This is a genomic window from Streptomyces hiroshimensis, assembly GCF_014650335.1.
In the GTDB taxonomy this organism is placed as follows: Bacteria; Actinomycetota; Actinomycetes; order Streptomycetales; family Streptomycetaceae; genus Streptomyces; species Streptomyces hiroshimensis.
On sequence record NZ_BMUT01000007.1, the window covers coordinates 113,976 to 170,699 of the forward strand.

Below are 56,724 nucleotides of genomic sequence, written 5' to 3' on the forward strand. Positions count from 1 at the left end.
CAACGGACCCGAGGAGACCACTTTGGACATGCGTACGCCCGCCCAGTGCATCGAGAACCCCGTCACGCCCGGCAGCTTCCTGCTGCCCGGCACGGCCGTCGTCGTCATCGTGGTCGTGCTGGCCGCGGCCGTGGCGCTGACGCTGCTCGGTCTGCCTCTGGAGTCGGTGGTGGCGGTTCTCGCCGTCGCGAGCACCGCGGCCGTCGGCATCATCCGCCGCACGGCCGCCGTCTTCGCCGCCCACCGCGTCTGAAGGAGGCGTCCGTGGGGTGCCGCACCAGCGCCCCGGTGACGCCTGTCCCCGTGGAGACGCTCGCGCAGTGGCTGCGGTCACTGCGCGAGCAGTCGGGGCAGAGCTACCGCCGGATGGCGCAGTACGCGACCGAGAACCTTCACCAGCAGGTGCCGTACCTGCGCTTCTTCCACGCCGACCGGGGTGTCCGGCTCCCGGCGTGGTCCACCGTCCGCGTCTACGTCCGCGTCTGCGGCGGCGACGAGCAGCACGCGTACCGCCTGTGGAAGCGGGCCGCCTCGGCCGGGGAGCACCGGCCGTCCCGGCCGCCCCTCAAGCCGGAGTTCATCCGCCGGCCGCTCGACATCGTCGACGCCATGCGCGCCATGCGCGGCACCCGGGGCGAACCCGGCTACCGTACGCTCCGCGAGCTCGAACTCCTCGCGGGGCCAGGCCGGTTGCCGCGCTCTACGCTCAGCGCGGTCCTCAGCGGCCGCCGCATGCCGTCGAAGGAACTGCTCCTGACCTTCGTCGGCCTGACGGCCGGCATCGCCCCGGGCTCGCACAAGTCGCTGCTGTGGGCGGAGGCATGGGAGCGGGCGGACCTCTATCGCAGGGGCGCCGCCTCGTGAGCCGGTCCCTGAGCCGGGCGGCAGCCCTGGAACTCAGTGGCGTTGCTTCCGGCGGGGGCCCGGCGGGCCGCCCGTACGCACGGCCCGTTCCGGCCACCCACACCCCCGGGGGCTGTTGCCGGAGCACCTTCGGGCCCGGACACTGATGGCTGGCGAGACAACCATCAGCGCACGCGAATGAGGGTGCCCGTGACGCCGTCACTGTTCCGGATGCTCGACTGGCACGAGCTGATAGAGGCCGAGCGACAGCAGCCCGGCGCCCGTGTCTTCGTCTCCGACTACAACGGCGGGCACCCGTTCGTCGAGGAATTCCTCGGCGAGCTCGCCGACACCTCCCCCGGGCGCCTGGCGGACATCACCCGCTACTCCGGCCTGGACGAGGACGTCCGGCTGCGCGCGAAGATCGCCGCGGTGCACCGGCAGTACGACGGAGCCGACTGCACGCCGCGCAACGTTCTTCCGGGCGGCGGCTCCAGCAGCCTCCTCGGTACGTTCGCCACCTGGCTGCTGCTGACAGGACGGCGGCGGGTTCACTACGTCCCGCCGGTGTACTACAAGCTCGCCTACCTCTTCAGGCGCATGGGCATGGAACCCGTTCCCGTCGCCCGCAGCCACGCCTACCAGCCGGAATTCGACCTGCGCCTGCCCGACGAGCGGACCGTGCTCGTCCTCACCGACCCGGTCTGGTACGCGGGGAGAAGAGTCCCGTCCACGGTGCTGAAGACGATCGGGGCCTGGCAGCAGGAGACGGGCTCGCTGGTCTTCGTCGACGGGACCTTCCAGTACATGCGCTGGGACGGGGAACGCGGCGAGGAGTCGGCCGCTCACCTGCCCGGCGATCTCACCCTCCGTATGGTGTGCCCCACCAAATACCTGTCGATCCACGGCTACCGCTGTGCGCATCTACTCCTCCCCGAGCGGCTGCGTGAGGAGCTGGCCGAGCTGCATATGAATCTGCATGGTGATGTGGCCGTTTCCGACCGCCTCTTCGCGCACCGTGCGGCCGACGTCATGCTCGGCGAGGGCAACGGCGCGCTGATACGGCACGTCCGTGACCGTCACAGGGTGCTGGTGGACAGCGGCGCGCTCAGCGCACGGATGCCGGTCGAGGCCGGCTTCTTCCTGTTCGCCCGGCCGTGGGTGCCGCACCGCTGGTTCCTGGCGATGGACGGGAAGTACTTCGAACTCGACGGCCATCCCGGGTACATCCGCATCAACCTGCTCAACCGCCCCGGTACCGAGGCCTTGATGGCTACGGTCGGCCAGCCGGCCGGTCAGCGGGTCGGTCGGCAGATCGGTCAACCCACGACGGTGTGACGGTCCGTCCAGACCCGCGCCGAGATCCGCGCCAGCAGACGGGCGGCCGGATCATCGACGTCGTGCCCGTTCGCGAGAGGGCCGCTGTAGCAGACGGCGATCGCGTAGGGCTCGGCGTCCTGCGGATAGACCACGGCGGCGCAGTGCCGCAGTCCGGGGAACCAGCCGTTCTTGCTCGCCAGCCGGGTCCCCGGCGGCAGCCCCGCCGCCACGTCCACGCGGTGGACGTTGCCCTCCAGCTGTCCCAGCACCTCCGGCTCCAGCGACTCCAGCAGCCGGACCAGGTCCCCGGCGGTGACCTGGTTGTGGACGCCGACCGCGCGGGCGGGGTAGTCCTCGATACCGCGCGGACTCGCGCTGCCGGACGCCCCGGCCCGGCACCACACTCGCGCCACGGCGTCGTGACCGACTTCGGCGAGGCAGAGGTTGGTGGCCAGGTTCGAGGAGTACGTGACCATCCGCCCGGCCAGCCAGCGCAGCGACGCGGTCGCGCCGAGGAGTTCCCACGGTGCCGGATCGCTGTCGTACGCAAGCGAGTTGGCGTAGGTGGCCGAACCGATCAAAGAAGTGAAGCGATTGACCACAGGGACATGCGCGTCCAGGTCGATCCCGCTGCGGTGAAGCGCGGCCAGCACCGCCACCTTCATCGTGCTCGCCGCGTCGTGCGGCACGTCCGGGTTCCGTGCGACGACGGGAGCGCGCCGCCAGGGCGCCACGACTACGGAAAGCACGCTACGACTCCAGGACACGCGGCGCCCGACAACCCGAAAGAGGAAACGCCAGGGCGACCGGGCCACGACGGCTCCCGGTCGCCCCACCACCTTGCCCCTACGGCTCCTCGGTCGGGATCGGGCCCAGGTATTCCAGGGTCCACGTCTCCTGGAACTCGGGCTGCGGCTTCACGAGCACGATCTGCGCACCACGGTGCCCGGCGCGCAGGGCGAGACCGTTGTCGGACAGGATCTTGAGTCCGCCGATGACCCGCTCGAACGTGAACTTCGTCCACTCGGCGCGCGGAACGCTGTTCACGAAGAGCTTCTCCTCGTGGGCCACGAGACCCGCGGCCGGGTGGTAGGCCAGGTGGATCACGTAGGGCGACCCCGGGACTTCGTGCTCAGCGACGTCGATGATCCACTCCTGCTCGATCGGCAGGGGGTTGAGGCGGTCGGTGATGACAGGAGCGCCGTGCTTGACGGCGTACTCGGTGGCCGTCAGGAGGGAGGTCGGTCCGATGATGTGAGCGTGGATCTTGTACTTGCCGGGCTTGACCGGAATCGGGGCCATGCGGGGCACGTCCTCTCTCACGTTTCCGCTACCGGCGGCGACCCCGCCGGCACACGCCCTCCACCTTCGCGGCGGGTTCACCAGCTGCAAAGGGCGGTATATGGCCAAGCCCATTACGGCGGGGAATGATCGATCACAGTTGCGAATACGGCACCTCGGGCCGGGACACGGGGCATGCGCGCGCTCAGAGCCGCAGGATGGTCACGGTAGTCGGACCGGACGCCGAGGTGAGGCCTTGGGAGGTTGTGCAAGCGGTCTGCTGGGAGGCGAGCAGGGTCACTTCGGTGACCACGGTCGCGCCCTTGAACGCCCCTTCGGTGATCTTCCCCGTGCTGACGGTGACGACGTTGCCGTTGGGGCGCACCGCCGCGACGCTGCGGATGGTGGCGGTGGAGGTGCGATCGGTCCCCCGGTCGTTGCCTCCCTTCCCGTGGAGGGCGGAGTTCTTGCTGCCCGCGCCCTCCCGTCCCTCTCCCCAGTGGAACGTGAGCGTCCCGGCGGCCGGGCCGAGCAGGCACGACAGCGTGCCCGAGGAACTGCCTCCGAAGGCGGCCGAGGTGAAGGCGGGGTCCGTGGAGAGGGGGCACCCCACGAGGGCCTGCGAGGTGATGGAGACGGCTCTGGGGAGGAGGGTCAGCCCCGGCGAGTAGGTGGCGGCGACGGTGCCGGCGCACTCCAGGAGCACCGCGCCCTTGTCGTGGCCGGCGCCGCCGCCGTGAGCGTTGGCCTGTGCCGGAGGCGCCGTCGGCACGAGGGCGGCGACGCCGAGTGCCGCCGCCACGGCCGCCGTACGGGTCCTGCGCAGTCGACTGGGGTTCACAAGGGCCCTCCCTGCTTGTGCGCTACTGCTGTTTGCCGCTGCTGCCGGCTGCTGCTGTTTGCCGCTTTTCAGGTGCGGTGTACGTCGACGGAGACGGTGCTCTGCTGGTGGTTCGCCACCGTGTACACGCGGCCGTCGTTGCCGAGGCCGCAGGGGGCGAGGTCTGCCGGCGCGCGGGTGAGGTGGGCGCCTTCGACGCGGACGTACGCGATCTCGGGGCATGCGTCCAGCACCGCGGCGCCCAGTTGGTAAAAGGTGTGCTGGCTGGATCGGCTGGTGTGTCCGGTGAACGCTTCGGTGACGGCCCTGCCGGCCCGGAGACGGCAGGCCCGGAAGTCCGCTTCTGCTGATTCGTGTCGCCAGGTCACGTCCAGGCGGGCCGCGAAGACACGGTCGGTGGCGGCCCGGGTGGTGGTGTAGGCGTCGCGGGCGAAGCCGGTGAAGGTCGCGCCACCCGTGACGAAGAGCTCGATGCCCTGCAGGCCGCCGCGCACGGTCGGTTCGCCGGCGGACGGGAAGGCGACGTGGGCGTGGTGGCGGGGTTGAGAGCCGGGGCCGAAGTGGCCTGGGCCCTCTGCCTGTCCATCGGTCCCCAGAGGGTCGAGCTCCGTACAGGAGATGGACACGTCGGCGGTCCTGGGCGGGTGGTCGGCGGTGAGGAAGTGCTCGGCCAGGGCCAGGGCGAAGGCCTCCGGCTCCGCGCCGGTGTGCCGTGCGCCGAAGGCCAGTACGGCATTTGCGATCGAACTGACCGGGATCAGCCGCGTGTTGTCGCCGTCGCGGTAGACCTCAGGGTGATCCATTCCCAGCCGGACATCGGCGCGGAGCGCGCGGACTCTGTGCCGGGAAAGGGATCGATCCACGAGCAGGAATTCGATTCCCGATTCTCCGTAGACGTGATCGCCGATGGCGTGGCCCATCGTTCTCCGTTCCGCCGCGCGGTGCTCGGATGCCGGGTTGCTCGGATGCCCGGACACCTTCCCAGTCGTCGGAGAAACTGGTCAATGAAACCCATGGAAGTACGACAATCACATGGACTCCCCTGGGGTTGATACTCCAAGAGGCCGTATGGACAAGGTGGTTGCCCGGTGCCAGCCTTGGGGCGTCGTCGACGGGTCCCCGCGAAGGGAATGCCGTATGGCCAGCCCCTCTTTTCTTCCCGATGCGGTCCAGGTGGCCGTGGTAGGCGGCGGTCCCGTGGGCCTGCGACTGGCGGCGGAGCTGTCCTTGCAGGGGACCGAATGTCTCGTCCTGGAACGGGATTGCCGCATATCCCGCGTCACACGGGCGCTGGTCCTGCATTCCCGCACACTCGAATTCCTCGACATGCGTGGAATCGCTGCACCTTTCCTCGATCTCGGCCATCGGTACCGTCACTATCCGCTGGGATCCGCACATGCGACAGTCCCCTTCGCGGGGGTCGACAGTCCCTTTCCCTGCGCGCTCGCCCTGGCTCAGCACCGGACGACACATCTCTTGGAGCAATCCGCCCTCAAGAACGGCGCGCTCGTCGTCCGTGGAGCGGAAGTCACCGGCGTACGCGAGGACGACGCGGGAGTCGTGCTGACCGTACGGCAATCGGGTCGGACGCGCCCGATACGAGCCGCCTATGTCGCCGGATGCGACGGCGCGCACAGCACCGTCCGCAGGCTCGCGGGGATACCGGCCCACCGCATCGTCCACCCCTACGACGTCGTGTCGGTCGACGCACGGCTCGACTCCCCGGGCCCGCCGCCGCAGCAACAACCCTGGGGGCGCTGGGGACGCGACGGCATGGCGCTGTTCCTGCCGTTCGGGGACGGGCGCTGGCGCGTGATCCTCTACCCCTACCGCCCGCTTCCGGCGCGGCGCCACACCCCCGGCGGACCCGCCGACATCGACACCGCTCTGGCCCAGGCACTGCTGCGCCGCATCACGGGGCAGGGCCTCGCCCTGCGCGAAGTCGAGTGGTTCAGCCGCTACCGGTGCGAGCACCGCCACGCCGCCCGGTACCGCCACCGTCGCGTGCTGCTCGCCGGCGACGCCGCGCACGTCCACCCGCCCACCGGGGGCCAGGGCCTCAACACGGGAATCGCCGATGCCATGAGCCTCGGGTGGCGGCTGGCCGCGGCGGCCGCCGACCCCCGGTACGACGGGCTCCTCGACGCCTACGCCCGGGAACGCCGGCAGTCCGCCGCCCGCGTCATGCGGCTCACCGGCGCCCTGCTGCATGTCAATGCGACACCCGCGTACTGGGGCCACGCCCTGCGCGCCGCCGCTCTGGCAGGCGCGCGGCTGCCGCCCGTACGCCGTCGGCTCGCCGTCGTCCTGGCCGGGCTGCAGGGCAGGAGCGAGAGCCCCGGCGGACGGGTAAGCAGCGGTGCGCCGGCTCCCGACGTACCGCTCACCGACACCGCCACAAACCCCCACCGGCGGCTGTTCGAGGCCCTCCGCACCGGCGCCCACGTACATCTCGTACCGCCCTGCGGCACCCCGGATCCCCGTGCGGCGGCCATGACACTGCCCCTGCTCACAGTGCACACCGACGCGTACCGGCAGCCGCACATCGTCCGGCCCGACGGACACTTCCTGTGAGGCGCGTGCCCGGTTCACCGTTCGTCTGCCACCTCGCCTTGCTGTGCGGAGCCCTGGCCATCGCGGCCCCCACAGCAGCTGTACCGGCTTTCGCCGATGCCCTCCGAACGAGCCCGGCCCTCACTCAGTGGTGCGCCGCCGGCTACCAACTGACCAGCGGCCCGCTGCAACTCGGCGCGGGACACCTCGCCGACCGGTACGGGGCGCGCCGCGTCCTGCCGGCCGCGCTGGCCCTGTTCGCCACCACGAGCCTGCTGGCGGCCACCGCGGGCCACGGCCCCGGCCTGCTCACCGCCCGTCTGGCCCAGGGCGCCGCCGGCTCCGTCCTCTCACCCGTCAGCCTCTCGCTCCTGATCGGGCTGAGCCCGGACGAGAACGAGGAACGACGTGCCGTCGGCGGCTGGGTGGCCACTGCGGCCACCGCCTCCTGCCTGGGACCACTGCTCGGCGGCCTGCTCACCAGCGCGCTGGGGTGGCGCGCGGTGTTCGGCGCCCTCGCCCTCCTGGCCGTCGTCACGGCGGCCTGCGCCCTGACCCTGCTCCCCGGCCGGACGCCGCACAGCCCCCGCCCTGAAGGGCGGCTCGACAGCCCTGAAGGGCGGCTCGACGGCGTGGGCATCGCCCTGTGCACCGCAACGGCCACGATGGCGCTGATCGCCCTGACCGCTCCGACAGCCGGTGCCCCACCGATCGCGGCACTCACGGCAGTCGCGGCGGCAGGAGTCCTGCTCGCCGCCCTCCTGCACCGGGCCCGGCACCACCAGGGCTTCGTCCTCGACAGCGGACTCCTGCGGCGACCGGCGACGCGCCGCGCGCTGTTCGTGCTGCTGGTGCTCTTCTGCGCGAACTCGCTCTTCACCTACCTGACGTACTTCGAACTCACCCGGGCGCACGCCCTCGACGCCCTCCAGGCCGCGCTGGTCACCCTGCCGGCCGTGGCCCCCGCGGCATTCACGGGCCGCTGGGCCGCCCGGCGCACCGCAACCCCCGGCGCCGGCCCCCGCCTCATGCGCGCCGGGCTGCTGTGCATCGCCGCCGGCCTCCTCGCGGGCGGCCTCGGCGGCGGGCCCGCAGCCCTGTGGCTGCCGGCCGGCTCCTGCGCTGTCATCGGCTGTGGCCTGGGCCTGGCCAATGGCGCCGCGATGACGACGGTGGCCATGGGCGCATCCGGCACCACAGGGGCAACGAGCGCCGCCGCAACGGCCACCACGTTCGCCATGCTCGGCAGTGCGTGCGGACCCGCCCTCGCCGGAGCGGCGACCAGCGCGGCCGCCCACCTGCCTGCGACCGCCCCGGGCACGCCAGCCCACCTGGCGCTCTGCTCGGCGGCCCCGGCCCTCGCCCTGACCGCCGTCGCCCTCACTCGCTCGCACGGCACGAAAGACCCCGCAGGGTGGGGTCCGCTACCGCGTCGGTGGTGATCTCAGAGGCAGCGGGTCACCTCACCTGCGCGGCAAATGCCTCGTACGCCCGCTCATCGAAGAGGACGAAGCGGACCTCCTCCACCGACGTCTCCGTCTCCGCCTCCCGGACCGTCTCGACCGCGATGCGGGCCGCGTCCTCGACCGGCCACCTGTACACACCCGTCGAGATCGCCGGGAAAGCGACCGTCTTCGCACCCAGCTCGTCCGCCACGCGCAGCGACTCACAGTGGCAGGACGCCAGCAGGTCCGAGCGATCCTCCGAGAACGACCAGACCGGGCCCACGGTGTGTGGGATTTCCCCAGCCCTCAGGCAGCCGGCGCCCCAACCCGAGCCCTCTCGATCCGAACCGAGTGATCGTCAGGACGGTCACGCCGGACTGGATTGCGCCCGCGTGCCACTGCCTCACAGGGGGTGGCACACGGGCCTACCGCTGGTGCTGCTTGATCCAGTCGATGGCGTCCTGCACGGTGGTGATCGTCTCGGCCTCCTCATCGGGTATATCCGTGGTGAACTCAAATTCCAGAGCCGTGCCCAGCTCGACGACGATGCGCTTCACGCGCTCCTCGATGGTGGACACTCCGCAGCCTCCTGCGCTGACGTGCACGGGTGCGGATACGGGTACGGGTACGGGCAGAGATTGAGCTTGCCCACCCTCACAATTGTTCACGCTCCGGTGAAGCCGCTGGTGACCGTCTTCGCCAGGACTCATTGCCACTGATAGCCCGGAGCATGAAGTGTCCGCGTGACGGGATTGCCCACTTGGCCCGTCGAAGAGGCCTCAAGGCGGTGGCAGCTCTCGTCAGTCGTATGGCCGATCCGACGAGAGCTGCCTCAGCGGATCAGCCTTTCAGGCTGTAGAAGTGGATTGGTGTGTTCGGCCTGAACCCGATGCGCGGGTACACGGGGGCTCCGGCGGCGGTGGCGTGCAGCGTGGCGCGGGTCAGTCCGGTGGCCCGCGCGCCTTCGTACAGCGCTTTGCGTGTGACCGCTTCGCCGTAGCCGTTGCGCTGCCACTGCGGGTCCGTGGCGACGAATGCGACGAACAGGCGGCCTTGTGCTTCGACCGTGGCGGCGCAGGCCACTGGTTCGTCGCCTCGCATGGCGAGGTAGGCGTACACCTCGTTCTTCCAGAGCGCGGATCCGACCAAGCCGTCGCGGCCCTCCTCCAAGGGGAACCCGTACGCGCGTGATTGGAGGTCGGCGTAGGCCTGCAACTGCTCGTCGGTGCGCACCCGGGTGAACGTCAGGTCGGGGTGGGCCGGCTCGGGGATGGGGAGCAGGTCGCCGGCCATACCCGTACCCGGGAAGGCGTACTGGAGGCCGGCCTGCTCGGCTGTCGTCTTCAGCGCCGAGCGGGCCTCGTCGTCGAGGAGGTCTTCGAAGAGCCACACGAAGCCCGGGTGCCTCTTTGTCCGCATGATGTCCGCGGCCTGGTTCAGACGGTGCCTGACGAGCTCTGCTCCCGCTTCCGCCTCGGTCAAGGTGATGCAGTTGAAGAACCCGAACCGGCTGTCGGCCCAGCGAACGGTGATGCCCGGAAGGTCGCGCACGTCCGCGTCTGCGTCGCGGTCGAGCACCATGGTCCGCCAGACCGTGGTGAGCTGCTGTACCGATTCGATGGACTCCGCGGAAACGGTCACGGTGCCTCCATGACGTGTTGTGTTCGGTAAGGCTCCTGAGCATGTGGTGGATGCCCTTGGTGCCTCGGTGCCGGAGCGGGGCACTCCGTAGGAGCGGCGTCCGAAGCGCCGCCACAGGGCGGCCATGGCCAGGGCCACCAGCAAGGCGACGGGGGTGTAGTTGAAGGTCGTGGCGGTGACCGGGCTGGACTGCGGCAGCAGGAACAGCACTGTTGCCCCGGCTGCCCAGAGCACTGCTACCCAGCCGATCGGCCGGCTCCAGCGGCCCAGGTGCCAGGGCCCGGGGGTGAACCGGTCTCGGTGGCGCAGTCTCAGCAGCACCGGGATGGCGTAGGCCGGGGTGAACCCCACGACGGAAATCGCGGTCACCGCCGAGAACGCCGTGGCGGAATACAGGGACGGCAGGGCAAGCACGAAGGCGACACCGACTGCGAGCCCGACAGCGTTGGCCGGGACGGCCGTACGGCGGCTGACCTTCTGCCAGTGCGCCGAGCCGGGCAGGGCGCCGTCCCGGGCGAAGGCGTAGATCATGCGGCTGGCGGAGGCGGTTACGGTGTAGCCGCACAGGAACTGCGCAACGATGATCACCAGCAGCAACGCCTTCGCCGTGGCCACGCCCAGAGCGTCCAGGAAGATCTGCGCCACCGGCACCCCGGTCCGGCTGCCCAGCGTCGCGGCGTAGTCCTGGACGGCGAACAGCAAGGCGATCAGCAGGATGCCGCCGGCGATCCAGGACACCGCCACCGAGCGGATGATCCCGCGCGCCGCGGCCACGGAAGCGCCGCTGGTCTCCTCGCTCAGATGGGCCGAGGTGTCGTAGCCGGCCAGGGCGAAGCACGGCAGCAGCATGCCCAGCAGGATCACGTACACGGGGTTCGACCAGCCGGTGTTGTTGGTGAACTCGGAGAACACGAAGCCGGCCGGCTGGTGGTGAGAGGGGACGAGCGTCAGGGCGCCGACGATGACGACGGCCCCGGCCAGGTGCCACCACGCGCTCAGGGAGGTCAGAACGTTCATCAGCAGGGTGCCGAAGAGGTTCAGGACCGCGTGCAGCGCGAGGATGACCGCATACATGACCAGCAGGGACTTCGGCGTCGGCACGTAGTCGAACTGCAGGTTCGCCCAGGCGGCGGTGAAGGTCGCGATGCCGTAGTCCTGGGCCGCGATCCCGCCGAGCAGTCCCAGAAGGTTGAGCCAGCCGGTGTACCAGCTCCACCGTTCACCGCCGAGCCGGCGGGCCATGTAGTACAGGCCACCGCTGGTGGGGTAGCGAGAAGTGATCTCGGCCAGCGCCGCGGCCAGGCACAGCACCAGCGGCCCCACGGCGAGCCACCCCCACACCACCACTGCGGGCCCGCCGCTGTTCAGGCCGTAGCCGAAAAGCAGCAACGCCCCGGACATGATGGAGATGACCGACAGGGAAGCGGAGAAGTTACCGAAGGCGCCCATGCGCCGGTGCAGTTGCTGGGTATAGCCGAGCTCCTTGAGTATGCGCTCGTCGTCGTCCGGCGGCTCGGACCGCTGCCATCGTGCATGAGCTGATGTACGCATCGAGACGACAACCTGCTCTCCCTCGCTCCACGCCCTGCACCAGTGAACGAGGGCGGGATTGCTTCCGGCAAGGCTATTCCGGATCGGTGCATCGTGCCCGGCAATCGCTGGACGGCCGCCATCTCGTGCGAGGTGGCGGCCGACCAGGGGTCTTGCGTCAGGGGGCTCAGGCGTGGGCAATCCTTCAGACCGTGCAGCCATCAAGGCAGCTGCGAGACGAATGCCTCGTACGCGCGCTCGCCAAACAGTACGAAACGGAAGCGCCGGCAACCGGTGGGAGGTGGAGCCCCCTTCCCTCAGGACCGAAGGCTCAGCCGGCCCCGATCTGAGCAGCCACAGAGGCGTGCGCTTCACAGTCCCGTCACGCCGCATCGTCATTTTGAAAGGGACTGGAGATTCCACGACGCACAAGCAGGTTGACGAGCTCATACGGCCCGAGGCCCGGATCAAGTGGTGCACCGCCTCCCTGATCCGCCCGCCCGGACAGGTCATCGTCGACGCCTTCGACCAGTCCGAAGCCCGCGACCCCTGTCACCTGCGGCCACAGGTCGTACTGGCCGACGGCGCCCGCCACCAACTCGATCTGATCAATACCGAGATCGCCCCCCCGGGACGTCACAGTGCACGTGCCGCTGGACCTCGTTCACGTCGCCGAGTACGTGTGGGCCGCCGCCCAGATGCTCGCGCACGAACGCCTCTACCCGACACCAGGCCAGCAGAACTACGACCTCACCGCTTGATCCGGGCCTTCTCTTCAAAAGATCCGCACCTGAGCTCTTTCAGCGTGGTGACGCTCTCTTTGCCGTTCTCGAGGTGCCCGGCGAGACGGCGGACGAAGGAGGGGATGCCGTCCACGGTGATAGTGATGTCGTACCAGCCGTGGCCGGCATCGGCGTTGTGGGGCAAGGGAAGTGTCCTGCCCGGGTCCACGGTGTGGAACTCGCTGCGGGCAGGGTCGAGGTGGTCGTCGATGTAGACGGTCAGGGGGCGGTCGCCGCGGTTGGTCAGATTGATGTCGAGAGTGTGCGTAACTGCGGCGACAGCGGTGGTGACGGCGAGGGCGGCGCCGGGTCCGCGGCGAGGCCCTGCGAAGTCGCGGCGGAAACCGTTGGGGCCGATGACGGTGAAGCGGTAGGCGGTTGAGGCGCCGGGCACGGTGACGCGTGTGGGTTCGGTGATGTCGAAGTGCTGGGGCTTGGGGTACTCGTCGGCGTAGGGGTAGAGGGTCAAGTGGGCGCTGGCGCTGCCGGTGTTGGCGAGGGTGAGGACGAGATCTCCGGTGGCGGGGTCAGGGGCGCAGTGGGTGTCGGGTTGGTAGGGCAGGGGGCGGGCCCGCCGTGCGCCGACGGGTGCGGGCGGCCGGGAGCCGGTGCCGAAGTCGAAGACGGAGAGCAGGTCTCCCGCGACCGTGCGGCGCCAGGTACTGATCAGGGGTTGCCTGACGCCCGTCCAGGTTTCGAGGAAGCGGACCTGGGAGGTGTGGTCGAACACCTGGGAGCAGATGTAGCCGCCACGTGTCCAGGGTGAGACGACGATAAAGGGGACGCGGATGCCCAGGCCCAGTGGGTTGCCGTCGACGAACTCGTCGGTGTACGCGTCGGGTGGAACGGGCGGGGGCATGTGGTCGAAGATGCCGTCGTTCTCGTCGTAGCTGATGAGCAGCACGGTGGAGTCCCAGACCTCGGGGTTGGCCGCGAGCGCCTCCAGGACCTGGTAGACGATCTTCTGGCCGTCGCGGGGGAGGGAGTTGCCGGGGTGCTCACTGTCCCCGGTGGGCGGGACGATGTACGAGACCTTGGGCAGCGAGCCGGCAAGGACGTCCGCGCGCAGCTGCCGAATGAAACCGCGGGTGATCCCGGACGGGTTCGGCACCGCTCGGTACAGTCCACGTTCGTACAGCATCCGGTCGTCCGCGTCGGGGATCGAGGCGGCGGCGTCCGCCAGTTTCCGCACCCATACGGCGCGTTCGACCGCGGTCTGTTTGGCTAGGTCCTCATAGAAGTCGAACAGGTTGTTGTGCTTGCTCTCGGCCCTGGCCAGCACATCACGGAAGATCTTCTTGAACGCTGCGAAGAACTCCAGGTTGTTGTCGTAGAAGTTGTCCCATTCCTGGTACACCTTCCACGTCGTGCCATGCGCTTGGAGCAGTTGTGGGTAACTGGTCCACGGGGTCTTCCCGTCAGCGGCCCATGCGTATGCATCAGGCCGGCCCTCCAGATCGTGGGCACGTGCGTCGATTGCCCGGTGGGCGCTGTCGGGCTGCCGCCCGGTGTAGCCGCTGAAGAAGTAGTTGCGGTTCGAGGACGTCTCGCTCATCACCGAGCAGTGGTAGGCGTCACACAAGGTGAAGGTCTCGGCCAGCTCCCGGTACAGAGGCACGCCGCGCCGGCGGTAACGGCCCATGGTGGCGACTCCCTTGGCGGGGAGCCACGCGTCGTACCAACCGTCGTGCCACGCCTGGTGGCCCGTCGCCCAGTGGTGCTCGGTCGAGGTGTCCTGACTGCCGTCGGAAGCCAGCGGGTAGGGGCGGAGCACCCCGCCCTTGCCGTCGGGCTGGTCCAGGACCGTGAGGCCGTCACCGTCGCGACGCTTCACGACGTTCGGGTCGTCCAGGCCCCGGGCTCCGGGGAAGTCGCCGAAGTAGTGGTCGAACGAGCGGTTCTCCTGCATCAGCAGGACCACGTGCTCAATTGCGCGCAGGCCGCCGGGACGCGGCGGGCGGGCGAGCGCCTCGCGAACGGAGCGCGGAAGGACAGAGGTTGTGGCGTTCACAGCTGGTCTCCTCGCGGTCACGTACGCCGGCCCCCTGGCGGGCAGCGGGCACATGCCTGGGCATGGACTCACACCGTGCCTGATGACTGCACGTTCTTGAAGAACGCCCGGTTATTTCCGGCAAACCATCGATCAGCGGAATATGTACCGGTGCCGTGGCGGGTGACCTTGGTCAGGTCATGCCGCCAGCGAGGTGAGTCACTGGGGGTTGAGAAACCGGCGCGCCCGGTACTCAGTCCCGCGTACTGCCCCCGCAGCCTCAGTCACCCGATCCGTCATCACGGGGCACGTGGTCGGATGGCCGAACCCGTTCGGGACGGCTTGTGGCGCCTTCGCCGCTGGCTATGCTGCCGATCGCCCGGCGGGCCCTTCTTGAACCGGAGCACCGCGAGAGGAAACCGATGGACTACATCTGCGATCTCCAGGTCGTGAACGGGAAGGACCGACAACCCCCCAAGGACTGGACCAGGATCCCCACCAACCTGAACGAGGGTGCCGGCGGTTCCTTCCTGTACTTCGCCTTCAAAACCAGCGACGACCGCTCCCAGGCCATCACCGACATCAGGTTCTGCCAAGGCGACAAGCCGAAGCCGGACCCCGGGTACCAGCTGATCGACACCGATCTCAACGAGAAGACCACCAAGCACGGCAGTGCCATCTGGGCGGCCTTCACACATGACCCGGTCGCTGGAGCACCCCTGACCGAGCTGGATGTACATGCCGGCGACATGATCGGCTACCAGCCCGAACTCCCCTGGTTCAGGATCGACCAGGACCTCAATCACAACGCCGGCGGAAAGTACGTCTACCTGCTGTACACGACTGTGTGAAAGCGGCCGTAAGCCCGCACAGAATGGAGCAGCTGCCCATGCCCGTTGAGACTCCTGCCCCCGATACCCCCGAAGAGGCGTCGGCTGCGGACGCGGTCTACGTTGCACCTGCAGGTAAAGCATCCATTGCCGCTGCTGACATCCTCGTCAGCGAGTTCATGGCTCGGGCGGCTCCGAACTGCACTTACTGGGCCACACAGAACTGGAACGCGGGAGGCAAGTTCGGCGGCTATGGAGGGTTCCAGCAGAGCCCCAGTGACGGCCGAAAGATCATCACGTCCCTGTGGGATCACAAGGATGTAAAAGGGTGCGTCGAGCTCTTCTACCGCACCCCCGAGGGAGAGTCCCAGCCCTTCGGGGGCGAAGGCACTGGCCGGCAGCTGATCACCCCCTATCCCTGGGAATCCGACAGCTGGTACCGCTTGGTGTTTCGCTGTTGGGACGATGACGCCCCGGGCCGCGGTACCTGCCTGGGCCAGTGGGTCTACGCCGTGGACGGCTCCATGGCCGGCAAGTGGTTCGCTGCCGGGGCCCTGCGCTACCCCACTCGCAGCGAGCGGTTTTCCTGGGGGCTTGGGCTGTTCCAGGAGGACTGGTGCAGTACCGGGAAGGACCATCGAGAGTTCCGCCTGCGCAATTGCTGGTCCCGGAATGCGGGCAATGGGCAGTGGGAGCCCTGGACCGAGCTCAAAGTCACAGGAAAGAACATCAACAAGGACTGGGACGGCGGCTTCGAGGGCAAGGACTACTGCTGGGGCGCAGCCGGCGGTAACACCGTCACCCCTCCTGAAAAGGTCGAGCACGGGGTCGACGGCACCCTGGACTTCACCTGGAATCCGCAGAAGGACGATGCCACGACGGTGACCTTCGGCAACCCGCGCTATCAGGAGAGCCACGCCTCCACGATCACCGTGCCGTGGATCATCTCCAGCGACCAAGTCCCGCAGCTCAGCTACGAGTTGCAGATCCTCGACAAGGACGGGAACAAGATCCCGCACGTCGAGCCAAAGAAACGGACCGACCCGTTCTGCCATCGGGCGTTCGTCACAGTAGGCGACAACGTCAAGCCAGGCAGCCCGTACAAGGCCCAGTTGACGGTAGAGAACGTCTACGGCAGGACTACAACGATCAGCAAGCCCTTTACCGCGTAGGAGTCGCCTCGGCGACGTCGATAACTGGAACGTGATGGCCATGGACTACGGCCACCCGGTAGCCGATATGGGGCGGGCGGCGATCGACGCCGGCACCCACCTGTACGAGCAGCTCCGCAACATCTATCCGCAGCATGCCCCGGACTGGCTGTGGAAGAAGGTCGGCATCACGCCCATGATCGGGTTGAACGACGTGCCCCAGGAGACCTTCACTCTGGACAACGCACGGCACCTGGCCGACTGGGCCATCGAGAAACACATCGGCAGGCTGGCCCAGTGGAGCGTCCAGCGGGACCACCCGTGCGACAAGACGTACGTGGACCTCCACTGCTCCGGCGTCCCCGAGCAGACGGACTACGAGTTCTGCCAGATCCTGGGCAAATTCACCGGCTGACCGGTGGCGAGGTCTCGCTGCTCGCCGAGTCCGTCGACAACCAGGACACCAGCCTCCGGGGCGGCCTCAGGCGTGGTCAATCTGCGGACCGTTCAGCCATCAAGGCATCTGCGACGCGAAGGCCTCGTACGCCCGCTCGTCGAAGAGGACGAAGCGGACCTCCTCCACCGACGTCTCGGTCGCCCGCACCGTCTCCACCGCAATGCGCGCACCGTCGTCGAGCGGCCAGCCGTAGACGCCCGTGGAGATCGCCGGGAAGGCGACGGTCCGGGCGCCGAGCTCGTCGGCCGCCTTCAGCGACTCGCGGTAGCACGAGGCGAGAAGGTCCGAGCGGTCCTCCTCGTGGGTAAACCGTGGACCCACCGTGTGGATCACCCAGCGGGCCGGGAGGTTGCCTGCGGTCGTGGGTACGGCCTTGCCTGTCGGGAGGCCCTTGCCGTAGTGGGAGGCGCGTAGGTCGCGGCAGGCGTTCAGGATCGCGGGGCCGCCTGCGCGGTGGATGGCGCCGTCGACGCCGCCGCCCCCGAGGAGCGAGGAGTTCGCCGCGTTGACGACGGCGTCGACGTGCTGCCGGGTGATGTCGCCCTGAACGAAGGTGATCGTGGCCATGGGGCCATCCTCCCTTGCGGGAGTGCCCGGGGTCGTTCATTTCGGCGGCACCGGAAGGCGGGACCGGGAGCGGGCCCGGTCCCGCCCGGGTGGGTCAGATCGGGTACTGGACGCTGCGCACCGGCGGGTTCGTCAGCTGACGGCCGGCTCGGAGGACGCCCGCGCGCACCGTGCAGTGGCGGTCGGTGAAGTAGACCAGGGCGCGGTTGGTGCCGTTGGAGAGCCGGCGGATCTTGGCCCGGCTCTCGGTGAGCAGGCTGTAGCACTTGCCGTTCTGCGGGTCCTTCTCGCGCCTGCTCACGTCCTCGCGGAGACAGGCCACCCCGGTGATGCCGGTGCCCGCTTTGCAGCGGGAGTAGTCCACTGTCAGCGTGCCGTTCGCGGCGTGTGCCTCGGGTGAGGCGGCGAGGGTGGTGAGCAGCAGGACGGACACAGCGGTGCCCAGGGCGCGGCGGATACGCACGGGAGTCCTTTCGTGGTGACGGGACGGTGCCTCCAGATATCCACGGGCGCTGATCCATCCGGCGGAATCACCCGTCGGTGGGCGCGGCATTGCGTCGTGCCCACGAGGCGGGAATGCGCGTTCGGGCGACCGGCGTATCTCGGCGTGATCTCGGGGTGGTCACGCTTCGGCCCGGATCAGGACGTATCGACGGACCGGTTTTGACGGAGCGCGACGAATATAGGTAAGGCTTACCTACTTCTTATCCCGCGCTCCTTATCTCGCGCTTGTCATCGTGTCCTGGGAGGTCCCGTGCCGGCTCCTCAGTCGCAGCCGCAGCCACAGCCGCTGCGCCTGTACGACTCGTGGTGGACGGTCGCAGCCGGTGCGCTCCTGGCGTGCCTGGCCCTGGCGGGCTGCCTCTGGGTCTCCCTGCACGTGCGCGCCGACGAGGCGCTGCACACCGGGGCGCTCTTCGTGCACCTCGCGTCCCTGGCCCTCGGCTTCGGCGCGGTGCTGGCCGCCGACTGGTTCGGGCTGCTGTGGGTCACCCGGCGGATCCCGCTCGCCGACGCGCTCGGCGCCGCCGGGCGGCTGCACGTGCCCATCTGGGCCGGCCTGGCGGGGCTGCTGGCCAGCGGCGCCTTCCTGCACCCGGACCCGGCCTCCCCGCTCACCCGCGCCAAGCTCGTCATGGTCGTGGTCCTCACCCTCAACGGCCTCCAGGCCGGGCTGCTCACCCGGCGCCTGGCCCAGCACTCCCCCGCCCCGCCCGGCCGGGGGCTGCTCGCCTGGGGCGCGGGCACGGCCCTCGTCTCCCAGGTGTGCTGGTGGGGATCCGTCGCCATAGGCTTCTACAACTCACGACACTGAGACCGGCGTCCGTAAGGCGCAGGCCGCAGAGTCCTGCGAACGCCTGCGGGGCTACGCTCCGGGGCGCCCCGCGGACACGCCGCCGCCCCCGGAGCTCTCCATGGCCCAACTGGCCAGGATCCGCAGCGACTCGGCGGACGGCGAACCGGGCTCGGCGTGGTAGGTGACCAGCTGCTGGTTCTGGTCCGCGGGCAGGACGAGCGTCTCGTACGACAGCGTCAGCGGCCCCACCACGGGGTGGTGCAGCTCCTTCACCCCGAACCCCTTGTCCTGCACATTGTGGGCGGCCCACAGCGAGCGGAACTCCGGGCTCTTGACGGAGAGCTCGCCGACCAGGGCGGCGAGCTTGGGGTCGTCGGGGCAGCGGCCGGCGTCGAGGCGCAGGAAGGCCACGATGTCGGCGGCCTTGCGGTCCCACTCGGTGTACAGCTCGCGGGTGGCCGGGTCCAGGAAGATCTGCCAGGCCATGTTGCGCTGCCCCGCGGGCATCGCGGCGAAGTCGCCCAGGAGAGCGCAGGCCAACCGGTTCCAGCCGATGATGTCCAGGCGGCGGCCGATGATGTAGGCCGGGGTGTTGTCCATGGTGTCGATGAGGTGCTGCACCGACGGACGCACACGCTGCGGGCGGGCTGGCCGGCGCGTCTTCTTCACGCACGGGTTCACCAGGTGGGTGAGGTGATCCCGCTCGGCAGCGGTCAGGCGCAGAGCGCCGGCTATCGCCTCCAGCACGCCGGAGGAGACGTTCTGGCCGCGCCCCTGCTCCAGGCGCGTGTAGTAGGCGACGCTGACTCCTGCGAGCTGCGCCAGCTCCTCGCGCCGCAGCCCGGGCACCCGGCGCCGCCCGCCGTAGGGCGTGAGGCCCACTTCCTCGGGCTGCAGGCGGGCCCGGCGGCTGCGGAGGAAGTCGCTCAGTTCGGTGCGCTGGTCCATACCCACCAGTATGCGGGCGGCCGTGCGCCCCAGGGTGGTACTGCCAGTGGTAGGAACCGCAAGCGTAGTCTCAGCCGGGTTCTGGCTGGGATGTGCGGTCGGGCGCAGGATTTCCACCATGACGACACACACCTCTGTTCCCGCATACGCCGCCCCCTCGGCGAAGGCCCCCCTGGAGCGCATCACCGTCCAGCGCCGGGAGCCGGGTGAGCACGACGTCCTCATCGAGATCAAGTACTCGGGCATCTGCCACTCCGACATCCACACCGCCCGTGGCGAGTGGGGCGAGGGCGGACACTTCCCGATCGTCCCCGGCCACGAGATAGCCGGTGTGGTCGCCGCGGTCGGCGCAGGCGTGACCCGTCACCGGGTCGGCGACCGCGTCGGCGTCGGCTGCTTCGTCGACTCCTGCCGCGAGTGCGACAGCTGCAAGGCCGGGCTCCAGCAGTACTGCACCGGCAAGCTCGGCATGGTCGGCACCTACGGGCGCGCAGGCCGTGACGGCGAGGTCACCCAGGGCGGCTACTCCACGCACATCGTCGTGGACGAGAACTACGTCCTGCGCATCCCCGACTCCGTCCCGCTGGACGCGGCGGCGCCGCTGCTGTGCGCGGGCATCACCCTGTACTCCCCGCTCGCCCACTGGCAGGCGGGCCCCGGCAAGAAGGTCGCGATCGTCGGCCTCGGCGGCCTGGGCCACATGGGCGTGAAGATCGCGCACGCGATGGGCGCGGAGGTCACCGTGCTCAGCCAGTCGCTGCGCAAGCAGGAGGACGGCCTGCGGCTGGGCGCGGACCACTACTACGCCACCTCCGACCCGGCCACCTTCGAGACACTCGCGGACAGCTTCGACCTGATCGTCAACACCGTCTCCGCCGATCTCGACCTGGACGCCTACCTCGGCCTGCTCAGGACGGACGGCACGCTCGTGCAGGTCGGCGCCCCGGAGCGGCCGCTGCCGGTGTCGCCCTTCGCCCTCATCACCCGGCGCAAGTCCCTGGCGGGCTCGATGATCGGCGGCATCCCGGAGACCCAGGAGATGCTCGACTTCTGCGGTGCGCACGGCATCGGCGCCGAGTTCGAACTGATCCGGGCCGATCAGATCAACGAGGCGTACGAGCGGGTGCTGGCCAGCGACGTCCGCTACCGCTTCGTCATCGACGCGGCGACGATCTGACCCACCGCGGCCCCAAGGCGGCCGGTCCGGCGGTCGGCCGCCAGCTGCTGGCTGCCGACCGCCGGCCGCCGGCCGCCCCGCATTGCGCCGGGCCGCGACCCCGTACGCCGGTGGGCACTGGCCACAGCGTCGCGCGGTGCCCCCGCTGCGGTGGAAGACTGAGACGCGTCGGGGGGACGCCGTGCGCCGCACCCGCGGTGACGGTGCCCCTCACGCGTATCCGTCGAAGGGGCACCCACCATGCTCAGCACAGACTTTGTGACCGGATCACCCAACTGGCTCGACCTCGGCAGCCCGGACACGACCGCGTCCGCCGAGTTCTACCGCCGGGTCTTCGGCTGGGACATGCAGTCCGCCGGGCCCGACACACGCGGCTACGCCTTCTTCCAGCAGGACGGCAAGGACGTCGCGGCACTCGGTCCGCTGACCGAGGAGGGCGCGAGCCCCGCCTGGACGGTGTACTTCCAGACCCCCGACGCCGACGCCACCGTCAAGGCGGCCGAGCAGGCGGGCGGCGCCGTACGCGTCCAGCCGATGAACGTCATGGACGCCGGCCGGCTGGCCTGTCTCACCGACCCGGGCGGCGCGGAGTTCGCTCTCTGGCAGCCGCGTGCCGTCAAGGGCCTGGAGCGAGTGTGCGAGCCCGACACCCTCCTCTGGGTCGAGCTCCACACCGCCGACCCGGCGGCCGCCGGGGCCTTCTACCGCTCCCTGTTCGGGTGGGGCACGGAGGAGAAGGAGTTCAGCGTCGGCACGTACACGCTGATCTCCCTGGCGGGCAGTAGCGGGCCCTACGCGCCCTTCGGCGGTATCGCCCCCGCGCCCGGCGAAGGCGAGGGCGAGGGCTACGGCCGGGAGTCCCGCTGGATCCCGTACTTCCTGGTCACGGACACCGATGCGACCGTCGCCAAGGCGCAGGAGAGCGGCGGCTCGGTGGTCGCTCCGGCCGCGGACATCGAGGACGTGGGCCGGATCGCCTGGCTGGCGGACCAGTTCGGCGCGGTCTTCGGCATCCTCAAGCCCCTGCCGCGCGAGGCCTGAGCCCCGGACCGAGGGCCGGCTCCCGGACGACAGACATCGCGCCAGTCGGCTCCCGGACCGCCGGAGCCACCACGGCGGACGGCTCCCGGGCCACCGCGGCGGACGGCCTCCGTCCGCCGCGGATCCGCTCCCGGCCAGGGCCGGGGCCGCCCGCTCAGCTGCCGCCCTCGGCCTCGGGGGCGGCGCCCTCCTCCTCCGCGGCGCCTTCGGCCGCCTCGGCCGCCTCGCCCTCTTCTTCTTCCTCCTCCTCTTCCTCCGGCTCGGTCTGCGCCGCGACGATCTGCAGGACGGCGTCCTCGCCGTCGACGGCGAGGGTCGTGCCGCGCGGCAGCGGGATGTCCTTGGCGTGGATGGTGTGACCGGCCTCCAGGCCCTCGATGGAGATGGTGACGCCCTCCGGGATGTGCGTGGCCTCGGCTTCGACCGGGAGGGCGTTGAGGATGTACTCCAGCAGGTTGCCGCCGGGGGCGAGCTCGCCCTCGGTGTGGATCGGGATGTCCACGGTGACCTTCTCGCCCTTCTTGACGATCAGCAGGTCCACGTGGGTGAGGAAGCCGCGCAGGGCCTCGCGCTGGACGGCCTTGGGGATGACGAGTTCCTTCTTGCCGTCGATGTCCAGGCGGATCAGCACGTTCGGAGTCCGCAGGGCCAGCAGCAGAGCATGCCCGTCCAGCACCACATGCCGCGGCTCGGCGCCGTGCCCGTAGATGACGCCGGGGACCTTGTCGTCCTTGCGGATGCGGCGGGCGGGACCCTTGCCGAACTCGGTACGCGTCTCGGCGGTCAGCTTCACTTCAGCCATGCCTGCACTCCTCGCGGTTCAGTCGTCTGCAGACTCTGTTAACCGCCCGCCGGAGCGGTGCCGCCCCGGCTACTCCGTACGGGAGCGATATCGGGCTGATTTCCATCTGATGGCAGATGCGCGCCCCGGATGGCGGGCGGACGCCCACCGGCAAACGCCCGCCGGCGGATGCGCACCGCCTTATCCGGAATCCGTCCGCCGACGCGGACGCGATCGGGCAGACTTTGCGGGCACCGTGCAGACCCCGTCACACCGTCACACCGTCACACCGTCACACCGCCATGAAGTCGTGAAGTCGTGAAGTCGTGAAGTCGTGAATGCGAGGGGACACCCATGAGCGGAATGCGAAGATTCAGCCGGAGAGCCCTGTTACGGACCGGCCTGGGAGTGAGCGGCGGCGCGCTGGCCTCCCAGCTCCTCCCCCGCCTGCCCGGCCCCTCCGGCCCGGGCGCGGAGCCCGCGTGGGCACCGGCCGCGGCCCGGCAGGGGCTCTTCCCCGAGTGGAGCCGCTTCGCCCGGCTGGCCGACGGCACGTTCGACGAGGACGCCGACCCGCTGCGCGACATGCAGCCGGTGATCGCCGCGCTCAAGTCGCAGAACGTCAATGTGATCGAGCTCGACACGGTCCTGTCGAACTGGCTCACGCCCCCGCAGTTCACCGCGCACATGGGCAAGGTCAAGAGCTTCGTGGAGCTGGCCCACACCGCCGGGATCCGCGTCGTCATGTACTACCCGTCGATGGAGCTCATCAGCGTCGGCGGCGAGAAGGGGCCATCGTTCTACAAGAACGGCGAGGGCAAGTCCTGGGTGCAGCGCTCCCTCGACGGCAAGCCCAACGTCTTCTACGGCAGCCTGGTCGTCTGGGTCGACCCCGGTGACGAAAGCTGCTGGCTCAGCCCCAACTCCCCCTGGCGCGACTACTACCTCGGCCGCATCAAGGCCCTCGCCGCCACGGGCGTGGACGCCATCTGGCCGGACGTCCCGATCTACTTCGACGGGGCGCTGAGCTGGTGCGACGCCTCCACCTGGGCGGCGGACGCCTTCAAGGCCGACACCGGCCTCGCCCTCCCGGCCAAGGCCGACTTCACGAGCCTGCCCTTCCGCCGCTACGTGGAGTGGCGCCACCGCAACCTCAACCAGTGGCAGCTCGACATCGCCGCCGCAGGCCGGTCGGTCAACCCCGACCTGGTCACCTTCATCGAGACCGTCAGCATGGACTACCAGTACGCCACGCTGGTCGGCCTCGACGGGGCCTACCTGCGCAAGGCGGAGGGCGTGAGCCACGTCTGGGAGGTGGACATCCTCGGCAACTACGACGGGATGCGCCACGCCACGGCGACCGACTGGACCTGTCTGATCTCGATGTACAAGTACGCGCGGGCCGCGAGCGGGGCGAAGCCCGCCTGGGCGTTCTCCTACGGCTGGAAGGCCGACGACGCGTCACTGGTGATGGCCGAGCTGCTGGCGGCCGGCTGCAATCCGTACGAGGTCAAGAGCCCGTTCAAGAACGAGACCACCGACAAGGCTATGCGCACCCGCATGTACGCCTTCGTCGCGGCCAACCAGGAGAAGCTCTACAACGCCGCGCCCGCGGCCGAGGTCGGCGTCTACCACTCCTCCGCCTCCCGGGACTACGTCAGCCCCGCCGCCGGCACGGGCATGTACGCCAACACCAAGGTGCCCTCGGGCGTCAACGACTGGTGGGCGGGGGGCAGCGCCGACGAGAGCTGCACCAAGCAGGCGTGGCTGGGCGAGTTCCGCGGCACGGTCAAGGCGATGGTGTACGCCCACATCCCCTTCGCCACCGTCACGAGCCCGCACCTGGCCGCCGCCGACCTGGCCCCGTACCGCGTGCTGATGCTGCCGAACCTGCAGGCCGTCTCGGACGACGAGGCCGCGGTCCTGCGGGAGTACGTGGCGGGCGGCGGGACGGTCGTGATCACGGGTCCTGCGCCCACCGCCCTCGACGGGACGGGCACGGCCCGCAGCGAGTACGCGCTGGCCGACGTGCTGGGGTTCCGTAAGGGCGACACGCTGCCCGCGAGCAAGCAGAATCGATTCGGCTCGGGGACGTGCTGGTACGTCAAGAACCTGGCCGGCCTCAGCTACCTGGCGAACACCGACCAGGCGAGCGCCGACCAGCTCCTGGTGCCCGTCCTCGCGGCCGCGCCGCCCTCGGTGCGGCTCACGGGCGACCGCCGCATCCACATGGAGGTGAGCCGGCTCGGCGACGACACCGTCGTCCAGCTGGTCAACTTCACCTGCTTCGGTGACGCCCCGGCCGCGTTCAAGACCACGCCGGCCGCCTGCTCCGTGGCGCTGGAGGTGCCGGCGGGCAAGCGAGTGCTGTCCGCCACGGTGAGCTCCCCGGACGGCGCCTCGCCGGCCCCGCAGCCGGTCACCTGGCAGGTGGCGGGCACCACCGCCACGGTGTCCTTGACGGTGGGCCAGTACTCCCTGCTGACGGTCACTACCACCACCGGCTGAGCCCCGGGCTACGGCCCGCCCGCCCGTCCGTCCGTCCGTCCGAAGGTTATGGCCCGTCCGTTCCGGGGGCGGGGATCCGCCACAGCGCAGTCGGCCGGTCCTCGTCCCCCGGGTGGGACTCGAAGGCGATCCACCGCCCGTCCGGCGACCAGCTCGGCGCGCCGTCGTAGGAGGCGTCATCCCTGGTCACCCGGACGGGGCGGCCGCCGTCCAGCGGGATCACGAAGATCTGCGGCACCTCCAGGCCGCCGGCGGTGGAGGAGAAGACCACCTGCCGGCCGTCGGGCGACCAGCTGGGGTCGGTGTGCTCGCCGGCACCGCCGGTGAGCCGCCGCAGGCCGCTGCCGTCGGCGTTCATCACGTACAGCGCCCAGTCGCGGCTGCCCCGCTCGCGCCGCTGGAAGACGAGCCGGTCGCCTTTGGGCGACCAGTTGGGCTGGCGGTTGTCCGTGCCGGTGGCGGGGCCGTCCAGCAGCCGGGTCCGTCCGCTGCCGTCCCGCCGGACCTTCCAAAGGGAGCCGAGCGCACTGCCGCCGTCCCCCGTCGACTGATCCGTCCCGCTCTCCGTGCTCTCCCGGCCTTCCCGGCCCTCCCGGCTCTCCTGGAAGACGATCCACGAGCCGTCCGGCGAGAAGCTGGGCTCCAGGTAGCCGGAGTCGCCGCCGTGCTCGGTGACCCGGGCGGGCCGGCCGCCCGGCGGCAGCACCCACACCTCGTCCCGGCCGCTCTCCCGGTCCGAGGCGAACGTCACCCCGGCCGACGGGTGCCAGCTGGAGCCGGGCAGGTTCACCGCGGCCTTGTCGGCCTCGTCGAGCAGCGTGCCGGGGCGGCCCGGTGTGCCGCCGCCGCGCAGGGGGAGCACGCGCAGCGCAGCGGCGCCCTCGTTGTATCCGCCTTCGAAGAGCGTGAAGAGCACGGACTTGCCGTCCGGCGAGAAGGCGGGGTTCTGCGCGCTCGTGTGGCCCTTGCCGCGGTAGAGCAGCTCCGCGCCGTCGGCCCGCGCGGCCGCCCGGCCGCCGGACGGGCCCGGCGGCTCCGCGTGCTCGGAACCGCTGCAGGCCGTCAGGGCGAGGGCGGCCAGGAACGCTGTGACGATCAGGCGACTGCGCACCCGGCCGACCCTAGTGGAGCCGGTGCGCGCCGGAAACCGGAACGACCGAAGCCGACGCTCACCCTTGTGGGTTACGGTCCAGCCGCGTCGGGATCAGCGCAGTCAGCGAGCGAATCGGCGAGAACGTCGACGAGAACCGTACGGTGGCCCGCGCGCCGGATTGCCCGCGGCGGCGAGCCGCGACGACCATGAGGGTGGCTGACGCTGCCCGCTGGGAGTACTGATGAAGAACCCGTCCACGGCGAACCGGCACGTGCTGTGGTTCTTCCGCGGGTTCGGCACCCCCCACCGGCGGCTGCTCGCCCTCGGGACCGGCCTGCGGCTCTGCGAGATGGCCGCCGATCTGGTGACCCCGTGGCCGGTCGCCGCCGTCGTGGACCGCGTACTGGGCATGGACGGCTCGCGCAACCCCCTCGCCTCCCTGCTCGACGTCTTCGGCCGGGACGGGACGGCCATGCTCACCACGGCGGCCGGGCTGGTGGTGCTGGTGGCCCTGGTGTCCGCGGCGTTCGACTACGCGGGCGACCGGACGATGAACGGCGTGGGCGAGCGGATGAGCGTGGCGATCCGCTGCGAGACGTTCGCCCACCTGCAGCGCCTTCCGCTCAGCTACCACGACCGGCAGACCGTGGGCGAGTCCACGAGCCGGGTGATCACCGACTGCGGGAACATCAAGGACAGCCTCGTCGCGTTCTGTTCGGTGCTCTTCCCCGGCGTCCTCTCGGTCACGGGTTACGCGGCCGCGCTGCTCCTGCTGGACTGGCGCTTCGGCCTGATCGGCGTGGCGGCCGTCCCGCTGGTCCTGCTCCTCGGCGTCCGCAACCGGCGGCGCGGGCAGCGGGCCGCGCGGCGGCGCAGGGAGGCGGAGGGCGAGCTGACCGGGCTGGTCGCCGAGGCGCTGCAGGGCATCCGGACCGTGCACGCCTTCGGCCGCCACCAGGCGCACGACCGGGACTTCGCGGCGCGGAGCCACGGGCTGCTCAGCGCGGGGCTGGAGGCCGCCGACGTCCAGGCGCGGCGGGCGCCGCTGCTGGAGTCGGCGACGGCGGTCGGCACGGCGGCGCTGCTGTGGGTGGGCGGCGTGGGGGTGCTGCGCGGGTGGTGGAGCACCGGCCATCTCGTGGTCGCGCTCAGCTATCTGACGGGCATGGTGGCTCCGCTGCGGGCGCTGTCCAAGCTCTCCGGCACCTTCGCGCAGGGCCGGGCGTCGGCGGAGCGCATCGCCGAGATCCTCCGGGAGCCGTGCCCGCTGCGGCGGCCGGTGCGGGCCGCTCCCCCGGGCCTGCCAGCCCGCGCGAGCGGCCGCATCGACTTCGAGGGGGTGTCGATGCGCTACGGGGACCGTCCCGCGCTGCACCGCCTCGACCTCGGCATCGGCGCCGGCGAGCGGATCGCGCTCACCGGTCCCAACGGGGCGGGCAAGTCGACGGCGCTCGCGCTGGTCGCGGGCCTGTACCGGCCCACGTGCGGGACGGTGCGCATCGACGGGACGGCGACGGGCGACCTGCCGGAGGAGTGGCTGCGGCGGCAGGTGACGGTCGTGCTCCAGGAGACGTTCCTGTTCGCGGGAACCGTCGCCGACAACATCCGCTACTCGCGGCCGGACGCGGGCCCGCGCGAGGTGCGCGCGGCCGCCGAGGCGGCGCTGGTCACGGCCTTCACCGACGACCTCCCCGACGGGCTCGGCACCCGGCTCGGCGACTGCGGCGGCGGGCTGTCGGGCGGGCAGCGCCAGCGGGTGGGGATCGCACGCGCCCTGCTCGCCGACGCGCCGATCGTGCTGCTGGACGAGCCGACGTCGGGGCTCGACGCGGAGGCGGAACGGCTGGTGGTGGCCGCCCTGGGGCGGCTGGTCACGCACCGGACGGTGGTCATGGTCACGCACCGGCCCGCACTGCTGGAGACGGCGACGGGCGTGGTGGCGCTGGCCACGGACGACGAGGTGCGCGGCGGGCTCTCCCCTGCCGGCCCCGTGGCGTGACCGGGCGGCCCGGGCTACGCAGCGGCCGGCAGCACGTTGATGAGCGCCCCGTCACGGCCGAGGCCACGCCCGGGGACGAGTGGCAGATCACGAAGGCCCGCCTGCGCTCAGCCCCCTGGCCATCCCTTAGGGCTGCCGCCCGGCCGTCGTCCGGGCGGTCGGCGGTCGGCGCGCAACCGGCGTGCGACGGCTGTACGGAGCCGTGTGGCGGCCGAGGGGCGTCCCGGGACGCTGTCGATCAGCTCCTGCACGACCTGGTCGTAGGCCGGGTCCGCGTAGTACGCAGTGTGTTTGAGCAGCGGCGCCTCGGGCTTGTCGTCCTGGGCGACGACCCGGTACGGGTCGCGCAGCTGGATCTCGGGGCCGATACACCGGAGCCAGAGATCGCCCTTGTCGCTCGGCTTCGGCATGACCTCGGCCCCGTCGAGAGCGGTCCAGGCGCCGAGTTCCGGCCGGACACGCCCCGTTGCGGGACGCGCCAGGACGGGACCGCCGAGGTAGTCGCTCCAGCGGTGGAGGTTCCGCCAGCGCCCGCCCAGCTTTTCGTACACGTCCCGCAGCACCGGATAGCCCGCGTATGCGGGGAACAGCCGGGCGTAGGCCCAGGTCAGCTGTGAACCGTGCGTGAGCAGTGCCAGCCGGTCGAGCGCGCGCGGCTTACCGGCGGACCGGAGCGCGGCGGTCTGGAGTACGGCGGCCGCACAGATCAGGCTTCCCTGGCTGTGGCCGGACAGCACGACCGTCCGGCCCTCTGCCGTCTTGTCCTGGATGCGCCGGGTCAGCGACAGCACCGCCCGGCCGCCGTAGGGAGGCGGCACGATCGGGTGCGCCAGGCGCGGCCAGAACGCCAGCAGGTCCCACAGCACACCGACTCCCCGTCGCCACTGCGGGCTGCGGAAGGCTCGCATGCCCAGGAACACCAGGCCGGCCGCCAGCCCCGTCAGCGCCCACGCCCCGACGTCGTCGGCCAGCCCGAAGAACTTCACGCCGAGCAAGACGCGGTGGTAAAGGGCGTCCTTGATCCAGGTGAACCCACGGTCCTTCCCCAGTACCAGGGATTCGCAGGCGGAGTAGCCCTGCAGGAGCGCACAGACCAATCCGGTGAGGGCGATCACCAGCAGGACGGTGGGCAGCCGGTACTTCACGGCAGCGAGGCGCCACGCCTCGGCGATCCTCGCCACGGTGCGGTCGGGGAGCTCCGTTGGAGACGTGCCCGGGTAGTCCTCCCGGACTCGGTCTCGGAGGTTGCGTACCCAGCCGGGGCGGAAACACCACACGCAGATTCCGCTCACCACGGCTGCCGCCACCACCAGTGCCCACAGCAGCGCGGTGACATGGAAGACGGTGGGAAGGACGAGCAGCGGCTCGTCATCGGGGGGAGTCTCCTCCGGCTGGACGAGGCTGCCCAGCAGCCGGGCGGTCTGGATCGCGGCACCGGCCGTGAATCCCGTGGCCAGGAGGACCGCAAAGCTCGCGAGCACGGGGCACGCCAGCCCGCCCCACATGGGCCGCTGCCCCTTGACCAGACCTTGGGTCGAAATGACGCCGCGCAGCAGGCAGGTGGTCACCAGCAACGCGAGCAGCAGCACCGCACAGGCCAGGTAGAGAGCGTTAAAGGCCCACTCGAAACCGGCCAGATTCGCGGGTTCCTTGCCGGTGGCCTGGCGGGTGGCGTGCGGCCCGAAGAAGACCGCGAGCACCATGACGGCAAGCAGAGCCGCCCACATACTCCGGCGCAGTATCAGGCACGGCATCGGGATCTCGATGGCATCGCGGCCGGTGGGGTCGTACTTGAGCTTCTCGCCCCGGGGGTGGTAGCCGACCGCCGTGAGGACGACGCAGAGCAGACCGACCACTGCGGCGAAGCCGAACATCGCCCAAAGGGCGTCGTCCTCCCAGCCCTCGGCGGTCCGCAGACCGGCGACCGGCTTCACCGACGCGTAGGCCACGAGCATCGCGAGCAGGGCCACGGCCGCGGTCGTGTGGAACAGCCGCAGCATGGGGGCACGCGGCGAGGTGGCCCAGAACGGCTTCTGCGCGAGAGCGCCCACGCCGTCCGGCCACTCCTCCGGCTTGGCGGCCGTGGGCGGCGGATAGACGTAGACCTGCCGGCCGAAGCGGACCAGCAGCCAGATCAGGGCGGCCGGTGCGGCGGCGCCCAGGGGCAGCCGCCACGACCAGCTGGTGGGTTGCTTGCTGGACAAGGGCAGCCAGCTGTTACCGGACGTGCAGAGCATGTCGTTGCCGCATTGAAAGGCGATGAGATCGATCGCCACGAAGGCGACCGCCGCCGTGAGCAACAGCGTCAGTACGAGTCCGAGCAGTCGCAGCACCGCATCGGCCGTCCGCCGTGCCCCGCGTCGTTCTTCGGTCCGCGGATCCCCGGGGGTACGGACGAGCATCGGAAGGGTGTAGCGGGCGAGGTTCAGCACCCCGAAGGGGGCCAGCAGCAGCCACAGCGCCTTGGACACCGAACCGGAGGTCATGTTCCCCCAGTGGAAGGCCTCCCTCACGGGCGGCTCCACCGGCGGCTCCGACCGCCGCAGGAACCGTGCCGTGTCGTCACCGCCGACAGGTCGCAGCTCGGCGATCTGGAGGACGTCCGCGGGCGGTGTCCCGCTGACACCGTGCACGCGTATTTCGACCGCATCAGGCACATTCCCAGGATCGAGGACCCGGGCCGGTCGTGCCACACGGCGCTGATCCTGGCGGACTCCGTGGCCGGTGAGCCCTTGCGCTTCTGCAGCAACGCGGCCGCCGCCGCGGGTGGCCGCGCCGCGGGAGCCGGGCATCGCCCTGTGCGAACCGCCGCCCGCCGCGTGCTGACCGGCTTTCGGCCGCCTCGCCCCCGCTGACCGCACGTCAGTGACGGCGCACCAGATCACCGGGGTCGGTGTTGGCGCCGCAGAGGACGACGGCGACGGTCTCGTCCTCCTCGGGCGTGTACGGGCCGCCGGGCGCCGTCAGGGCGGCGAGCGCGGTGGCCCCGGCGGGCTCGACCGCGATGCGGTGTTCCTCCCACAGGGACTGCCGCGCGCCGACGATCGCCTTGTCCGGTACGAGGACGGAGGTGACGTCCGCGTGGCGGGCCGCGGCCAGGGCCGTCTCCGAGACGCGGCGGGCTCCCAGGGCGTCCGCCGCGACGGAGTCGACGGTGACGTCGACGACGCGCCCGGCCTCCAGGGCGGCGTGGAGGGCCCGGCTGCCGGCGGGTTCGACCGCGACGGTCCGGATCCCGTGGTGCCGCGCGGCCGTGGCGACGCCCGCGAAGAGGCCACCGCCGCCCACCGCGACGACGACGGTGTCCAGGCCGGGTACGCGCGTGCGGATCTCGTCCAGGAGGGTGCCCGCGCCCGCGGCGATCAGCGGGTGGTCGTAGGCGTGGCTGGCGAGGGCGCCGGTGGTGCGCGTGAACTCCTCGCAGGCTGCGAGCGCTTCGGCGTACTCGGTGCCGGCGAGGCGGACGTCGGCACCGTAGCCGCGCAGCCGGGCGACCTTCACCTGCGGGGCGTTCTCCGGCAGGAAGACGGTGGCGGGCACGCCCTGGCGCTGGGCCGCCCAGGCGCAGGCCAGGCCCGCGTTGCCGCCGGAGGCGATGGTGACCCCCGCCCGCGGCAGGGTGCCCGCCTCGCGGTGGGCGGCGAGGAAGTTCCAGGCGCCGCGCGCCTTGAAGGAGCCGGTGTGCTGCATGAACTCCATCGCGAACCACACCCGGCCGCGGGCGGTGGGATCGGCCGGCGCGACGGCGACGGGGCGCGTGTGACCGGCGATGCGGGCGGCGGCCTGTTCGACGTCGCCGTGGGTGAGGTCGTGCACGGGATTTCCCCTCGGGGCGCAGGCGGGGACCGGGCGGGAAGCGCAGGGCCGCAGCATGGCGGAAGCGTGAGTGATACAGCGTACGATACGCTGTATCACATGCCACGGCAATCTCCCTCCCTCGCCCGGGCGACCCCGGAGCTCATCGCCCGCACCGCCCTCGCGATCATCGACGAGGAAGGCCCCTCGGCCCTCAGCTTCCGCTCCCTGGCCGAGCGGCTGGACGTCTCCCACGCGACGATCCACCGCCGCTGCACGGACCTGGGCGGGCTGATCGACCTGTGCACCGACCACCTCGCCGCCGAGCTGCCCGGGATCCCGCCGGGCACCGGCTGGGCCGAGGCCACGGAGCGGCGCTTCCGGGGGCTGTACGAGCTGCTCACCGCGCACCCCGGCCTGGTCGCCCTGCGCGGCTCGCGCCCCTGGCTCGGCCCCCAGCTGCTGGCCCGCCTGGTCGAGCCCGCCCTCGCCGACAGCATCGCCGCGGGGATGACACCGGAGCAGGCGTTCCACGCGTACCGGCGGATGTACCTGCTGACCCTCGGCAGCGCCACGTTCGTCGACCACCGCGCCCCCGGACGGACGGTCACGAGCACCCGCACCGCGCTGGCCGCGCTCGACCCTGCGGAGTTCCCGGTCCTGACCGGGAACACGGACGTCATCCTGCCCGCCATGACGGACCATGAGGTCTACTACGGCGCCCTGCGGCAGCTGATCCGGGCGGCACACCCCTGAGCCGCACGAGTCGGCCGGGAAGACGGATGCGTGTTACCGCGAGGGTTGGGGAAGCAAATCCGGCTGCTCTACGATGGAGCGCATGACGAAGCCGCGCCCCTGTTCGATCGCCGACGCGCTCGGCGTGGTCGGCGAGAAGTACTCCCTGCTGGTGCTGCGTGAGGTCTTCTTCGGAGTCCGGCGCTTCGACGCGATCGCCCGCAACACCGGGGCCCCGCGCGACATCCTGGCCTCCCGGCTGCGCCGCCTGGTGGAGGCGGGGGTGCTGGAAAAGGTTCCCTACAGCGAACGGCCCGCGCGCTTCGAGTACTGCCCCACGGAGGCCGGGCACGATCTGCGGCCGGTCCTCATCATGCTGATGAGCTGGGGCGACCGGCACCTGGCGGATGTGCCGCCGACCGTCTTCGAGCACTCCTGCGGTGCCGACCTCGACCCGGCCGTCGTCTGCCGGTGCTGCGGCGAGGAGGTCGACAGCTCGGCCATCACCGCGCGCTTCCAGGTGCCGGGCTGGGGCGTCGAGGGCGCGGCCTGACCCGCGGCCTCGTTCCGGGCCTTCCCGGAGCAGGGCTTCCCGGAGCAGGCCGTCCCGGTCACCAGTCGGCGACCCGGTAGTCCTTGAGGTGCACGCCCGAGACCGGGTCGCCCGCCTCACCGCGCACGATCGGGTCGTACACCCGGGCCGCGCCGTCCACGACGTCCAGCGGGGTGCGGAAGCCGTGCGCGGCCATCCACTCCTTCTTCGGCGCCGGGTTCTCGTCCGTGACCCAGCCGGTGTCGACGCTGCACATGTGGACGCCGCGGGCGGCGAGTTCCCGGCCGCTGGTGCGGGTGAGCATGTTCAGCGCGGCCTTGGCCATGTTGGTGTGCGGGTGGCCCGCGGTCTTGTTGCGCACGGCGAAGCGGCCCTCGACCGCCGTCACGTTGACCACATAGCGCCGCGGGTGCGGCGAGGCCAGCAGGAGCGGCAGCAGGCGATCGCACAGGAGCGTGGGAGCGAGGGCGTTGACCAGCTGGGTCTCCAGCAGCTCGGCCGGATCCAGCTCGCCGAGGCGCGCGGACCAGGAGTTGGCGGCGGACCGGTCCGGCACCAGCCCGGCCTCGTCCACCTCCGCGGCGGCCGGCAGGACGAGCCCGAGCGCCGCCGACGCGCCCGCGCCGTCCCCGGTCCCCTCCAGCGCGTACGGCGTCCGGAAGCCGGGCGCCTGCCACAGGGCCGTCTCCGCCTCCCGGCCCGCGGGCAGCGGCCGGGACTCCCCCGCCGCCAGCGGCGCGTACGCCTCGGGCGGGCGGCGGATCGTCTGTGCGGCGTTGTTGACGAGGATGTCCAGCGGCCGGCCCTCGTCCCTCAGCCGCTCGCACAGGCCGAGCACCTGGCGGGGGTCCCGCAGGTCGATGCCGATCACGGTGAGCCGGTCCAGCCACGCCTCGCTGCCCTCGGCCGCGTGGAAGCGGCGGACGGTGTCGCGCGGGAAACGGCTGGTGACCAGCAGCTCCGCGCCGTCGCGCAGCAGCATCAGGGCGAGCTGGAAGCCGATCTTGACCCGGCCGCCGGTGAGCAGGGCCAGGCGGCCCGTCAGATCGGTGCGCAGGCCCCGCCGCTCGGTGTTGTCCGCGGCGCAGGCGGGGCAGAGCAGGTGGTAGAAGGCGTCGGCCTGCCGGTAGGGGGTCTTGCAGACGTAGCAGCGGCGCGAGCGGCCGTAGGTGCCTGCCGCACCGGGGGCGTCCAGGGGTGCGTCCTCGCGGCGGGCGAGGGCGCCCGTCGCCGTGGCGGCGACCACGCGGGCGTCCGCCTCGGCCTGTTCCTGGCGCCGGCCCTTACGACGGCGATGCCGCCCGTCGCGTACGAAGGACGAGGCGACCTGCTCGGCGCGCAGCCGCACCGGGTCGTCGACGGGCAGTTGTCGCAGGCGGCCGACGGTGCGGTCGAAGGCTGCGAGCTCGTCCTCGGTGAGGTCGCCGATGCCGGTGGTATCCGCCGTATCCGCCGTACCCGTCGCACCGGTGGTGCCGGTATTGCCGCCCACGTCCGCGTCGTCCCCGCCCCGTCACGGAGCCCCGGGCTCCGCCTCGTTCACGTTCTTGAGCCTGCCCGTACGGCCGGATTCGAACCGGCGTCCTCCGACCTGCCAGGTCGGCGCGCCTGCCGCTGCGCTACGTACGGGCATTGGCCAGCACCTTACCCATCGTTTCGGCGACGGCCAAACGGATATCGGAGCAGGTCAGACGGCAGGCAGCACGCGCCAGGCCGGCTCCAGGGGCAGCACGTGACCGGTGACCGACCGGAGGTCGTCCCCGACCGCGGCGCGGGAGTGCAGGGACGGCAGGTGCCGGGCGGCGTAGCGCTCGTGGGCGGCGCAGCCGGACCACAGGGTGGTGACCAGGTACCGGTGCGTGCCGAGCCGGGTGACGGCACCGGCGAGCATGCCGCCCGCCGCCGCCATGCCCGGCGCCCACACCCGGCGCTGCACTTCCAGGAAGTGCTCCTCGCGGCCGGGCAGCAACAGGCAGTCGGCGACGCGCAGCAGGGCGGCGCTCTGCAGGGCACCGGGCAGGTCGGCCATGTCACCCGCCATCTCGTGGACGACCTCCCCGGCGGCGGTCTCGATCGCGGTGCAGCTGTCGGCCTGCCGGTTGCCGGCGACCACCGCGTCGTGCCGCTCGCGCATGAACCTCCCGTAGGCGTCCGCGCCGGTCCACAGGCCAGCACGTGAGCGCGGCCGGTGGCGGGGTCCCAGCCGCCCACCTGCCCGACCAGGCCGGGCTGGTCGCCGATGACCGACCAGGCGCGCTGGGCGGCGGAGAATCGCTCCCGTGCGGCCGCCGGCACACGGCAGCCGATCCATTTGCCCCACATCGGCGGCAGGCCTCCCGGCAGTACGACGAACAGCGAGCTGACGCGAAGAATCATCGGCCGCCCACCTCGGTGGGCGTCAATCCGCCGGGGGTCCCGACCGGCCTGGGCCTGCGACGTAGGACCGGGGAAGTCGGGGTCGCCCCGTGGGCGTCACCGAGGCCGATCGGCTCTAGACTTCAAGGGATCTCCTGTTCATGCCCATTGCGCCGGGGGCCGCCGTGAGCGAATTCGCCGAGGCCATGCAGCAGCGCGTACAGCAGGCCCGGGAGGCCCTCGCGGAGGCCGAGTCGGCCGGGGACGCCTACGAGGTCGCCGTGGCAGCGGATGAGCTGGAGGACGCCCTGCGTCTGGCCCGCGCCCACGGCGTCGACACCGGCTAGTCCACGCGGGCTAGTCCACGCGGGCTAGAGGTCGTTCCCCGCGTACGAGAGGTTGAAGCTCTTGTTGGCCAGGGGGAAGTCGGGGACGATCGTGTCCGCCAGGGCCACGGGCAGGGCGGGCCAGTTGAAGAAGGACGGGTCGACGGTCTTGACACGGGTGAGCGCGTCACCGGCCCCGAGTTCGACCCGTGTGGTGATGGTGCCGCGCCAGCCCTCCACGATGCCGACGCCGGCGCGGCGGGTGCTGCGGGCGAACAGCGCGGGCCAGGCGAGCGAGGTCCCGGTCGTCCGGCCCGCCGTGAGCCCCGCTGCGAGCCGCTCGGCCATCGCCAGCGACGTCTCGATCTCCTCGGCCCGTACGAGGAAGCGGGCCAGGACGTCCCCGGTGGTGTGGACGGGGATGGTGAACGCCCCGGCGTGGTCGTGGAAGGGGTGGCTCACCCGGGCGTCGGCGGACAGGCCGCTGGCCCGGGCCACGTAGCCGAGGCAGCCCAGGTCGCGGGCCGCGGCGATGCCGAGGCGGGCGGTGCCGGTGAAGCGGTCGCGCACGGTGCTGTGGCCGAGGGCGAGCGTGACGATGTCGCGGATCTCCCGGCCCAGTTCCGCGAGCCGGGCCGATCCGGGCACGGTGTGCAGGACGGAGCCGCCGGGTACGACGCCGCCGCGCAGCAGCCGGTGGCCGGTGACCTCGTGGTTGAGGCGCAGCAGGCGCTCGCGGACGTGCTGGGCGCGGGCGCTGAGGATGCCGTGGCCGACGTCGTTGCAGAGGGCGCCGAGGTCGGCGACGTGGTTGTGGAGGCGTTCGAGTTCGAGGAGGAGCGCGCGGGCGCGGCGGGCGTCCACGGGAACGTGCGCGCCGGTGGCCTCCTCCACGGCGAGGCAGTAGGCGAGGGCGTGGCCGACGGCGGTGTCGCCGCTGATGCGTTCGGCGAGCGGCAGGCCCTGCTCGGGGGTGCGGCCCTCGAAGAGCTTCTCGATGCCTTTGTGGACGAACCACAGGCGGGCCTTGAGCTTGATGATCGTCTCGCCGACGACGGAGAAGCGGAAGTGGCCGGGTTCGATGATGCCGGCGTGGACGGGGCCGACGGGGATCTCGTAGACGCCTTCCCCCTCGACCTCCAGGAAGGGGTAGGGGCCCTCGGGTTCGGCGAAGGGCGGGGGCGGCCCGGCGTCGGGGTGCATCGGGTACCAGCCGCGCGGCCAGTGGAAGTGGCGTACGAGGCGGTGCGGGAGCGGGTGATCCAGCGGCACGATGCCGTGCAGGTCGCGCATCTCGCGCTCGAAGCGGCCGGCGGGGAAGGAGAGGTGGGCGAGGGTGGGGAGTTCGGGGGCCTTGGGGTCGAGGCGGACGTGCAGTTCGGTGCGGGTGTCGGGCGGCCCGGCCACGAAGAGGTAGACGACGCGGACGGCCCGGCCGCCCGGCTCGTCGGCGCTGTCGTGGTGGGCGGCGACGAGGGCGAGGCGGTGGCCGCCGCCGAGCAGGTCGGCGGCTCTGCCGGGGAGGTCGGCGGGGCCGATGTCGGTGACGGTGCGGTGTGCGGTGCCCGGTTGCATGGTCAGTGGCCTCCGATGATCTCGCCGGCCTCGGTCAGGAGGGCGGTGAGGGGGCCGGTGGTGACGCCGAGTGCCGCGCAGGCGGCCAGTCCGGCGACCAGGGGTGCCGCGGCGTCCGCGCCGAGCGGTACGGGCTCCTCCTCGTCGTCCTCGCCCGGCGGTGGTCCCAGGAGCATGCGGGAGGTGCGCGCGGCCAGGGCGGCGAAGGCGATGAGCATCAGGACGAGGGCGGCGGCGACGGCCCAGCGGGGGCCGGAGAGGAAGCCGGCCCGGAAGAGGCCCAGTTCGGAGGCGAAGAGGCCGAACGGCGGGAACCCCAGCAGGGCGATGACGGCCGCGGCGAAGGCGGTGCCGAGGCAGGGCGCGTGGGCGAGCAGCCCGCGGATCCTGCCGATCCGGGTGGTTCCGCACAGCCGTGCGATGTGGCCGGAGGCGCAGAACGCCACCGTCTTGGCGAGCCCGTGGCCGGCCATGTGCAGCAGGACCGCGGACAGGGCGAGCGGGCTGCCCACGGCGGCGCCGAGGGCGATCAGGCTCATGTGCTCCATGCTGGAGTAGGCCAGCATGCGCTTGCAGTCGCGCTGGGCCAGCAGGAGGGCGGCGGCGAGGGCGAGGGTGGCCAGGGCGACGCCGGCGAGCAGGGTGCGGGTGAAGCCGGCGCCGAGGGCCGCGTCCGCGATGACCTTGTAGCGCAGGAGTGCTGCGAAGGCGACGGAGAGCAGGACCCCGGACATCAGGGCGGAGACGGGCGCGGGGGCCTGGCTGTGGGCGTCGGGCAGCCAGGCGTGCAGGGGGGCGAGGCCGGCCTTGGCGCCGAAGCCGAGGACGACGAGGCCGGTGGCCAGCCGGGTGACGGAGGGGTCGAGCCGGTCCGCGCGGGCGGCGAGGATCTGCCAGTCCAGGGCGTACGCCTCGGGGATGCCGGCCTGGCGGGCCGCGTAGTAGAGCAGCACGGTGCCGAGGAAGGCCAGGGCGATGCCGGCCGAGCAGATCACCACGTACTTCCAGGCGGCTTCGACCGAGGCGCGGGTGCGCCGGTGGCCGACGAGGAAGGCGGTGACGATGGTCGTGGCCTCGATGGCGACCCACAGGACGCCGAGGTTGGCGGCGAGGACCGCGGCGCTCATGGCGGCGAGGAAGGCGTGGATCAGCAGGTGGTAGCGGCGGGCGGCGGGGAGGTCGGTGCGCTCGTGGGCGAGGTGGGCGGGGTTGGCGGCGCAGGCCAGGCAGGCGACCGCGCCGACGGTGAGCAGCATCCACACGGTCAGCGCGTCGGCGCGCAGCAGCCGCCCGTAGGCGGTGACGGGCCCGTCGTCGGGGACGGTGCAGGCGAGGACGGCCCCGCAGGTGAGGATCGCGAACGGCGAGACGAGCCCCAGGCGCCCGGTGAGCGGACGCGGCACGGCTCCGGCCGCCTCGGGGCGCGCGACGCGGGGCGCGTCACGGGGTCGCGGGGGGACGACGCCGACCCGTCCCGTGCCGGAGCGGGGCGGTACGACGGACCCCGCACCGCGGCGCTCGGGTGCGGCGGATCCGTCCGGCCCCGGGCCCGGCCAGGCGGATGTCACGGAGCCCGGGCCCGGGCGAGGGGAGCCGTCGGGCCCGGTGCCCGGGCCGGGAGGAGCGACGGATCCCGTACCGGGCCCAGCAGGCGTCGCGGTCCCCGGGCCGTCGCCCCGGGTGCCCGTCGGGCTCCCGTGGTGCACGGACTCGTCCGTCCGGCCGCCCGGACGGAGGACGAGGGTGGCCACGGGCGCCGCGGCGCCGCGCCGGCGCGGCGTCCGGTGGGCGAGGGCGGCGACCCCGGCGCGCGCCTTCGCGCCGCGCAGGCCGGAGGCGGCGTACGCGGCGGAGGTGGCGAGCGGTACCGCGATGGGGGCGGTCAGCAGCAGTGCGGTGGTGGCGTGCGTCATCAGTCGCGTAGCTCCCGCAGGTCGTCGATGCCGGTGCCGCCGAAGGCGGCCCGCATCCGGGTGGTGAGGATCTGCAGGACGAGAACGGCGAGGAGGACGTCGAAGGACACGCCGAGTTCGACGATCAGGGGGACTCCGGAGGCGGCGAGGAAGGCAGTGGCGGTGATGCCGTTGTCCAGCAGCAGGAAGCCGACCACCTGGGCCAGCGCGCGGCGGCGCGTGACCAGGGTGAAGAAGCCGATGAGGACGACGGCGAGCCCTACGGGCAGGGCCCGCGTCGCCGGTGTGGGGTGCAGTTCGACCAGCGGCCGGGACACGGCGTAGGCGAGGAGGGTGAGGAGGGCCGCGCTCAGCAGGGACGCGGCGACGTTGACCAGGGGCCGCGTCTCGCGCGTCTCGCTGACGTCCTCCTGGTAGTGGGGGTAGGGGCGCCGCGGGGTGCCCGCGGTCAGGGCCCGGAGCATCAGGCGGGGCAGGACCCCGGCCCGCAGCAGGCCGACGCCGGCGGCGACGGCGAGCAGCCCGGGGCGGCCCTCGTGCAGGCCGAGCAGGGCGGCGACGGCGGCCAGGGCCACGCCCTGGAGCGCGAAGACCTCGACGATCGAGGACAGTTGCCGCAGCCACAGGACGACGACGGCCGCGAGCAGGAACGCGCCGCACGCCAGGTCGAGCAGCTGGGTGTAGACGCTGTCGGTCATGTGTCCCTCACTCACTCTCCCGTGAGGAAGTAGGAGGCGGTCACCGCGAGGAGCGCCAGCAGGAAGGATCCGGCCAGCAGCTCGGGCACGCGGAAGAGCCGCAGCTTGGCCCAGAACACCTCGGCCGCGGCGAGGGCCGCGCCCAGCAGGGCGACCTTCAGCGCGAGCAGGACGAGGGCGAGGGCGAGGGCCGCCGGGGAGGCGGTCGTGGCGATGCCCCAGGGGGCGGACAGCGAGGCGAGCAGGCCCAGCAGCACGGTCAGCCGCATCTGGGAGCCGAGTTCGACCAGGGCGAGGTCGGGTCCGGCGTACTCCAGCACCATCGCCTCGTGGACCATCGTCAGTTCCAGGTGGGTGGCCGGGTTGTCCACCGGCAGCCGGCCGGTCTCGGCGAGGACGGCGACGGCCAGGGCGGCGGTGGCGAGCAGCCCCGCCGGGGAGGCGAGGCGGACCGGGTCGTGGATGCCGCCGGAGACGATGGCGGACAGGTTCGTCGACCCCGTCGGTATCGACAGGGCGAACACCGCGAGGAGGATCGTCGGTTCGACGAGGGCGGCCACGGTCATCTCGCGGGAGGCGCCCATCCCGCCGAAGGCGGTGCCGGTGTCCAGCCCGGCGAGGGCCAGGGCGACGGTGCCGAGTCCGAGCAGGGCCACGACGAGGATGAGGTCGGCGCTGCCGCTGACGGGCGTGACGGTCGAGGCCAGCGGGACGAGCGCGGCGACGACGGCCGTGGTCGCGACCAGCAGCAGGGGTGCCGTGCGGAAGGCCGGGCCGGTGCCCACGGGGGTGATGGCCTCCTTGCGCAGCAGCTTGCGCAGGTCGCGCCAGGGCTGGATAACGCCGGGCCCGGCCCGGCCCTCCATCAGCGCCCGTACCTGCCGCATCAGCCCGGCGAGCAGGGGTGCCCCGGCGACCACCAGGGCGACCTGGGCGGTCACCGCGGCCGTTCCGGTGGCGGTCATGGTGCCGTTCACGGCGTCTCCTCGTGCGAGGTGGCGCTCACCAGCCGACCGCCAGGGCCAGCAGGAGAGCGACGAGACCGAAGAACCCGTAGCCGAGGTAGCGGTGCACGCTGCCGGGGGCCAGCCGGCGCGCGGCCCGGCCCACGGCCAGAGCGGCGGCCAGGACGGGGCGGTAGAGGCGGTGTTCGATCCGGTCGGGGACGATGCGCTGGAAGCGCACGCGTTCCACGAGGTAGGCGGATTCGCGCACCGGGGTGACGTTCACGTCCTGCTCGGGGTCCAGGACGTCGTCGAAGACCCGCTGCAGGGGCTCGGCGAAGGAGGTCGCGGTGTACGACATGCGGGGGGTGGGGGCGCCGCCCCCGCAGTCCCACAGCCGCGCGTTCGTACGGCGTCCGCGACGGGTCGTCAGGCGGATGAGGGCGGCCGCGGCGACGACGCCCGCGAGCAGCGCCGCGGTCACCCACAGCGGGGACAGGGAGGCGGCGACCCTGTCCAGCCGCAGTTCCAGGCCGCCGCCCGCCAGGGGGCGGCCGCCGTGGAGGCCTGCCGCGGCGACGGCTCGTGACAGGCTGTTGCCCAGGGTGCCGGGGACGAGCGCGAGGGCCGTGCAGCCGATGGCGAGCAGGCCCATGCCGAGGTGCATCAGGGGCGGGCTCTCCTCCGCCGAGGCCGCCCCTGCGCTGCGGGCCCGGGCGAAGAAGCCGACGCCGAGGGCCTTGACGAACACGGCGGCGGCCAGCCCGGCGGACAGGGCGATGACCGCCACCGCCAGCGGCAGCACGATGGCCGTGGACACCCCGGGCACGGTCATGCCGTGGATGAGGGACTGCAGCAGCAGCCACTCGCTGAGGAAGCCGTTGCCCGGCGGGAGCGCGACCGCGGACAGCGAGGACACCGCGAAGAACCCCGCGGTGGCCGGCATCCTGGCGCGCAGCCCGCCCATCCGGTCGAGGTCGCGCAGCCCCGTGGCCCGTACGACGGAGCCGGCCGCGCAGAAGAGCAGGGCCTTGAAGACCGCGTGGTTGGTGACGTGCAGGAGGGCCGCGGCCAGGGCGAGGGCGGCGGGGACCGGATAGCCCGACGAGGCGAACAGCCCCGCCGCGCCCACCCCGATGAGGACCAGGCCCAGGTTCTCCGACGTCGAGTAGGCGAGCAGGCGCTTGAGGTCGGAGGCCATGGCCGCCTGCAGGATGCCGTAGACGGCCGACAGGGCGCCCGTCGCGAGGACCAGCAGCCACCCCCAGCCCGGTCCGCCGCCCAGCAGTTCGAAGTCCACGCGGATGATGCCGTAGGCGCCCAGGTTCACCATCGCCGTGCTCATCAGCGCCGAGACGTTGCTCGGCGCCTCGGGGTGGGCCCGGGGCAGCCAGGGGTGCAGGGGCACCATGCCCGCCTTGGACGCGAACGCGGCGGCGACCAGGACGAAGACCGCGCCGCGCGCGCCGGGCGACATGCCGGCCGCCCCTTCGCGCAGCTGCGCGAACGTCTCGCCGCCCGCGCCCGCGGCGAAGAGCGCGAGCCCCGCCAGCAGCAGGACGAGCCCTACGTGCGTCATCACCGCGTACCACACGCCGGCCTCGCGGACGGTGGAGCGCTCGCGCTGCTCGGCCAGGACGAGGACCAGCGACGTGACCGCCATGCCCTCCCACAGCAGCAGGAAGGACGAGACGGAGGCGGCGGCCGGGACCAGGACCAGGGTCAGGGCGAACACCGGCAGGGACGACTGCACGCCGCGGGAAGCGGTGCCGCGCGGGCCGCGGCCGCAGGCGTAGCCGATCCCGTAGACGGCGACCGCGAGCACCACGGCACCGGCGACGGCCATGAACAGGCCCGAGAGGGCGTCGACGGCCAGGTGCAGCCCGGCCAGGGGCAGCAGGCCCGGCAGGTACGCGGACCAGCGGGCGCCTCCCAGCGCCGCGACCCCGCCCGCCATCCCGGCGCCGCCCAGGCCCGCCGTGCACAGCCCCACGGTGACGATGCGGGCCCGGGTGGGCAGGAGCATCCCCGCCAGCACTCCGGCACCGGCGAGGCCCGTGGCCACGACGGTCGCGGACTCGGCTGGGCTCATGCGGCGTTCCCTGCGGGGGCGGCGGCGCGGGGGCGGGTGCCGACGCGGGTGCCTATCGGGCCGCCGCCGGCCGCGGGTCTCCCGCGGCCGTACGCGCTCACCGGCCCGTCACGGCGCGCAGCGCCGCCACGATCTGCTCCGGCTCCGGCGGGCAGCCCGGCACCCTCAGGTCGACGGGGACGACGTCCCCCACCGCGCCCTCCACGCCGTGGCCGCCGGCGAACTCACCGCAGTCGACGGCGCAGTCGCCGACGGCGACCACCAGGCGGGGGCGGGGCATCGCGGCGACGGTGCGGCGCAGCGGCTCGGCCATGTTGCGGGTGACGGGGCCGGTCACGAGGGCCACGTCGGCGTGGCGGGGCGAGGCCACCAGGCGGGCCCCGTAGCGCTCGGCGTCGTACACCGGCCCGAAGGCCGCCGCGATCTCGATCTCGCAGCCGTTGCAGGAGCCTGCGTCGATGCAGCGCACGTGGGCCGAGCCGGCCAGCTCCGCGGCGCCGGGCGGCAGGTCGCCCGCCGGGCGCGGCGGGGCGTCCTCGGCCACCCGTCCGGTTTCACGGATCTTGCGCAGCAGGCTCATGCGGGTTCCCTCACCTCGGCGTCGGTGTCCCTGTCGGTGTCCTTCACGAAGGTGTGGCGGCCGTCTCCCGCCGTCACAGCGCGCAATCGCGCCGAGAGACGGCCGCCGGTCGGAAGGGCCGCGACGGCCCGCGCGGACGGCGGTCGGTAGCCCGGTCCGGCGCCCCGCGGATTCCGCCGTCGGCCGGTTCCGGGCCCGCCGGCGCTCCGGGTGGGATCGTCGTACGGCCTTCGGCAGCCCTGCTTGCATGAGGACTGGTCTGGCCGGGTCAACGGCCGCGCGGGGCCGCGGTCACGGGTGGGGAGGGGCCCCGTCCCCTGGGTGTGACATTGCGGACGCCTGGGACGGATGAGTCGAATTCACTTGTCACGCACGGGCGGAGATTCGCGCCCCGCCCTGACGGACGGTCCGGCCACCGAACGGCGCCGGGCCCGGCGCGCACGGCTCCGCCGGGGTCCGGGGTCCGGGGTCCGGGGTACGGGGCCCCGTTGCACGGCAGCCTGCGGGGAACGGGCGCACGCCCTTCAAATCCGCCGCGACGGCGAACAATTCCCACGACCGTGACCGCCGGTGCCGCACACGCCTCAGGCCGGCGGGCTCGGCACCGCCGGACGCCTCGCCGGGGGTGCTCGCCATCGCGGCGGAAACAGACGGCCGACCCCGGCCGAAAGGAACGACAGCCCGCCCAGAACGGGCACATGCACCCACGAACCCGCCGCCACGGCGCGCAACCCCCAAGGCCGTGACCGGCGGTGCCGCACACACCTCAGGCCGGCCGGCTCGGCACCGCCGGACACCCCGCCGGAGGTTGCGCGCCATCGCGGCGGAAACAGACGGCCGGCCCCGGCCGAAAAGCACGGCAGCCTGCCCGGAACCGGCGCGTGCGCATGCACCTACGACACCGCCGCCACGGCGCGCAACCCCCACGGCCGCGACCGGCGGTGCCACACACACCTCAGGCCCGCCGGCTCGGCACCGCCGGACACCCCACCGGGGGTTACTCGCCGTCGCGGCGGAAACAGATGTCCGCCCCCGGCCGGAAGGGACGGCAGCCCGCCGGGAAACGGGCGACCCGGGGTCAGAGGGCCGGTTCGGCCGGGTGGGGGTGCAGGGGCGCGTTCCACGGTGTCCGGGGGGCGTGGGCGCCCGCCGCCGTGCGCAGGGTCAGGTCCGCCAGGGCCTCGGGGGCGCCCGCCTGGCCCCGTACGCCGGGGAAGGCGTTGACGTCGACGATGAGGGGCTTTCCGGCGACGTCGAGCAGGTCGACGCCGTACACGTCCAGCGCGAAGACCTCGCCGACGCGCCGCACGACGTCGAGCCAGCCCGCGGGCAGGGCGTCGGTCCGCAGCGGCTCGGTGCCGGTCCGGACGGGGGTGGCGAGCTCCGAGCGGCGCAGGCCGGCGAAGACGTGGTCGCCGACGACCCACAGCTTGTGGTCCCAGCCGTCGTTGGGGGTGAAGCGCTGCACGACGACGGGCTCGTCGCCCCACTCGGCCGCGAGCACGGCGAGCCGTACGGGGTCGTCGACGCGGGCCACCAGGTCGTGGCGGCGGCTGTGGCGGCTCTTGATCACGACGGGGTAGGACAGGTCGCCGCGGGCGGCCAGACGGGCGAGGGAGGGCTCGGTGGCGGTGGCCACGAAGGGGAGGCCGGCGCGCAGGGCGACCTCCGCCATGGCGGTCCGGTCCTGGCACTGCTCGGTCGAGCCGGCCGAGTTCAGCACGGGCGCACCGCGCTGTTCGAGGCGGCGGGCGAAGGCCAGGGCGCGCGGGGTCCGGGTCTTGAGGAGGTAGACGTCGGCGAGGTCGCCGGGCCCGGGGTCGGGCGCGGTCGCGGGGTCCAGCGCGTCGACGCGGTGGCGGGCCGTCAGCAGGCCGGTGGCCGCCGCCAGCAGCGGGTGGTCGGGGGACGGAGTGAGCAGGCCTATCTTCATGCATCGCCGCCGAGGGGGCCGACGGCGGGCGCGGACGGCTGTGCCGACAGCAGGGCGGCGGCGCCGGCCGCGGCGGCGCGCGGGCGGGTTCCTCCCGCGTCGGCCAGCCGCAGGATCGCCCAGGCGACGCGGGCCACCGCGTCGGGGACCTGACGGAAGCTGGGGAAGTCGTTGACGTCGACGACCACCGGCCCGTCGGGGCCGAGGACGACGTCCACACCGTAGAGGTCGAGGCCGAAGACCTCTCCGACGCGCGCCGCGATGGCGGCCACTTCGGCGCTCAGCGGCACCTGCCGCTCGCTCGCGGGCTGGTCGGGGTGGAGCGGCGAGCAGCGCTCGGTGGCGTAGAGCTCGCCGTCGACGCAGTAGACCTTGAGGTCGACGCCGGAGTTGGGGACGTAGGGCTGGGCGATGAGCATGCCGCCGTCCGCGCCGCGCTCGGCGTCCTGGGACGCCTGGTGCGCGAGCCGGTCCGGGGAGGGCACGAGGCGCACGGCCCGGCCGGAGCTGCCGTCGGCGGGCTTGACGACGAGGGGGTACTCGGCGGCGGGCACCTGCGCGAACTCCTCGATCCGCATGGCCGCGTAGGTCACGGGGACGGGCAGGCCGTGGGCCTCCGCGGTCACGGCGGCCAAGGCCTTGTCGCGCACGCCGCGGATGGCGCGGGCGTCGTTCACGGTGGTCAGCCCGGCGCCGGCGGCGGCTTCCAGGAGGGTGAGCCCGGGGCCGCCGGAGACCGTCTTGAGGATCCAGGCGTCGTGCCGGCCCGCGCGCACCGTCTCGGAGAGCTTGAGGAGCGACCCGCCGGGCCTGAGCACGTCCACCCGGTGGCCCCAGGACCTCAGTTGGCGGATGACGTCCACCGGCATGCCGTCGTGCCGGTACTGCTCCTCCACCAGGAAGCAGAGTCTCATTGGTGCATCCTCGTAATCCCCGGACATCCGCCGACTGCGTCCGGCAGAACTGTGACGGCTCAGGATGTCATGCGGGAGGGGGCGGACATGCCGGGGGCTGTCTCAATTCCGTAGCAAACCGATCATGCGTCGTCCGTTTTTCTCCGTATCCGACCGACTGATTCCCCGTCGGGTACGGGTCGACCCCCGCAGGACGACGGACGGGCGGCGCTGCAGCGGGGCTGTGCACATCACGTCTTGATTGGCCGATACAACGGCCTCGCCGTGGCCGGGATCGCCCGGACCGCCGCGGCCGCACACCCCCCGCAGCCACGGCCCTGCACCCGGGGCGCCACGCCCGTTCGTCCGGACAACTGCAGCAGTTCAGGCCGAGATGGATGCTTCAGTGCCGATTAGTGCGGGAAAGATAGCTACAGCCTGAATTATGCGGGCGGCAGGCGGCCCCGCCGCACACCGTCCGCCGAGCGAGATGACCACTGATGGAAGCGAATTCCGACCCCCTCTCCCCCACGGCGACGGTCCCCGTCGCCGCCGTGGACGCGGGAGGCACCGTCACCCTGTGGAGCCCTGCCGCGCGGCACGCGCTCGGCTATGCGCCGGAGGAGGTCATCGGCCGCCCCGCCGCAGCCCTGCTGGCCGCGCCCCTCCCGCCGGCGGCCCTGCGGGCGCTCATGCGATCCGCGCCGTGGAGCGGCGCCCTCACGGCGCGCCACCGGGACGGCGGGGCGGTGCGGATCACCGTGCGGGCACACCCCTGTCCGGAGGGCGACGGCCGCGTGCAGTGGGTGCTCCTCGGCGCCACTCCGCAGGGCGCCCCGCCCGGCGAGCCGGACACCGTGCTGGAGGACGCCGCGCAGAAGGACGCCGCCCTCAAGGAGTGGGCGTACGTGCAGTCCCCGATCGCCACCGCCGTCTACGACCGCGATCTGCGGCTGACCGGCGCCAACGGCGAGATGGTGCGCCTGTCGGGCCGCCCCGAGGAGGCCATGCTGGGGCTGCAGCTCACCGAGATCTTCCCCGGCGCCCCCTTCGACGAGTTCGGCCGCCTGATGGCGGAGGTGCTGCGCACCGGCGAGACCTTGCGCACGGACACCTTCTTCCGGGCGCCCGGGCAGCCCCGCAAGCGCGCCTGGGCGACGTTCTTCACCCCGCTCAAGGACGGCGGCGGCCGCGTGCAGGGAGTGTCGATAGCGGCTCTGGACCGCACGGAGCCGCACCGCGCCCGGCAGCGGCTGGCGATGGTCAACGACGCGGGCGCCCGCATCGGCACCACGCTGGATGTCGGGCGCACCGCCGAGGAGCTGGCGGAGGTCACCACCGGCGCGTTCGCGGACCTGGTCAGCGTCGATCTGCTCGACTCCGTGCTGCACAGCGAGGACGCAGCGGGCGGAGCCGGTCCGTCCGGCGCGGGCCCGGACGACGGGAGCGCCGGAGGACCGGAGGCCGCCGTGGTGCGCCGCGCCGCCGCGCGATCGGTATTCGACGGCCTCCCCGAGGGGCCGCGCCGCGCCTTCTCCTACGCGCCGCACTCCCCGCCCGCCGAGGCCCTCGCCTCCGGCCGCCCCTCGCTGCACCGCGCGGAGGCGGCGGCGATCGCGGCGTGGGCGGACGGCGGCGGCCCGGCCCTCTCCCGGTGCCTGGACGGCGACGGAATCCACTCGGTGCTCGCCGTGCCGCTCGGCGCGCGGGGCGTCACCCTCGGCGTGGCCCTGTTCGTCCGGCATCCGGGCACCGAGCCGTTCGACGCGGACGACCTGCTGCTCGCCGCGGAGATCGCGGCGCGGGCCGGCGTGTGCGTCGACAACGCCCGCCGCTACGCCGTGGAGCGCTCGGTCGCGCTCACGCTCCAGCGCAGTCTGCTGCCCGGCCGGCTGCCCGAGCCGACGGCGGTCGAGGTCACCTCGCGCTATCTGCCCGCCGGCGCCCAGGCCGGCGTCGGCGGGGACTGGTTCGACGTCATCCCGCTGTCCGGCGCCCGGGTTGCGCTGGTCGTCGGCGACGTCGTGGGCCACGGGGTGCAGGCGTCGGCCGTCATGGGCCGGCTGCGCGCGGCCGTCCGCACCCTCGCGGACCTGGACCTGCCGCCCGACGAGCTGCTCACGCACCTGGACGACCTGGTGGTCCAGCTGGCCCAGGACCAGGCGGCGGAGCGGGTGCCGGGCACCGTCCGGGAGACGGGCGCGACCTGCCTGTACGTGGTGTACGACCCGGTGTCGCGCTCCTGCGTCCTGGCCCGGGCGGGCCACCCGGCGCCCGTGCTCGTGACACCGGACGGCACGGCCCGCTTCCTCGACATCCCCGGCGGGCCGCCGCTGGGCCTGGGCGGGCTGCCCTTCGAGTCCGCCGAACTGCAGCTGCCCGAGGGCAGTCTCCTCGCGCTGTACACCGACGGGCTGGTCGAGAGCCACGACCACGACATCGGCGCGGGCCTGGACGGGCTGCGCACGGCCCTGTCGGGCCCGGCCGCGCCCCTGGAGCAGACCTGCGACGCCGTCCTGGAGGCACTGCTGCCGCGCCGCCCCGAGCGGCCCAAGGACGATATCGCGCTGCTGCTCGCCCGCACCCGGGCGCTGGACGCCTCGCAGGTGCGCAGCTGGGACCTGCCGGCCGAGCGGTCCACGGTGGCCGACGCCCGCAAGTTCGCGTCCGAGCAGCTGACGGCCTGGGGGCTGGAGGAGCTGGGGTTCACCACCGAACTGGTCGTCAGCGAGCTGGTCACCAATGCCGTCCGGCACGCCTACGCCCCCATCCGGCTCCGGCTGATCCGCGAGCGCTCCTCACTGATCTGCGAGGTGTCGGACGCGAGCAGCACCTCGCCGCGGATGCGCCGGGCGCGGGTGATGGACGAGGGCGGACGGGGGCTGCTGCTGGTGGCGCAGCTGACGGAGCGGTGGGGGACGCGCTTCACCGCGGAGGGGAAGACGATCTGGGCCGAGCAGCCGCTGGCCGCCGCCGGGTGAGGCCCCGGGGCGGCCCGCCGCGGGCTGTCCCCCGGCGTTCGCCGTCCGTCAGCGTTTCTTCTGACACACCTGCACTCTCTTGAGGTGGTCGGCGACGACGGGTCTCGCCGTTCTGGCGGCTTCGCGCACGTCGGTGTTCTTCCCCTGGGCGATCTCGTCGTCGAGCATCTTGAGGGCCTGGACGTGCCCGGCCGCCGCCTGTTGCAGCCAGAGCCGGTCGTACGCGCGCGTGTGCGCCTTCTTCTGAAGGTCCTTCAGCTGCTTGCGCTGCTCGTCCATGGCCCGGTCGGGCAGGGTCACCCGCAGGCGCTTCGCCAGGTCCGTGATCTTCTTGTCCAGCCGGGTGTGGTCCTTGACGAGGATCTCCCCGGTCTTCCTGACGCACGAGGTGGTGGCGTTCTTCTTGACGTCCTTGCCCATGGCGATCTCGCCGAGGCCGCCCTGGTGGGCCATCGTCAGGAAGGAGCCGTCCTTCTCCGCCTCCGTGTCCGTCATGGCGAGCGCGACGCCCCCCGGTCCCGCCACCAAGGCGAGGGCTGCCGCTGCGGTCGTGAACCGGTGTCCCATACGCATTCCTTCACGCTCCGTTCGTCATCGGCCCGCGGCGGTTCGCCCGGCACGGGACGGCATCGGGTGGGACGTACGTGGTGACGCCCCCATCGAGCGGATGCCTGCCCGCGGGCGGGGCGCGCCGCATCAGCGCGCCCCGCAGTCCCCTCCAATGGAGCACGCATCCAGGAGCACGCATCCAATGGAGCACGGGCGGCTGCCGGTGCGTCAGGTACAGCGGGTGTGGTCGGCCGGCAGCGTCCCGTCCAGGAGGAAGGAGTCGATCCTGTCGTTGACGCACTCGGCGTCCGGTGAGCCGTAGACGCTGTGGCCGCCGCCCGTGTCCGTCATGGTGACCGCGGAGGGGCCGATGGCCCGGGCCATGCGGTGCAGCCACTGCACGGGCGTGGCGGGGTCGAATTCGGAGGTGTGCAGGAGGATCTTGGGGGCGCGGGGGGCCGCGACGTCATGCGAGCCGTCGTCGCCGGCCTGCGGCCAGCCGGTGCACAGGGCCATGTCGGCGGCCAGGGCCGGGCCGAAGACCGGGGAGGCGTCGGCGAAGTCGTCGTAGGCGCCGGCGACCTGGCCGGCGGTGTAGCGGCCCGCGGAGTCGGCGCAGGCGACCGCGGCCCGCGCCGCCGCGGATCCGTCGCGGCCGTCCTCGCGCCCGCCCTCGTGCCCGCCCTCGTGCCCGCCCTCGGCCCGGGCGGCCTCTTCCTCGGCCATGTGCGCGGACTCCCCCGGCGGCAGGTGGTAGACGAGGGACGCGAGGAGGTTGGGGGCCTCGGGCAGGCCCTCGCGGGAGCGCAGCAGGCCCATGGTGCGCGTCACGGCGGTCTCCCGGTCGAGGGTGCGGCCGTTCACCCAGGGCAGGGGCCGCTCGTCGAGGCGGTCGAACGCGGCGGTGACGTTCTCCATGGCCCGGTCGGTGTCGGAGCCGAGGATGCAGTCCTCGTCGCCGCGCCTGGTGCAGATCTCGACCGCGTGCCGCAGGGCCTTCTGGTAGGCGGCGGCCCGGGCGAGGGCGGTCCGCTTCGCGTCGGGCGCCGGGTCGTCGACGCCGTCCATGACCATGCGGCCGACGTTCTGCGGGAAGCGGTGGGCGTAGGCGGCGCCGAGCCGGGTGCCGTGGGAGTAGCCGAGGTAGTGGAGCTTGTCCTCGCCGAGGGCGGCGCGGAGGACGTCCAGGTCGCGGGCGGTGTTGACGGTCCCGACGTGGGGCAGGACGGGCCCGGAGCGCCTGCTGCACTCCTCCAGGTCCTTGGCCCGGTCGGCGAGGCGGCCGGCGAGGCCGGACCGGGCGCCCGGGTCCTCGTCGTCGTTGCGGCCCACCCGCCCCGCGGCGCCGCGGGGGCCGCAGCGGACCGGGGAGCTGGCACCGGTGCCGCGCGGGTCGAAGGTGACGAGGTCGTAGCGGCCGCCGGCCTTGCTGAAGCCGTCCGGGCCGCGGGCGCCGAGCCGCACGAGCCCGGACTCGCCCGGTCCGCCGGAGGACAGGACGAGCGAGCCGAGCCGGTGCTCCTGGTCCTTGGTGCGGTAGCGCATGAGGGCGAGCCGCAGCTCGCCCTTGGCGGGGTCCGCGTAGGTGTAGGGCACGGTCAGCCGGGCGCATTCGGGTGCGCCGCCCGCGTGCCGGGTCTCGTTCCTGATCGTCTTGTCCTGGTCCCGGGAGCAGGGCCCCCAGGAGATCTCCTGGTCGTAATAGGGGGTCAGATCCGGCCGGCCTGCCGCCTCGTCACGGCTCGCACAGCCGGTCAGACCGCCGGCCAGCAGGGCGGCGGCGAGGGGCAGGGAGAGGGAGGGTGCGAGTACGGACCTCATGCCGCGGACGGTACTTCGCCCGCTAGCCGCCTGCGTCTCCGGCGGCTCGTCCGGGTGACGGGCCGCGGCGTGTCGGCCCGAGCCACGCGGCGGCGGCCACGAGGAGCGCCGCGCCCAGGAGAACGGCCACGGCGCGGTGGGGACCCGCGGTGCCGGAGTGGTGGAGGGCGAGGGTGACCAGGGCGATGCCGAGGGCCGTTCCGAGGCCGCGGGCCATGTTGACCAGCCCGCCCCCGGTGCCGGAGGACGCCGCCGGGATCGCCCCCATGACCAGGGCGTTGTTGGCGGGGGTGAAGACGCCGAGCCCCAGGCCGAGCAGGGCGAGCAGCGGGACCAGGGGGCCCGCCGTGAGCGGGAGGGCGAGCATGGCGGCCAGGGCGGCGGCCGCGACGGCCGCGCCCAGCAGGCAGCGGCTCCGGTCGCCCAGGGCCTTGGGCAGGACGCGGTCCGCGCAGGTCGCGGCCAGGGCGAAGCCGCCCGGGAGGGCCGTCAGGACGAGCCCGGCGTGCAGCTCGGAGGAGCCCGCGCCGGTCAGCACGACGGGCACGAGCACGAGCGGGCCGAAGAGGACGAGATAGGCGCCGAGCGCCGCGGCGAGCCCGGTGGAGACGGCCCGGCGCCGCAGCAGGGCCGGGTCGACGAGGGGGTGGGCCGCCCGGCGTTCCCGCAGGGCGAAGGCCCAGGTGGCGGCTGCGGCGAGGGCGAAGAGGACGGCGACGGCCCAGGCGGGCACGGACAGGCCGGACGCCATGGACAGCCCCAGCAGCAGGGCGGTGGTCGCGACCGCCAGGAGCACCGGCCCGAGGCGGTCGGCGCCGGCCGCGGGGCTGCGGGTACGGGTGCGGGGCAGCAGGTACTGACCGGCCACCAGGGCGACCACGCCGACGGGGATGTTGACCGCGAAGACCCAGCGCCAGCCGAGCCCGGCCACCAGGGCGCCGCCGACGGTCGGGCCGAGGGCGAGCCCGAGCGCCTGCGCCGCGGCCTGCACGCCGAGGGCGGCGCGCATCTTCCCGCGCGGCGCGCTGGTGGTCACCAGGGCCACGCTGTTGGCCTGCATCATCGCGGCCCCCGCGGCCTGCACCACACGGAAGAGCACGAGGGTGACGAGGGAAGGGGCGAGGGCGCAGGCGGCCGAGGCGACGGTGAAGACGAGGAACCCGTAGAGGTAGAACAGCTTGCGGCCGTGGGCGTCCGCGAGCCGGCCGACCGGCACCAGCAGCGCGACGAGGGTGAGGAGGTAGGCCAGCGAGACCCACTCGACGGCGGCCAGCGAGGCGTGGAAATCGCTGCGCAGCCCGCCGTAGGCGAGGGTGACGATGCTGGCGTCGAGCTGGCCCATGAAGGCGCCGAAGCAGACCGTGGCCACAGCGAGCCGCCAGCCTCCGGGGCGGGTCCGTATGCGATCCGGGCGAGGCCGTTCCTCGACGAGGGCCGCGGTCCACGGCCGGGGTCGGCGGGGGTGCGGTGGCATGCGGCCGAGGCTACAGCGTCAGGGGGTCCCGGGCCCGCGGGCCGGACCGTCGAGCGCCCGCAGCGCCGCCTCCAGGGCGTCGAACGTGGTGCCGATGAGCGCGCGGTGGCCGGGGGCGGCGTCGGCGGCGCGTTCGCCCGCGAGCAGCCGGGCCATGGTGGTGGCGACGACGGTGCGGTAGGCGGTGACGGTGAGGGCCGCGGTCAGTCGCGGCACCGGGTCGCCGGGGCGGGCCCCGGTCGTCTCGGCGACGGCCCGCGCGAGGGCGTCCTCCAGCTCCTCGACGGCCTCGCGGACGCGGGCGCGCAGGGCGGGCGAGTCCAGGATGACGCGCCAGAACGCCGGGAAGGTGTCGCCGAGGCCGCCGAGGGGGTGGCCCGCTTCGGCGAGTTCGAGGAAGAGGCGGCGGACGGGCGCGGCGGCGGTCTCGCCAGGGCGCCGTTCGCGGACGGCCCGGGTGAAAAGAGCGAGCGCTTCCGGGATCCGGTCGAGGTAGAGGTCCTCCTTGCGCGCGAAGTGATTGAAGACCGTCATCGTCGAGACGCCGGCGGCCTCGGCGACCTCCGCGACGGTCACCTTGTCGAAGCCGCGGGCGGCGAAGAGCAGTGTGGCCACGTCGGAGATCCGCTGCCTTGTCCGCCGCTTCTTCCGTTCGCGCAGGGAGAGTCCGTCGTCGGGGGCGGGACCGGGAGCCGGGTGAGAGTCCATGGGGAAAACTATACCCGGCACAAACTTTTAGTCGCTATAGTCACTGCCATGGACTACGACGTTGTTGTGGCAGGAGCAGGACCGGTCGGGCTGACGCTGGCGTGCGAGCTGCGGCTGGCGGGGGTGGACGTCCTCGTCGTCGAGCGGCTGACCGAGGTCGACACGACCATCAAGGCGGGGGCCATCAACACACCCTCCGCGGAGGCCTTCTACCGGCGCGGCCTGCTGCCCGCCCTGGCCGCGATCCAGCAGGAGAACCTCGACCGCATCAGCGGCTTCATGGCGCAGCAGCAGGGCGGCCGGGGCGGCCCGGTGAAGATGCCGCCCAAGTTCGCCGGGCACTTCGCCGGCATCCCGCTCAACGGCGCCCTGCTGGACACCGCCGACCCCGACCTCGCCGGGGCCGGGCCGGCCGGGGACATAGGTTTCATCCCCCAGGAACCCCTGGAGCGCCTGCTCGGCGCGCGGGCCGCGGAGCTGGGCGTGGAAGTGCGCCGCGGCGTGGAGCTGACGGGCTTCGACGCGGACGACGAGGGCGTCACCGTGCACACGGGCGGCTCCGCGATCCGCGCGGGCTGGCTGGTGGGCTGCGACGGCGGCCGCAGCACGGTCCGCAAGCTCGGCGGCTTCGCCTTCCCCGGCACCGACCCGTCCATCACGGGGCATCAGGCGATGGTGACGATGGAGGGCGCCGAGGCCCTCGGCAAGGGCTGGAACCGGACGCCCACGGGCACCTACGCGCACGGGCCGTTCCCCGGGCGCATCCTCACCGTCGAGTTCGACGGGCCGCCCGCCGACCGCGACGCCCCCATCACCGCCGAGGAGCTGCAGGCCGCCCTGCGCAACGTCTCCGGCGCCGACGTCACCGTCACCGCCGTGCAGACCGCCACCCGCTTCACCGACAACGCCCGCCAGGCCGCGGACTACCGCTCCGGGCGGGTGCTGCTGGCCGGGGACGCCGCGCACGTGCACTCGCCGTTCGGCGGCCAGGGCCTCAACCTCGGCATCGGCGACGCGATGAACCTCGGCTGGAAGCTCGCCGCCACCGTGCGCGGCTGGGCGCCCGAGGGCCTGCTCGACACGTACACCGCCGAGCGGCACCCCATCGGCGCGTGGGTGCTGGAGTGGACCCGGGCCCAGGTCGCCCTGATGCGGCCCGAGTCCCACGCGATGGCGCTGCGCGAGGTGGTGGCGGAGTTCTCGGACACCGTCGCCGGCACCACCTTCTTCGCCAAGAAGATCTCCGGCGTGTGGCAGCGCTACGACGTCATGGCCGGGCCCGGCGACCACCCGCTCGTCGGCGGCAGCGCCCCGGACCTCGAACTCGCCGACGGCAGCAGGCTCGCCGACCACCTCCACGGCGGCCGCGCCCTGCTCCTCGACCTCGCGGACGCGCCCGGAGTCCGGGCCGCCGCCGAGGGGTACGGCGACCGGGTGTCCGTCGTCACCGCCGCCGCGCCGGAGCGCCCGGAGCTGGCGGGGCTGCTCGTCCGCCCGGACGGCTTCACGGCATGGGCCGCGGACACGGCGTCCCTGCCTGAGGCGACCGGCGCTCTGGGCGGCGCGCTGACCCGGTGGTTCGGCGCTCGGGCCGCGCTCTCCACCGGGCCGCGAGCGGCGGCCTGAGCCGCGGCCCACCGCACGGCGGCGGTCTCCTGCAAGCCGCCGCCGGTCCTACTCCGGCTCCTCCGGCCTCTCCTCGTACGCGGGCAGGCGCAGGGTGGTGAGCGCCCCGCCGTCGGCGGCGTTGGCGAACGTCAGCTCCGCGTGGATGGTCCGGGCCTGGCCGATGGCGATGGTCAGGCCCAGGCCGTGGCCCTTGGTGCCGGTGCTCGTGGGCTCGGTGCGGAAGCGCTGGGGGCCGTGTTCGAGGAGGTAGTCCGGGTAGCCCTCGCCGTGGTCGCGGATGGAGATCACCGGCCCGTCGACGGTGACGACGACGGGCGGGCAGCCGTGCCGGTGGGCGTTGACGAGCAGGTTGCTCAGCACCCGCTCCAGACGGCGCCGGTCGGTCTCCACACACGCGTCCTGCAGCACGCGTACCTCGGCCTCCATCCCCGAGGCGCGCACGGCCCGCTCGGCCAGCCGCCCCAGCAGGTGTGCGTCGAGGTCGGCCTTCTCCGTCAGGGAGTCGAGCCGGGAGATCTCCAGCAGGTCCTCGGTGAGGCGGCGCAGCGTCTGCACCCGGTCGCGCACGAGCTCGGTCGGCCGGCCCGGCGGCAGCAGGTCCGCGGCCGCCTGCAGGCCGGCGAGGGGGGTGCGCAGTTCGTGGGCCACGTCGGCGGTGAAGCGCTGCTCGCTCTGCAGCCGGGCCTGCAGGGTGCCCGCCATGGCGTCGAGGGCCGCGGCGACGGCGGCGACCTCGTCCTGCTCCCCGGCGGGGCGGGTGGTGCGCGGGTCGGCGACGCGCGCGTCGAGGTCGCCGGCGCTGATGCGGCGGGCCACGTCGGCGGTGCGGTGCAGCCGGCGGGTGACCCGCGAGACGGCGAAGACGCCGATGAGCAGGGTGCCGCCGATGGCCAGCGTGGCGGAGCCGGCGATGGCGCGGTCGAGGCCTTCGATGGTGTCCGCGCTGTGCCGGTAGTCGAACCGGGCGGCGATGACCCCCGCGTCGGCGGGCCCGGCGGCCCACATGGTCGGGGTGCCGTCGTAATCGCCGAGGGCGGTGCCGCGCTCGCCGCGCAGCGCCATCTCCTGGAGCCGTCGCGGAAGGTCGGGCGGGTT

47 protein-coding genes, 1 tRNA gene and 4 pseudogenes (1 of these 52 cut by a window edge) are annotated in these 56,724 nt (G+C 72.7%); 19 read left to right on the forward strand and 33 right to left on the reverse strand.

Features of this window, described 5'->3' with window-relative positions; genetic code table 11:
* Positions 1–28: 28 nt before the first annotated feature.
* The 3 genes from IE241_RS17495 to IE241_RS17505 all read left to right on the forward strand — a co-directional run bounded on the left by IE241_RS17495 (position 29) and on the right by IE241_RS17505 (position 2,181).
* Positions 29–253, forward strand: coding sequence for a hypothetical protein (locus tag IE241_RS17495; RefSeq protein WP_190022700.1), 225 nt, complete (start codon positions 29–31; stop codon positions 251–253).
* An 11-nt stretch (positions 254–264) separates the two neighbouring features.
* Positions 265–864 (forward strand): hypothetical protein, encoded by a 600-nt coding sequence (locus tag IE241_RS17500; protein ID WP_190022701.1) that lies wholly within the window; start codon positions 265–267, stop codon positions 862–864.
* Positions 865–1,053: 189 nt separating this feature from the next.
* On the forward strand, positions 1,054–2,181 hold the full coding sequence (locus tag IE241_RS17505; RefSeq protein WP_190022702.1) for an aminotransferase class I/II-fold pyridoxal phosphate-dependent enzyme: 1,128 nt from the start codon (positions 1,054–1,056) through the stop codon (positions 2,179–2,181).
* Here IE241_RS17505 and IE241_RS17510 read toward each other — a convergent pair.
* From IE241_RS17510 to IE241_RS17525, 4 genes are all read right to left on the reverse strand, one after another.
* Positions 2,163–2,912 (reverse strand): serine hydrolase, encoded by a 750-nt coding sequence (locus tag IE241_RS17510; protein ID WP_190022703.1) that lies wholly within the window; start codon positions 2,910–2,912, stop codon positions 2,163–2,165. The genes IE241_RS17505 and IE241_RS17510 overlap by 19 nt on opposite strands.
* Before the next feature lie 97 nt (positions 2,913–3,009).
* Positions 3,010–3,465 carry a hypothetical protein gene (locus IE241_RS17515; protein WP_190022704.1) on the reverse strand — a complete coding sequence of 152 codons (456 nt, stop codon included), beginning with the start codon at positions 3,463–3,465 and terminating at the stop codon, positions 3,010–3,012.
* A gap of 184 nt (positions 3,466–3,649) precedes the next feature.
* Positions 3,650–4,285, reverse strand: coding sequence for a hypothetical protein (locus IE241_RS17520; RefSeq protein WP_190022705.1), 636 nt, complete (start codon positions 4,283–4,285; stop codon positions 3,650–3,652).
* A 68-nt stretch (positions 4,286–4,353) separates the two neighbouring features.
* Positions 4,354–5,088: a hypothetical protein gene (locus tag IE241_RS17525; protein ID WP_373300705.1), complete on the reverse strand. Its 735-nt coding sequence runs from the start codon at positions 5,086–5,088 to the stop codon at positions 4,354–4,356.
* 334 nt (positions 5,089–5,422) lie between these two features.
* On the opposite strand from IE241_RS17525, the gene IE241_RS17530 reads away from it, so the two are divergent.
* Together IE241_RS17530 and IE241_RS17535 are read left to right on the forward strand one after the other, a co-directional pair.
* A complete protein-coding gene (locus IE241_RS17530) occupies positions 5,423–6,859 on the forward strand; it encodes an FAD-dependent monooxygenase (protein ID WP_190022707.1) in 1,437 nt (478 codons plus the stop codon).
* A 5-nt stretch (positions 6,860–6,864) separates the two neighbouring features.
* Complete coding sequence (locus IE241_RS17535) at positions 6,865–8,280, forward strand: MFS transporter (protein ID WP_190022708.1); 1,416 nt, start codon at positions 6,865–6,867, stop codon at positions 8,278–8,280.
* Positions 8,281–8,296: 16 nt separating this feature from the next.
* On the opposite strand, the pseudogene IE241_RS17540 reads toward IE241_RS17535, so the two are convergent.
* From IE241_RS17540 to IE241_RS34225, 4 genes and pseudogenes are all read right to left on the reverse strand, one after another.
* Positions 8,297–8,602: pseudogene (locus IE241_RS17540) on the reverse strand (macro domain-containing protein); the annotation flags it as partial.
* Positions 8,603–8,708: 106 nt separating this feature from the next.
* Positions 8,709–8,861 (reverse strand): acyl carrier protein, encoded by a 153-nt coding sequence (locus tag IE241_RS17545; protein WP_373300706.1) that lies wholly within the window; start codon positions 8,859–8,861, stop codon positions 8,709–8,711.
* 262 nt (positions 8,862–9,123) lie between these two features.
* Positions 9,124–9,864 (reverse strand): GNAT family N-acetyltransferase, encoded by a 741-nt coding sequence (locus tag IE241_RS34815; RefSeq protein ID WP_308433717.1) that lies wholly within the window; start codon positions 9,862–9,864, stop codon positions 9,124–9,126.
* A gap of 129 nt (positions 9,865–9,993) precedes the next feature.
* Positions 9,994–11,475 (reverse strand): annotated as a pseudogene (locus IE241_RS34225) (amino acid permease); the annotation flags it as partial.
* A gap of 433 nt (positions 11,476–11,908) precedes the next feature.
* On the opposite strand from IE241_RS34225, the pseudogene IE241_RS34230 reads away from it, so the two are divergent.
* Positions 11,909–12,149: pseudogene (locus IE241_RS34230) on the forward strand (ISKra4 family transposase); the annotation flags it as partial.
* 55 nt (positions 12,150–12,204) lie between these two features.
* On the opposite strand, the gene IE241_RS17560 reads toward IE241_RS34230, so the two are convergent.
* Entirely contained in the window at positions 12,205–14,247 is a 2,043-nt protein-coding gene (locus tag IE241_RS17560; RefSeq protein WP_229899412.1) for an alkaline phosphatase family protein, read from the reverse strand.
* Between the two features lie 344 nt (positions 14,248–14,591).
* Between IE241_RS17560 and IE241_RS17565 the strand changes: the two genes are divergently transcribed.
* Genes IE241_RS17565 through IE241_RS17575 form a run of 3 tightly spaced genes read left to right on the forward strand, consistent with a single transcriptional unit; the run spans position 14,592 to position 16,622 of the window.
* On the forward strand, positions 14,592–15,077 hold the full coding sequence (locus IE241_RS17565) for a hypothetical protein (RefSeq protein WP_229899414.1): 486 nt from the start codon (positions 14,592–14,594) through the stop codon (positions 15,075–15,077).
* A gap of 38 nt (positions 15,078–15,115) precedes the next feature.
* Positions 15,116–16,228, forward strand: a complete 1,113-nt coding sequence (locus tag IE241_RS17570; RefSeq protein ID WP_190022712.1) for a DUF3472 domain-containing protein — start codon at positions 15,116–15,118, stop codon at positions 16,226–16,228.
* Between the two features lie 40 nt (positions 16,229–16,268).
* A complete protein-coding gene (locus tag IE241_RS17575) occupies positions 16,269–16,622 on the forward strand; it encodes a glycoside hydrolase family 18 protein (protein ID WP_190022713.1) in 354 nt (117 codons plus the stop codon).
* Positions 16,623–16,721: 99 nt separating this feature from the next.
* Here IE241_RS17575 and IE241_RS17580 read toward each other — a convergent pair whose 3' ends face one another.
* A complete protein-coding gene (locus tag IE241_RS17580; protein WP_190022714.1) occupies positions 16,722–17,231 on the reverse strand; it encodes an O-acetyl-ADP-ribose deacetylase in 510 nt (169 codons plus the stop codon).
* 94 nt (positions 17,232–17,325) lie between these two features.
* Entirely contained in the window at positions 17,326–17,694 is a 369-nt protein-coding gene (locus IE241_RS17585; protein ID WP_190022715.1) for a hypothetical protein, read from the reverse strand.
* 291 nt (positions 17,695–17,985) lie between these two features.
* Here IE241_RS17585 and IE241_RS17590 point away from each other — a divergent pair, with 291 nt between their 5' ends.
* Entirely contained in the window at positions 17,986–18,546 is a 561-nt protein-coding gene (locus tag IE241_RS17590) for a hypothetical protein (protein ID WP_229899416.1), read from the forward strand.
* Between the two features lie 51 nt (positions 18,547–18,597).
* On the opposite strand, the gene IE241_RS17595 is transcribed toward IE241_RS17590, so the two are convergent.
* Positions 18,598–19,476, reverse strand: coding sequence for a helix-turn-helix transcriptional regulator (locus tag IE241_RS17595; RefSeq protein WP_190022716.1), 879 nt, complete (start codon positions 19,474–19,476; stop codon positions 18,598–18,600).
* Between the two features lie 118 nt (positions 19,477–19,594).
* Here IE241_RS17595 and IE241_RS17600 point away from each other — a divergent pair, with 118 nt between their 5' ends.
* Together IE241_RS17600 and IE241_RS17605 are read left to right on the forward strand one after the other, a co-directional pair.
* Complete coding sequence (locus IE241_RS17600) at positions 19,595–20,653, forward strand: NAD(P)-dependent alcohol dehydrogenase (protein ID WP_190022717.1); 1,059 nt, start codon at positions 19,595–19,597, stop codon at positions 20,651–20,653.
* A 240-nt stretch (positions 20,654–20,893) separates the two neighbouring features.
* Positions 20,894–21,694 (forward strand): VOC family protein, encoded by an 801-nt coding sequence (locus tag IE241_RS17605; protein ID WP_190022718.1) that lies wholly within the window; start codon positions 20,894–20,896, stop codon positions 21,692–21,694.
* Positions 21,695–21,848: 154 nt separating this feature from the next.
* Here the strand turns inward: IE241_RS17605 and IE241_RS17610 are convergent, their stop codons facing one another.
* Positions 21,849–22,496, reverse strand: coding sequence for a 50S ribosomal protein L25/general stress protein Ctc (locus IE241_RS17610; RefSeq protein ID WP_190022719.1), 648 nt, complete (start codon positions 22,494–22,496; stop codon positions 21,849–21,851).
* Positions 22,497–22,829: 333 nt separating this feature from the next.
* Between IE241_RS17610 and IE241_RS17615 the strand changes: the two genes are divergently transcribed.
* Positions 22,830–24,983: a type 1 glutamine amidotransferase family protein gene (locus tag IE241_RS17615; protein WP_229899418.1), complete on the forward strand. Its 2,154-nt coding sequence runs from the start codon at positions 22,830–22,832 to the stop codon at positions 24,981–24,983.
* A gap of 46 nt (positions 24,984–25,029) precedes the next feature.
* Here the strand turns inward: IE241_RS17615 and IE241_RS17620 are convergent, their stop codons facing one another.
* On the reverse strand, positions 25,030–26,094 hold the full coding sequence (locus IE241_RS17620) for a TolB family protein (protein ID WP_190022720.1): 1,065 nt from the start codon (positions 26,092–26,094) through the stop codon (positions 25,030–25,032).
* Between the two features lie 223 nt (positions 26,095–26,317).
* On the opposite strand from IE241_RS17620, the gene IE241_RS17625 reads away from it, so the two are divergent.
* Positions 26,318–28,075 carry an ABC transporter ATP-binding protein gene (locus IE241_RS17625; protein WP_190022721.1) on the forward strand — a complete coding sequence of 586 codons (1,758 nt, stop codon included), beginning with the start codon at positions 26,318–26,320 and terminating at the stop codon, positions 28,073–28,075.
* A 107-nt stretch (positions 28,076–28,182) separates the two neighbouring features.
* On the opposite strand, the gene IE241_RS17630 is transcribed toward IE241_RS17625, so the two are convergent.
* Both IE241_RS17630 and IE241_RS17635 read right to left on the reverse strand, forming a co-directional pair.
* Positions 28,183–30,732, reverse strand: a complete 2,550-nt coding sequence (locus tag IE241_RS17630) for a hypothetical protein (protein ID WP_190022722.1) — start codon at positions 30,730–30,732, stop codon at positions 28,183–28,185.
* Positions 30,733–30,937: 205 nt separating this feature from the next.
* Complete coding sequence (locus tag IE241_RS17635) at positions 30,938–31,948, reverse strand: serine/threonine dehydratase (protein WP_190022723.1); 1,011 nt, start codon at positions 31,946–31,948, stop codon at positions 30,938–30,940.
* 42 nt (positions 31,949–31,990) lie between these two features.
* Here IE241_RS17635 and IE241_RS17640 point away from each other — a divergent pair, with 42 nt between their 5' ends.
* On the forward strand, positions 31,991–32,626 hold the full coding sequence (locus IE241_RS17640; RefSeq protein ID WP_190022724.1) for a TetR/AcrR family transcriptional regulator: 636 nt from the start codon (positions 31,991–31,993) through the stop codon (positions 32,624–32,626).
* Between the two features lie 82 nt (positions 32,627–32,708).
* Complete coding sequence (locus IE241_RS17645) at positions 32,709–33,158, forward strand: winged helix-turn-helix transcriptional regulator (protein WP_079110447.1); 450 nt, start codon at positions 32,709–32,711, stop codon at positions 33,156–33,158.
* A 58-nt stretch (positions 33,159–33,216) separates the two neighbouring features.
* Here the strand turns inward: IE241_RS17645 and IE241_RS17650 are convergent, their stop codons facing one another.
* The 4 genes and pseudogenes from IE241_RS17650 to IE241_RS34980 all read right to left on the reverse strand — a co-directional run.
* Positions 33,217–34,587: an SDR family NAD(P)-dependent oxidoreductase gene (locus IE241_RS17650; RefSeq protein ID WP_190022898.1), complete on the reverse strand. Its 1,371-nt coding sequence runs from the start codon at positions 34,585–34,587 to the stop codon at positions 33,217–33,219.
* A gap of 127 nt (positions 34,588–34,714) precedes the next feature.
* A tRNA-Ala gene (locus IE241_RS17655) sits at positions 34,715–34,787 on the reverse strand.
* Positions 34,788–34,845: 58 nt separating this feature from the next.
* Complete coding sequence (locus IE241_RS17660; RefSeq protein ID WP_190022725.1) at positions 34,846–35,292, reverse strand: hypothetical protein; 447 nt, start codon at positions 35,290–35,292, stop codon at positions 34,846–34,848.
* Between the two features lie 41 nt (positions 35,293–35,333).
* Positions 35,334–35,534 (reverse strand): annotated as a pseudogene (locus IE241_RS34980) (DUF4937 domain-containing protein); the annotation flags it as partial.
* A 140-nt stretch (positions 35,535–35,674) separates the two neighbouring features.
* On the opposite strand from IE241_RS34980, the gene IE241_RS17670 reads away from it, so the two are divergent.
* A complete protein-coding gene (locus IE241_RS17670; RefSeq protein ID WP_190022726.1) occupies positions 35,675–35,860 on the forward strand; it encodes a hypothetical protein in 186 nt (61 codons plus the stop codon).
* A gap of 24 nt (positions 35,861–35,884) precedes the next feature.
* Here IE241_RS17670 and IE241_RS17675 read toward each other — a convergent pair whose 3' ends face one another.
* From IE241_RS17675 to IE241_RS17710, 8 genes are all read right to left on the reverse strand, one after another.
* Positions 35,885–37,414 (reverse strand): hydrogenase large subunit, encoded by a 1,530-nt coding sequence (locus IE241_RS17675; RefSeq protein WP_190022727.1) that lies wholly within the window; start codon positions 37,412–37,414, stop codon positions 35,885–35,887.
* 2 nt (positions 37,415–37,416) lie between these two features.
* On the reverse strand, positions 37,417–39,327 hold the full coding sequence (locus tag IE241_RS17680; protein WP_229899423.1) for a proton-conducting transporter transmembrane domain-containing protein: 1,911 nt from the start codon (positions 39,325–39,327) through the stop codon (positions 37,417–37,419).
* A complete protein-coding gene (locus IE241_RS17685) occupies positions 39,327–40,025 on the reverse strand; it encodes a hypothetical protein (RefSeq protein WP_190022728.1) in 699 nt (232 codons plus the stop codon). Before IE241_RS17685 ends, IE241_RS17680 begins: the two co-directional genes overlap by 1 nt.
* An 11-nt stretch (positions 40,026–40,036) precedes the next feature.
* Positions 40,037–41,002 (reverse strand): respiratory chain complex I subunit 1 family protein, encoded by a 966-nt coding sequence (locus tag IE241_RS17690; RefSeq protein ID WP_229899425.1) that lies wholly within the window; start codon positions 41,000–41,002, stop codon positions 40,037–40,039.
* Between the two features lie 25 nt (positions 41,003–41,027).
* On the reverse strand, positions 41,028–43,061 hold the full coding sequence (locus tag IE241_RS17695) for a proton-conducting transporter transmembrane domain-containing protein (RefSeq protein WP_190022729.1): 2,034 nt from the start codon (positions 43,059–43,061) through the stop codon (positions 41,028–41,030).
* A gap of 97 nt (positions 43,062–43,158) precedes the next feature.
* Positions 43,159–43,641, reverse strand: coding sequence for an NADH-quinone oxidoreductase subunit B family protein (locus tag IE241_RS17700; RefSeq protein ID WP_190022730.1), 483 nt, complete (start codon positions 43,639–43,641; stop codon positions 43,159–43,161).
* 1,078 nt (positions 43,642–44,719) lie between these two features.
* Positions 44,720–45,574: an ATP-grasp domain-containing protein gene (locus tag IE241_RS17705; protein WP_190022731.1), complete on the reverse strand. Its 855-nt coding sequence runs from the start codon at positions 45,572–45,574 to the stop codon at positions 44,720–44,722.
* Positions 45,571–46,488 (reverse strand): ATP-grasp domain-containing protein, encoded by a 918-nt coding sequence (locus IE241_RS17710; protein WP_190022732.1) that lies wholly within the window; start codon positions 46,486–46,488, stop codon positions 45,571–45,573. Before IE241_RS17710 ends, IE241_RS17705 begins: the two co-directional genes overlap by 4 nt.
* 479 nt (positions 46,489–46,967) lie before the next feature.
* On the opposite strand from IE241_RS17710, the gene IE241_RS17715 reads away from it, so the two are divergent.
* Positions 46,968–49,448: a SpoIIE family protein phosphatase gene (locus tag IE241_RS17715; protein ID WP_190022733.1), complete on the forward strand. Its 2,481-nt coding sequence runs from the start codon at positions 46,968–46,970 to the stop codon at positions 49,446–49,448.
* A 48-nt stretch (positions 49,449–49,496) separates the two neighbouring features.
* On the opposite strand, the gene IE241_RS17720 is transcribed toward IE241_RS17715, so the two are convergent.
* The 4 genes from IE241_RS17720 to IE241_RS17735 form a co-directional block, all read right to left on the reverse strand.
* Positions 49,497–50,015 (reverse strand): DUF4142 domain-containing protein, encoded by a 519-nt coding sequence (locus IE241_RS17720; protein WP_190022734.1) that lies wholly within the window; start codon positions 50,013–50,015, stop codon positions 49,497–49,499.
* A gap of 210 nt (positions 50,016–50,225) precedes the next feature.
* Positions 50,226–51,818 carry an alpha/beta hydrolase gene (locus IE241_RS17725; protein WP_190022735.1) on the reverse strand — a complete coding sequence of 531 codons (1,593 nt, stop codon included), beginning with the start codon at positions 51,816–51,818 and terminating at the stop codon, positions 50,226–50,228.
* Between the two features lie 22 nt (positions 51,819–51,840).
* Complete coding sequence (locus tag IE241_RS17730) at positions 51,841–53,292, reverse strand: MFS transporter (protein WP_190022736.1); 1,452 nt, start codon at positions 53,290–53,292, stop codon at positions 51,841–51,843.
* An 18-nt stretch (positions 53,293–53,310) separates the two neighbouring features.
* Positions 53,311–54,000 (reverse strand): TetR/AcrR family transcriptional regulator, encoded by a 690-nt coding sequence (locus tag IE241_RS17735; protein ID WP_190022737.1) that lies wholly within the window; start codon positions 53,998–54,000, stop codon positions 53,311–53,313.
* A 48-nt stretch (positions 54,001–54,048) separates the two neighbouring features.
* Between IE241_RS17735 and IE241_RS17740 the strand changes: the two genes are divergently transcribed.
* Complete coding sequence (locus IE241_RS17740; RefSeq protein WP_190022738.1) at positions 54,049–55,626, forward strand: FAD-dependent oxidoreductase; 1,578 nt, start codon at positions 54,049–54,051, stop codon at positions 55,624–55,626.
* A 48-nt stretch (positions 55,627–55,674) separates the two neighbouring features.
* Here IE241_RS17740 and IE241_RS17745 read toward each other — a convergent pair whose 3' ends face one another.
* Positions 55,675–56,724, reverse strand: the 3' portion of a protein-coding gene (locus IE241_RS17745; protein WP_229899427.1) for a sensor histidine kinase. 249 nt of this gene lie beyond the right edge of the window; 1,050 of the gene's 1,299 nt are visible here — the last part of the coding sequence; its start codon lies beyond the right edge, outside the window — the gene reads right to left on this strand; it ends in the stop codon at positions 55,675–55,677.

Excerpts from the sequence above, each read along its gene's own strand:
- IE241_RS17725 (WP_190022735.1), bottom strand. The coding sequence starts at position 51,818 with ATGAGGTCCGTACTCGCACCCTCCCTCTCCCTGCCCCTCGCCGCCGCC.
- IE241_RS17530 (WP_190022707.1), top strand. The coding sequence starts at position 5,423 with ATGGCCAGCCCCTCTTTTCTTCCCGATGCGGTCCAGGTGGCCGTGGTA.
- IE241_RS34815 (WP_308433717.1), bottom strand. The coding sequence starts at position 9,864 with ATGGTGCTCGACCGCGACGCAGACGCGGACGTGCGCGACCTTCCGGGC.
- IE241_RS17715 (WP_190022733.1), top strand. The coding sequence starts at position 46,968 with ATGGAAGCGAATTCCGACCCCCTCTCCCCCACGGCGACGGTCCCCGTC.
- IE241_RS17495 (WP_190022700.1), top strand. The coding sequence starts at position 29 with ATGCGTACGCCCGCCCAGTGCATCGAGAACCCCGTCACGCCCGGCAGC.
- IE241_RS17645 (WP_079110447.1), top strand. The coding sequence starts at position 32,709 with ATGACGAAGCCGCGCCCCTGTTCGATCGCCGACGCGCTCGGCGTGGTC.
- IE241_RS17720 (WP_190022734.1), bottom strand. The coding sequence starts at position 50,015 with ATGGGACACCGGTTCACGACCGCAGCGGCAGCCCTCGCCTTGGTGGCG.
- IE241_RS17670 (WP_190022726.1), top strand. The coding sequence starts at position 35,675 with ATGCCCATTGCGCCGGGGGCCGCCGTGAGCGAATTCGCCGAGGCCATG.
- IE241_RS17680 (WP_229899423.1), bottom strand. The coding sequence starts at position 39,327 with ATGACGCACGCCACCACCGCACTGCTGCTGACCGCCCCCATCGCGGTA.
- IE241_RS17710 (WP_190022732.1), bottom strand. The coding sequence starts at position 46,488 with ATGAGACTCTGCTTCCTGGTGGAGGAGCAGTACCGGCACGACGGCATG.
- IE241_RS17640 (WP_190022724.1), top strand. The coding sequence starts at position 31,991 with ATGCCACGGCAATCTCCCTCCCTCGCCCGGGCGACCCCGGAGCTCATC.
- IE241_RS17570 (WP_190022712.1), top strand. The coding sequence starts at position 15,116 with ATGCCCGTTGAGACTCCTGCCCCCGATACCCCCGAAGAGGCGTCGGCT.
- IE241_RS17695 (WP_190022729.1), bottom strand. The coding sequence starts at position 43,061 with ATGAGCCCAGCCGAGTCCGCGACCGTCGTGGCCACGGGCCTCGCCGGT.
- IE241_RS17635 (WP_190022723.1), bottom strand. The coding sequence starts at position 31,948 with ATGCTGCGGCCCTGCGCTTCCCGCCCGGTCCCCGCCTGCGCCCCGAGG.
- IE241_RS17615 (WP_229899418.1), top strand. The coding sequence starts at position 22,830 with ATGAGCGGAATGCGAAGATTCAGCCGGAGAGCCCTGTTACGGACCGGC.
- IE241_RS17660 (WP_190022725.1), bottom strand. The coding sequence starts at position 35,292 with ATGCGCGAGCGGCACGACGCGGTGGTCGCCGGCAACCGGCAGGCCGAC.
- IE241_RS17740 (WP_190022738.1), top strand. The coding sequence starts at position 54,049 with ATGGACTACGACGTTGTTGTGGCAGGAGCAGGACCGGTCGGGCTGACG.
- IE241_RS17600 (WP_190022717.1), top strand. The coding sequence starts at position 19,595 with ATGACGACACACACCTCTGTTCCCGCATACGCCGCCCCCTCGGCGAAG.
- IE241_RS17605 (WP_190022718.1), top strand. The coding sequence starts at position 20,894 with ATGCTCAGCACAGACTTTGTGACCGGATCACCCAACTGGCTCGACCTC.
- IE241_RS17730 (WP_190022736.1), bottom strand. The coding sequence starts at position 53,292 with ATGCCACCGCACCCCCGCCGACCCCGGCCGTGGACCGCGGCCCTCGTC.
- IE241_RS17525 (WP_373300705.1), bottom strand. The coding sequence starts at position 5,088 with ATGGATCACCCTGAGGTCTACCGCGACGGCGACAACACGCGGCTGATC.
- IE241_RS17675 (WP_190022727.1), bottom strand. The coding sequence starts at position 37,414 with ATGCAACCGGGCACCGCACACCGCACCGTCACCGACATCGGCCCCGCC.
- IE241_RS17685 (WP_190022728.1), bottom strand. The coding sequence starts at position 40,025 with ATGACCGACAGCGTCTACACCCAGCTGCTCGACCTGGCGTGCGGCGCG.
- IE241_RS17700 (WP_190022730.1), bottom strand. The coding sequence starts at position 43,641 with ATGAGCCTGCTGCGCAAGATCCGTGAAACCGGACGGGTGGCCGAGGAC.
- IE241_RS17580 (WP_190022714.1), bottom strand. The coding sequence starts at position 17,231 with ATGGCCACGATCACCTTCGTTCAGGGCGACATCACCCGGCAGCACGTC.
- IE241_RS17515 (WP_190022704.1), bottom strand. The coding sequence starts at position 3,465 with ATGGCCCCGATTCCGGTCAAGCCCGGCAAGTACAAGATCCACGCTCAC.
- IE241_RS17610 (WP_190022719.1), bottom strand. The coding sequence starts at position 22,496 with ATGGCTGAAGTGAAGCTGACCGCCGAGACGCGTACCGAGTTCGGCAAG.
- IE241_RS17735 (WP_190022737.1), bottom strand. The coding sequence starts at position 54,000 with ATGGACTCTCACCCGGCTCCCGGTCCCGCCCCCGACGACGGACTCTCC.
- IE241_RS17565 (WP_229899414.1), top strand. The coding sequence starts at position 14,592 with ATGCTGCCGATCGCCCGGCGGGCCCTTCTTGAACCGGAGCACCGCGAG.
- IE241_RS17705 (WP_190022731.1), bottom strand. The coding sequence starts at position 45,574 with ATGAAGATAGGCCTGCTCACTCCGTCCCCCGACCACCCGCTGCTGGCG.
- IE241_RS17575 (WP_190022713.1), top strand. The coding sequence starts at position 16,269 with ATGGACTACGGCCACCCGGTAGCCGATATGGGGCGGGCGGCGATCGAC.
- IE241_RS17625 (WP_190022721.1), top strand. The coding sequence starts at position 26,318 with ATGAAGAACCCGTCCACGGCGAACCGGCACGTGCTGTGGTTCTTCCGC.
- IE241_RS17595 (WP_190022716.1), bottom strand. The coding sequence starts at position 19,476 with ATGGACCAGCGCACCGAACTGAGCGACTTCCTCCGCAGCCGCCGGGCC.